Source organism: Corynebacterium phoceense (assembly GCF_900092335.1).
Classification (GTDB): Bacteria; Actinomycetota; Actinomycetes; order Mycobacteriales; family Mycobacteriaceae; genus Corynebacterium; species Corynebacterium phoceense.
Genome location: NZ_LT596207.1, coordinates 252864 through 310534, shown reverse-complemented (window position 1 = coordinate 310534; position 57671 = coordinate 252864). Strand labels below are relative to the sequence as shown.

Below are 57671 nucleotides of genomic sequence, written 5' to 3'. Positions count from 1 at the left end.
TCATCCAGAACCAGGGCGTGGCCCTCCCGGTCTCGACTTACCTGCAGGGTGAGTACGGCGCCGAGGACGTGTACATGGGTACCCCGGCCATTGTGGACCGCTCCGGTGTCAGCCGTGCCATCGAGCTGCAGCTCGACGAGCACGAGCAGGAGCGCTTCAACAAGTCCTTCAATACGCTGAATGACATTAAGAAGGAAATCTTCGGCTAGTGCACATCGTTGCCCATAGGGGATACTCCGGAAAATATCCGGAGCTATCCCCTTCCGCTTTTGCTAAGGCGCTTGAGCTGCCCATCCATGGCGTCGAGTGCGACGTTCACCTCACGCGTGACGGATATCTGGTCGTCAACCATGACTCGACGCTCGATCGCACCTCGGACCGGACGGGCACGATCGAAAAGATGGACTGGGCGGACGTCCGCAAGGCCGACATTGGCGGCGGCGAGCACCCGCTGTTGCTCGACGAGTTGCTCGAGATGGTCGCTCCCACAGGCCATCACCTCTACGTCGAGACCAAGCACCCGAGCCCCTTTGGTGATCGGGTCGAGGAGGAGACTGTGGCGCGTCTTCGTCACGCAGGGCTTTCCGATGACCCCCGCATCCACCTCATTTCCTTCTCTCACCGTGCTATTCGCACGATGTCGCACCTTAATCCCTATATGGACCGGTTTTATCTGCGCCGCGACTGGGAGCGCCACCTCAACCGCCCGGACGTCCTCCTGTCCAAGCCCACCGGCCTGGGCATGTCACTCCTGCGCGCGAAAATGCAGCCGAGCGCCATCGGTGCCTACGGCCTGCCCACGTACCTGTGGACGGTCGACCGTCCGGATGATATGCGGTGGGCGTGGGCGAATGGAGTAGATATTCTGGCCACAAATCAGCCAGAAGTGGCCCTGCACACCCTGCAGTATTAATACGCCCGGTAGACTTGGGCGCTATGGCCAAGAAGAACAAGAAAAACAAAGAACAGCTGCCTGAGGGCATGTCCCGCCGTCAGGCTAAGCTTGCTGCCCGTGCCGCTGAGCGCGCGGCCCTTGAGAAGGACCCACGTCCCTACGCCGGCCTTGCTGCCGAGTCCCAGCTGGTCGCTCTGCAGGAATTCGTTCCTTCCGCTATTGCCAAGCTGACCTTGAAGGATGTCGACCGTGACGTCTACGTGGCGACGGTGCTGCCGGGGGCATCGGCAGCCCTTATCCGCGACGAGCAGTCCGGCGGCCAGGCCTTCGTGGGCCTGCAGGTGAAGACCCACTCCCACAACCCGGGCCGCGACCTTGCGTACGCGCTCAACTGGGTGAAGAACCACGGCGAGGGCGAGACCCTCGAGTCCACCGTTGCAGATGGCACCGAGCCGAAGATCACTGAGCTGCTGGACAACGACGCCATCCTCGACGTCGAGGTCTACCAGGACTTCGAGTGGTGGCTGCCGGAGGGTGCTCAGGTCACCCCGCAGATCGCGCAGTCCATGCAGATGGCCAACGACTCTGTCATTGAGTCCCACCAGGTCGGCGAGGGCATCGTCGGCACTGCTTTCTGGGCCAACGCTGGCGGCGGCAAGGCGCACATCCGCTGGGTCCGTCCGAACGATGACGAGGCCGCCCTGCTCAATGGCCTGGCACGCATTGCTGCCCGCGGTGACCTCAACCTCGGCGAGGGCACCAAGTTCGCTGGCGTCTTCCGCACCCATGGTCTCATCGCCCCCGTGTTCGATCTCGATCCCGAGGTCGCCTACGACTCCTACGAGGAGAAGCTCAAGGCTGTCGATGCCGCGATTACCGCCGAGCTTGACAACGACGCCGAGCTCACCGCAGACGAGCGTAAGCAGCTCCAGAACATTAAGTCCCGCCAGGTTACCTTGCGTTAGACGTTCCTTTTGCTCAGGCCAGAGCCCCCTCAGCGAGGCTCTGGCCTTTGCTTTCTTCTTAGGACCGTTGCGATGTCTGAATCCGCTGTCCTTACCGATACTCCTGCCGCGTTCCAGACACCCGACACCCCGGACACCGACCAGGAGGACAACACCCCGCCCCATTCTCAAAGCTAGGACTTCATCGACTCCCACAGAGCTGCCGTCTGTTCGTCATCCCAGAGCACGACGTTGCCGGAGGCTGTATCGGCGAAGCCGGATACAGGGATGGTCTCGGTTTCGACGCCATCCGCCATGGCGAGGGCTACGCGTGCCAGGTGCCATACGTGATCCTTCTTGCCCACGACGAACGAGTCAGCCGTGTGGTTGATGAGCGAAATCGTCCGGAAAGGATTGATGAGCGTTGTCGGGGCCGTGACCTTGTCGAGCAGTGCGGCGAAGAACTCACGCTGGCGCTGGACACGGTCAAGGTCGCCCATGGCTGTTGCACGCGTGCGCACATAGCCTAAGGCATCGCGGCCCTGTAGATTCTGGCAGCCCGGCTGCAGATCGATGCCAGCCAGCGGATCGTTGATGGCTTCCTGGACGCAGATGTCTACGCCGCCCACGGAATTGACGACGTTGGCCAGTCCACCCATGCCGACTTCCGCATAGTGGTCGATGTGGAGCCCCGACCATTCTTCGACGGTCTGTGCCAGCAGCGGCGCACCGCCGTAGGAGAAAGCCGCATTGATCTTGTCCATGCCGAATCCCGGGACGTTGACCCAGCTATCGCGCGGCAACGATACGAGCTTCGCCTTACCCGACTTCGGGATGTGCAGAAGCATGATCGTGTCAGTGCGGCTCGATCCCACGTCGCCACCGGTGCCAAGCTCAATTTGCTCTTCCTCGGTAAGGCCTACGCGGGAGTCGGACCCGACCAGCAGCCAGTTGGTGCCCGGTGTGTTCGAGACCTGTGAATCTGGCATGGCTTCAATGCGCGTGAGCTTCGAATCGCTCCACAGCGCAATCGCCAGCGTAAATACCACAATCGCGACAAGCGCTGCGCCGAGGCAGCCGATGCCCCGTCGCACCGGGTTGACTTGCTTGCCATGGCGGTGCGGGCGCACGGCTGGCTGCGCCGACCGGGACGAGTAGTTGCGCGGCACCGGCTGGCGTGCCTGCTGCCGAGGCGTGCGTTGTGGCGCAGGCTGGGGCGCGGGCTGGTGGGCTCGGTGTTCGCGCTGCCAGTCCTGCACGGAGAACTGCGGGGTCCGCTCCGCGCGGGGTGCAGGCTTCGCGATGGAACGGCGGAGGACGGGACGGCCGTAGCGATCGGTGATGGGCTTGCCGTCGGCGCCGAGCACGTAATTGCTCAGGTCGTCGCCAACACGCCGGTTTTCCCGGTGGGGGTCGCGTCCTGTGTCAGTCATGCGAACAGGATACCGCGCGCCTCCTCGGGAACGGGACTAGCGCAGACGCAGGGTATCGCCACACATGCCAGAGCCGGTCTTATCGGTGTAGATGTGGTCGGGGTTTAGCGCTAGATTCTCAGGAAGTCGAGGCTGGGCAGGAAGGCGTAGCCTACGAAGGCGACAGCATCGATAAGGAAATGCGCGATGATAAGTGGCCATACCTTGCCGGTTTTGTGGAAGTAGTAGCCGAAAATGAGACCCATGGCGAGATTGCCGAAGCCTGCCGATACCCCCTGATAGAGGTGGTAGGAGCCGCGCAGCACCGCCGAGGCAGCGATCGCTGCCCACGGCGAAATCCGCAGTTGCCGCAATCGTGAGATAAACCAGAAGACGACGACGGTCTCCTCGGCAAAGGCGTTGGCGGCAGACCACACGAGGAGCGTGGGGACCTCGACCCACGGATTATTAAAATCCGTAGGGACAACTTCTTTGGTCCACCCGAAGTGGAGGGCGGTGATATAGAGCGCGAGCCCTGGGACGCCGATAAGAAGGGCGAGGGCGGGGGAGGAGGCGGCATCGGAAAGCTGGGGCCGGGGGAGTGAGCGTTGAAGGAGGAAGAGGGCGAGCGCGCCCCAGGCGAAGAGGACCCCGGCGGAACATAGCTGGAGAGCGATGTCGAGCCACGCCAGGTCCGATTGGGAAGCGTTGAGGGTGACGGACTGTTCGGACAACGGCGCTGGGTTAAGGAGGCCATCGACGAGTCGGAGCAGCGAGCGGAGCCCGGACATGCCGAAGGTGACCGCAAGGACGATGAGGATCTCGGAGCGGACGCGGTTCATGGGTGGAGCACCGTGGCCAGGCCGAGAAGCTCGGGCTCGGAAAGGGTAATCGCGCCGAGCTGGAGGCCGACGGGCTGGTGATTATCGAGGGCCCACGGGACGGAGATTGCGGGGAGATGCGCAACATTGAAAAGAGAACCCCACGGCGACCAGCGAGTTTGTTCCTCGAAGTTCTTCTCGTGGGGCAATGCGCGGAAGGTGCCGTGGCGTGGTGGGTCGAACGCGAGCATGGGGGAGACAATCGCGTCGACGCGCCATTGGAGGGTGAGGATCTCCTGTAATGCCGTCCCATGCTTCTTCGCCAGGGCGAGCTGTTTGGGGGAGACCCGGCGCCCGAGCGCACGGATCCAGTCCACGTAGCCTTCGGCCTCGTCGAGGTTCGCCAGATGCGAGGTGAAGATGTGGCGGAAGGACTCGAAAGTGGTGTTTGCCTGCGGATATTTTCCGATGTGGACGACGTCGAAGCCGCGGGCGCGCAGTCGCTTTTCTGCTTCGCGGACCGCCTCGAGCATGACGGGATCGACGCGGGTGTCGATGAAGAGCGGCTCGGTGAGCACTCCAATCCGCGCGCGGGGGACAAGCGGGTGAATGTCGTGGAGGAAGGCGGCATCGGCAACGGTGCGGGTGATGAAGCCGTCGACCGCGAGTGAGTCCCCACCCGGTTTAAATCCGACCACTCCGCAGGCTGCCGCGGGAACGCGAATAGAGCCGCCGCCATCGCCGGCGTGGGCGGCACGGAGCAGGCCCCGTGCCACCTGGACCGCCGCACCGCCGGAGGAGCCGCCCGGGGTGCGGCCAGGCCAGAGAGGGTTATCCGGATGTGGCAGCCCGATGGGCTCCGTGTCGACCATGAGTCCGAGCTCGGGTGCAGCGGACTTGCCGATAATGACAGCGCCTTCGGACTCCAGCTGCGCAAGGAAGGGATCCGTCGCAGTGGCGGTGTACGCCCGATCGATATGTCCCAGCGTCGTGCGCATACCCTTGACGTCCGCCAGATCCTTTGCGGAGAGCACCCAGCCGTCGAGGCGACCGGACGCTGTGGGGCTCCGATCCAGATCGAGGTAGGTAAAGCCATGTTCTTCGGGGGTAAGGCCCTGAAGGTCCTGGCGTAACTGTCCAAGGGAAAAATCCATAGGTGTTAGGGTAATCGCTATGCATACGACAGTCGCGTATTTGGGCCCTGCCGGGACGTTTACGGAAGCCGCCCTCCTGCAGTTTGATCTGGGGGAGGTGACGGGGCTTCCGGTTAGTTCCCCTTCCGAAGCGCTGGGAGCGGTGCGCTCTGGTGCTGCCCAGTACGCCGTCGTCGCGATCGAGAACTCCGTGGATGGCGCCGTCACGGCGACCTTTGACGCGCTCGTCGAGTCTGATGAGCGAGTCCAGGTCTTCGGAGAGGTCGATCTTCCCGTCGAGTTCGCCATTATGGTGCGCCCGGGGTCGCGGGATCGAGCGAAGTTTGCGACGCATCCGGTCGCGTACCAGCAGGTGCGGAGCTGGATCGCGCAGGAGCTTCCCGATGCCGCCTTTACCCCGGCGTCCTCCAACGCCGCGGCCGCGGAGATGGTCGCGCAGGGTGAGGCCGACGTCGCTGCAGCACCGGCGCGCGCGGCGGAGATTTATGGACTGGAGATCATTGAATCGGGCGTGGCCGACGTGCGCGGCGCGACGACGCGGTTTCTTCTTGTTGGTGCGCCCGCGGCTCCGCCTTCCCCGACCGGTTCCGACCGCACGTCTGTCGTCTTTACGCTTCCCAACCAACCAGGCTCGTTGGTGGGCGCGCTCGAGGAGTTTGCGATTCGCGGCGTGGATCTCACGCGCATCGAGTCCCGTCCCACCCGACGAGAGTTCGGCACGTACCGCTTCTACGCGGATCTTGTGGGGCATATCGAGGACGAACCCGTCGCTGAGGCCTTGCGTGCCCTGTGGCTGCGGACGGAGGAGCTCGTCTTCTTCGGCTCGTGGCCCGCGGCGCAGGAGCTGGACTCGAGCCGTCGTCTCGCGGCCGCAGACGAATGGGTAGCGCGGGCGCGCCGGGGCCAATAAACTTCCGGGGTATGCGTATCTACCTCGTGCGTCACGGGCAGACATTCTCTAACGTCGAGCACCTCATGGACACCCGCCCGCCGGGTGCGGAACTCACCCCGCGCGGCCGCGACCAAGCCACCGCGGTGGGGTTGGAGCTGGCGGATCTCATTGAGGGGGTTCCGCGTTTCCTTTCATCCATCGCGATTCGCACGCAGCAAACGGCGATGGCGGCGGCGCGCGCCTTCGAGGAAGCGCGCGGCTGGGATCCGTATACGTTGCCCGTCGAGCCGACGCCGGGGCTCCATGAAATCCTCGCCGGTATCCACGAGATGTCCGGAACCGATGCGACGCGTGATGCCTATACCTTCGCCCTGCGCGGCTGGCTCACCGGGGATATGAATGCGTGCATGGAAGGCGGCGAAACGCTGCGTGACGTGCTGGGGCGCTACCAGCCCATCCTGGAGTCGGTCGTCGGATCCGATTCGGACGTTGTTGTCTTTTCGCACGGCGCCGTCATCCGTACCGTGACGACGCATGCCTGCGGCGTGGATCCAGACTTCGCCTTCACCGGTTACATGCCCAACTGCCGCTTCACGGTCATGGAGCCGACGGGGCGGTTTGGGGAATGGACGCTGGAGCGCTGGGCCGACCTCGAGCTTTAACCCCAGCCCAGCTCGTGCAGGTGCTCGTCGTCGATGCCGAAGTAGTGCCCCAGTTCGTGGAAGACGGTCACCATGACTTGGTGCTCAAGTTCCTCTTCTGAATTGCACCAGTCTTGGAGCGCGCGACGGTAAATGAATATCGCATCGGGCAGGTAGCCCGTGTGGTCAAACGTGCGCTCGGGCAGCGCGACGCCCTCGTAGAGACCCAGGATGTGGGGCGACTCCTCGTTGTAGTCTTCGACGAGAATCGCCAGGTTGCGCATGCGCGCCACGAAATTTTCGGGCACTTTGTCCAGCGCTGCCTCGACCATTTCATCGAAGCGCTCGTCCTCTACGTAATACATCTACGGGTTCCGCAGCGGGTTACGCGTGGGCGGCGCGGCCGGGGTGGCGCCGTCGATGGTGAGGGATTCGCGGCCATTCTTCGCCGAACCCGTGATGGCGGAGAAGGTCTTCGTTTGCCTGTTCACGTGCATGAGCGAGCAGTTGACCGAGCGCGATCCGCCGTTCCACGAGGACTCCGCGAGCGAGCCCCAGTAGGGCTGCAGCGTGGACTGGTAGAGCGCTTCCTCGCCGCCGAGGTAATCCTCGACCGCCTGGGTGCAGCGTTCCGAGAGGAACTTGTTCTGGTCGTCGATGGACGGCGTGCCCTGTGGGAATTGCTGGGACAGGTCCACGATGGACACCGTCTCCAATTGGTGCGGCTCGGCGCAGTCGACCGTGCGCAGCACCTGGTCGTCGCCGATGGCGCGGCACGCGCCAGGCTCCGCGATATTCGCTTGGTCAACCTCGACGACGCGTCCGCTAAAAGGCTGTGCGACGCCTTTTTCATCCGTGGTTTGCAGGCCGCAGAGCATGGTGCGGTCTCCCTGCGCCCAGGCTTCCGCCGGCGGCAGGATGGGCGCGATGGAGAACTTGCCCGCCGGATCGAAGCGGCCGTCCACGTACGCGAGCGTCGCGCCGTGGCAGAGCTCTTCGCGCAGCTGCGCCTGGCGCTCCTGGTTGGGCATCTGCGCGTTTTCGCCGAACTCACTTGTGGGGTAGACAGACAGATCCTCGCGCGCGGCGACCTCGAAACGGTGCTCTGTCGAACAGTCAGTCTGCGAGAAATTCGAGACTTTCCCCTGCGCGTCGATATCCCAGTTCAGGCACGAGCCCGCGTCCGCCGTGGTGAACGGGGCAAGCTCTGCGGCGACCTCTGCCGAGCTTGAGGCTGCGGCGGCACCGTGCGTCTTGGTCGTGGTCTCGCCTCCGAAGAGACCGTAGGAGCCGACGAAGACGGCGGAGGCCGCCGCCGCTATCAATACAGTGTTGACGGCGGTGGCGCTCCGGAGGGCGCGGAAAGTCTGTCGGCTACTCATATACCTGCGTAGTTTACACTCGCCCGGTTACTCTTCCATCGCACGTCCGACGCGGGCTGAGAGGTGATAGCGGTCTGTGCGGTAGACCGAGGAGCACCACTCGACCGGTTTATCGCCCGAGCGCGAGTACCGAATGATGTGGAGCAGCGGCGCGCCGGGCTCGACATCGAGTAGTTGTGCGACCTCCGGATCCGCGGCGACGGCTGTGACGATCTGGTCCGCCTCCGTAATCGGTACCTGAAAGTCCGTGTCGAGAATGTGATAGACGGACTTGTAGATGTCGTTCTCCAGCAGATTGGGCACGTACGTGGAGTTGTACCAACCGTCATCGATGGAATACGGCTCCCCGTCGCCCAGGCGCAGGCGCCGCAGGTGCGTGTGCGGGGTTCCCGCCGGAGTTCCGAAGAACTCCGTGACCTCGTCCGGCGCTGGCGAACGTCCGCCCAGCAGGATCTTCGAGGAAGCCTCCACGTCCTGGGCGCCCATCTCATCCGAGAAGGATGCGAGGTGTAGGCGGGAGACGAGCGGGTTGGGGGCGACGAAGGTGCCCTTACCGCGGACCCTCCGCAGCTGCCCGGCGGCGACGAGATCACCAATCGCGCGGCGGACCGTGATGCGGGAGACGCCGTAGGTTTCTTCCAAGAGCCTCTCCCCGGGCAACATATCTCCAGGTTTGAGCTGCGTGTGGCACAGCTCCGCCAAAATATCGCGTAGCTGCGCATGCTTCGGGATGGGGCCGTCCTCGATGATGCGTGCTGGGATGTTCATGTCATGTATTTTAGGCCGGTGGTCATAACCAGGCAAGGGGGTGGTCGCCCCCGTGGCGAGCGTAAGCCGTGGTGAAAGTCCCTATGCGCTAGGATTGTTGCGTGATTGATCTCAAGTTCCTCCGCGAAAACCCAGACGTTGTCCGTGCCTCCCAGGTCACCCGCGGCGAGGATCCGTCGCTGGTCGACGCCCTCATTGCTGCGGACGAGCGCCGCCGCGCCGCCATCGTCGCGGCCGACGAGCTGCGTTCCGAGCAGAAGGCCTTTGGCAAGAAGATCGGTAAGGCCTCCCCGGAGGAGCGCCCAGCCCTTCTCGAGGGCTCGAACGAGCTCAAGGCCAAGGTCAAGGAAGCCGAGGCCGAGCAGGTCGCGGCCGAGGAGCAGGTCACCGAGCTGCAGTACAAGCTCTCCAACGTCGTCGAGGGCGCACCCGCCGGCGGCGAGGACGACTTCATCGTCATCGAGGAGGTCGGCGAGATTCCCACCTTCGACTTCGAGCCGAAGGATCATGTGGAGCTGGGCGAGTCCCTGGGGCTCCTCGACATCAAGCGGGGCGCCAAGGTGGGCGGCGCGCGCTTCTACTACCTCACCGGTGACGGCGCCTTCCTGCAGCTGGGCATGCTTATGCTCGCCGCGCAGAAGGCACGCGAGGCTGGCTTCCAGCTCATGATCCCGCCGGTGCTCGTGCGTCCGGAGATCATGGCCGGCACCGGCTTCCTCGGCCAGCACTCGGACGAGATTTACTACCTCCCAGCGGATGACCTGTACCTCGTCGGCACCTCCGAGGTCGCGCTCGCGGGCTACCACAAGGACGAGATCATCGATCTCAAGGACGGCCCGCTCAAGTACACTGGCTGGTCTTCCTGCTTCCGCCGCGAGGCCGGCGCCAGCGGCAAGGACACCCGCGGCATCCTCCGCGTCCACCAGTTCGACAAGCTCGAGATGTTTGTCTACTGCAAGCCGGAAGAGGCCGAGGACATGCACCAGCAGTTGCTGAACATGGAAAAGTCCATGCTCGAAGCCATGGAGCTGCCGTACCGCACCATCGACATCGCCGGTGGCGATCTTGGATCGTCCGCTGCCCGCAAGTTCGACAACGAAGCGTGGGTCCCGACCCAGGGGACGTACCGCGAGCTCACCTCCACCTCGAACTGCACGACCTTCCAGGCCCGCCGCCTGCACACCCGCTACCGCGACGAGAACGGCAAGACCCAGTTCGCCGCGACCCTTAACGGCACGCTTGCGACCACCCGCTGGCTTGTTGCCATCCTGGAGAACCACCAGCAGGCTGACGGCTCCGTCGTCGTGCCCGAGGCGCTGCGCCCGTTCGTGGGCAAGGACGTCCTCACGCCGGTGAAGTAGGGCACCATGGATATTCGCGAAGGTTTCGTCCACGTCCCAGTCTCGCTTGAGAAGCTCCCGCGCCACGCTGAGGCGGGCGAGCCGGTCTACCAGGGCATTATTGCTGTTCTCAACCGGATCATGCGGGCGCAGGGCATCCAGATTTCTGTCTACGGCGCGGAGAATGTCCCGCAGTTCGGCGGCGCGCTCTTCGCGATGAACCACACGGGTTACTACGACTTCATTTTTGGCCAAATCCCGCCGTATATCCGCGGGCGTCGCCTCACCCGCTTCATGGCGAAGAAGGAAATCTTCGATGTCCCCGTCGTGGGCTGGCTCATGCGCACGATGAAGCACGTACCGGTGGACCGCTCGGCGGGTGCCTCGTCTATCGATGCCGCCGTGCTCCACCTGCGCTCCGGTCGTCTCGTGACGATCTTCCCGGAGGCCACGATCTCCCGCAGCTTCGAGCTCAAGGACTTCAAGAACGGTGCGGCGCGCATCGCCGCGACCGCAGACGTGCCGCTCATTCCCATGGTGACGTGGGGTTCCCAGCGCATATGGACGAAGGGCGGCGAGAAGCACCTCGGCCGCACCAAGACGCCGGTCATCATCCAGGTGGGCGAGCCCATTACTAGGACCGGGGACCCGGACACCGACATCGCGACGCTCAAGGCCGCGATGCAGGCACTGCTCTCGGAGGTCCGTACCCGATACGACAAGGAGTACGGCCCGTTCGAGGACGGGCTCGACTGGCGCCCGGCCGCGATGGGCGGCACCGCGCCGACCCTCGATGAAGCCAACCGCATGGATCATGCCGAGCGCGAGGCCAAGGCCCGCGCCCGCGCGGAGAAGGCCCATCGCGCCGCCGCACAGAAGGAAATCAAGGAAGATAAGCGGCTCGCCCGCCGGGTGCGACGCGCCTGGCGCCGTCTGAAGAAGGAAACTTAAAAAAGTGATCCCACGGCTCATTGCCAGCGATATCGACGGAACGTTCCTCGATCCCAACCACCGCGTCACGCAGCGCACCCGCGACGTCGTGGCGCGCGCGGTCGAATCCGGAACCCACTTCGCGTTGGCGACGGGCCGTCCGTTCCGGTGGATCGCGCCGGTGCTCGAACAGATTCCTGTGCGTCCGCTCTGCGTGACGAGCAACGGGGCCGTCATTTACGACTCCGCGGCAGATCAGGTGGTCCTCGCTCATGAGCTGCAGCCGGAGACGCTTACCACCATCGTCGAGACCGCGCAGTCCGTCATGGCGCGCTACGGGGGCATCGCCGTGGGCGCCGAGCGCGCTGGCACGTCGACCCGTGACAACGTGGCGGAACTCTTCGTCGTGGATCCCGCCTACGGCGACGATGATCTATTTGGGGAGTTCAAGAAGGATACGACGGAGGGAGTTATTTCGGTCCCCTGCGTCAAGCTCATTCTGCGCAACCTGGAGTACAGCTCGCGGGAGCTCTATGAGCTCATTGCCCCGCACGTCGATCCTGATGAGGCACACGTGACCTTCTCCATGGACGAGGGCATCCTCGAGATTGCTGCGCCGGGCATCACCAAGGCCACGGGGCTTACCTGGCTCGCGGATCACTACGGCGTCGCACAAGACGAGACCATCGCGTTTGGCGATATGCCCAATGACATTGAGATGCTGCGCTGGGCTGGACGTGGCGTGGCCATGGGCAACGCCGCGGACGCTGTGAAGGAGGCGGCCGACGAAGTGACGACCCCGAACCATCAAGCCGGGGTGGCCACAGTGCTGGAGCGCTGGTTCTAATGCCGCTGATTGCCGCCATCGACCAGGGGACCACCTCGACGCGTTGCGTCTTCGTTAACGAGGAGGGGCACATCGTCGCCTCTGCACAGTACGAGCACGAGCAAATCCTTCCGCGCCGGGGTTGGGTTGAGCACGATCCGCGCGAGATCTGGGACAACACGCGCCGCGCCGTCTCCACGGCGATGGTGGAGCTCGACATCACCGCGGCGGATGTCGCCGCGCTCGGCATTACCAACCAGCGCGAGACGGCAGTGGTGTGGGACAAGGAGTCCGGCGAGCCTATCTATAACGCGATCGTTTGGCAGGACACCCGTACCGCGGGCCGCCACGAGCCCGCCGATAAATGGCACAAGAAGACCGGCCTGCTCGCGAATTCCTATCCGGCAGGGCCCAAAATTGCCTGGATCCTCGACCACGTGGAGGGGGCCCGGCAACGCGCCGAGAACGGCGAACTGCTCGCCGGCACCATCGACGCGTGGCTCCTGTGGAATCTCATGGATGGCGAGATCCACGCGACGGACGTGACCAATGCGTCGCGGACGCTGCTCATGGACTTGAATACCCTCGAGTGGGACGAGGACCTCTGCCGTGAGGTGGGGGTTCCGGTCCAGATGCTTCCCCACATCCTCCCCTCCGTCGGCGCCTTCGGCGTGGTGCGACACCGCGGGACGCTCTCCCGCGTGCCCATCATGGGTGTGCTCGGCGACCAACAGTCTGCGCTCTTCGGCCAGGCCGGATTTACCCCGGGACAGGTGAAGAACACCTACGGCACCGGGCTCTTCCTGTTGCACAATACCGGCGCCGAGCCGCACTTTTCGGACCACGGCCTGCTCACCACCGTCGCGTACCAGCTTTCCGATGCCGCCCCCACCTACGCCCTCGAGGGCTCCGTCGCCGTAGGCGGCGCGCTTATCCAGTGGTTGCGGGACCAGCTGGGGATGATTCCGACGGCGGCGGCATCGGAAAGCATTGCAGCGGAGGACAACGGCGGGGGGTACATCGTGCCGGCTTTCTCCGGGCTCTTTGCTCCGCGCTGGCGGCCGGACGCGCGCGGGGTGATTGTGGGCCTGACCAGATTCGCGGACCGCTCGCACATCGTGCGCGCCGCGCTCGAGGCCACGTGTTTCCAGACCCGCGAGGTCGTGGAGGCGATGGTCGCGGACTCGGGCGTTGCGCTCACAGAGCTGCGCGTGGACGGCGGCATGGTCGCCAACGACCTCCTCATGCAGCTGCAGGCTGACATTATGGGCGCGAAGGTTACGCGCCCGAGCGAGATTGAGACCACTGCGCTTGGCGCTGCGTTCGCCGCAGGGCTCGGCGCTGGCGTGTGGGAAAACCTCGAGCAACTCGAGGGACTCGTTGCCCCGGATAAGACGTGGGAGCCGCAGGCCAACCGGGACGACATCTTTGCCGACTGGCAGCGCGCGGTGGAGCGCAGTCTGGACTGGGCTTAAATATCGCATAAAAAATGCGCCCCGAGGGGCGCATTTTTCGTGTGCGTCTTACTTGGTGAAGACCTGAGCCTGGCCGCTGGTCGGGTCAAACGTAATGTAGCCACCCTGGAAGTCAACGCGGATGGTCGTGCCGTCTGCGGATTTGTATTCGTCTGAGGTGGGCAGGCCCAATGCCTCCGGGTTCTCGGCCCACTTCCGAGCGATATCGCCCACGAGCGCGTGGGTGCCGGTGTCCTTGCTGGACAGGACGACGCCGTTGGTGAACAGCTGGGAGACGAGCTGGGAGTCGACGTCCTTGAGGTCCGGGCCGCCCACGGGCAGGCCGAGGACCGGGCCGAAGGCGTTGAGGACCGCGGTCCACGTCTCGGCCAGACCCTCGTTGCCGGTCACGGCGATGACCTTCGACACGATATTCGGGACCTCGCCCACGGTGATGCCGCCGGCGAGCTCGGCCTTCTGATCGACCTTCATGCCGTCGACGTTCGAGGCTGCGACGATGCCGATGAGCGCCGCTGCGATGCCGATGATCGCCTCGATGGTGGACATGGGAACCTCGGTGCCGCCGATAGACGAGGTGGCATTCGAGTTCGAGGTCTGCGGAGTCGAGGAGTGATCCGAGCTCGTGTTGTTCTCCTGCGCCTGGGACTCGTCCCAGCCGTCATTGATGCCGTCGTTGATGTTGAGGTCATCCGCAGCGCCGCCGCCGTTCTTGATGGCGTTGTACTTCGTCGTCGCCTTCGCACGGATTTCGTCCCAGCGGGCAATGGTATTCGCACCCGGGCACTGCGTGTAGTGCAGATCCGAGTGGCCCATGAAGGCCGGGCCGGTGTAGGTCTGGCCCGCGGCGTAGCGCGAACCGTTGAAGCCACCGGAGGTCAGCGAGACAGTCGATGACGGGGAGAAGCCGGATTTCGCGGCCTTCCAACCAGCGATGGAGGCGACCGAGTCGAGCATCTCCTGGCTTGGCTGCGCGGTCTCGTAGTTGCCGATCATGGAAATACCCCAGGTGTGGGAGTTGAAGCCGCCCACGTGCGCGCCCTGGATGGCGCGGTCGAGTCCGCCGTAGCGGCCCTCGTAGATGGTGCCGAACTTGTCCACGAGCACGTTGTATCCGATGTCGCACCAGCCCAGGGTCTGGGCGTGGTAGGCGTAGATGCCGCGCACCTGCGCGGCGGCGTCCGCCTGCGTGTAGTTATTGGAGCCCGCGGTGTGGTGCAGCGTGAGCGCCTTGACGTAGCCGTCATCGGTCGGCTGCTGGCAACGGATGCCTTCGTTGGCGCCCCAGCCCGCGCGGGAGACGACGGACGGCATGCCTGCGTCGCGGTAGTCTGCGACCGGCGCGATGCCGGACTGCGCCTTGCCGTCGATGAAGACGACGTCGAGGTCGCTGGGCATGGTGTCCGCGACCGCCGCGATATCGCCCACGTTGGTAAGCAACGGGTTGATGGTATTCGCTGCCTGGTCGAGGATGTTGTCGTTATTGTCCTGGTAGAGGTCGACGTTGCCCACGGAGACCTGGACGTCATTGGTCTGGCCCACATAGATGAGCTCCGTGCCGGTTTTGCCGTTGCTGCCCTCGGTGCCGATAGGCGAGGCGTCGTACCACTCGGACCACGAGCCATCCGGCTGCTTCGCGCGGACGAACGCGGCGATATCGCGCTCACCGGACCACGTGAGCGCAAACTGGGAGAAGGCCTCGTCGCGGTGGAATTCCTTCACCGCGCGCGGGCCGTCGCCCTCGCCCTGGGAAGCGATGGCCGGATCGTCAACAACGGTCGTGGCGCCATCGGCGAAGGACGCCGAGTTGACCGCCGGGTCAATCGGACCAGAGCCGATCTCCTGCGTCTTGAGGATGTCGTGGCCGCCAAAGGCTGCGGCGGCAAACACGGAGACCGACGCGATGACGGCGGCTACCGGCGTCCACACGGAACGCTGGCATCTATTGATACGTCGTAACTGCACGGTGAGGACTCCTCGGATTGGTCGCAGCATGCTGCCGCGACGAGAGTATACGTTTGGGGCCAATGTTAAAGCTGATAAAAGTGTGAACTCTGTTGCGACACGCCGCTGCCTTTCTTTGAGCCTTTTCCCATTAAGCTGGGAGCCATGACTTCTTATGACCTCATCGTTGTTGGATCCGGCTTCTTCGGCCTCACCGTCGCCGAGCGGGCTGCCTCGCAGCTGGGCAAAAAGGTGCTCATCGTCGAGCGCCGCAACCACCTGGGCGGCAACGCCTACTCCGAGCCCGAACCCGAGACCGGCATTGAGGTCCACAAGTACGGCGCCCACCTCTTCCACACCTCGAATAAACGTGTGTGGGACTACGTCAATAAGTTCACGTCGTTCACGGACTACCAGCACCGCGTCTTTGCCATGCACGACGGCACGGCCTACCAGTTCCCCATGGGCCTGGGCCTTATCAACCAGTTCTTCGGCCGCTACTACTCCCCGGACGAGGCCCGCACGCTCATCGCCGAGCAGGCCGGCGAGTTCTCCCCGGAGGAAGCCACCAACCTCGAAGAGAAGGCCATCTCGCTCATCGGCCGTCCGCTCTACGAGGCCTTCATCCGTGATTACACCGCAAAGCAGTGGCAGACCGATCCGAAGGAGCTGCCGGCCGGCAATATCACGCGCCTGCCCGTGCGCTACACCTTCAACAACCGTTACTTCAATGACACCTACGAGGGTTTGCCCGTCGATGGCTATGCCGCGTGGCTGCACGCGATGGCTGACCACGAGAACATCGAGGTCCGCCTCGATACTGACTGGTTCGAAGTTCGCGACGACATCCGTGCCGCCAATCCGGACGCACCCGTCGTCTACACCGGCCCCCTCGACCGCTACTTCGACTACGCCGAGGGCGAGCTCGGTTGGCGCACGCTCGATTTTGACCTCGAGGTTCTGCCTACCGGCGACTTCCAGGGCACCCCGGTCATGAACTACAACGATGCGGACGTGGATTACACCCGCATCCACGAGTTCCGTCACTTCCACCCGGAGCGCGCGGATAAGTACCCGACCGATAAGACGGTCATCATGAAGGAGTACTCCCGCTTCGCCGAGTCCGGCGACGAGCCGTATTACCCGATTAACACCCCGGAGGACCGCGCCAAGCTCGGGGCCTACCGCAAGCGCGCGGCGGCCGAGGCTAAGGACAATCAAGTCCTCTTCGGCGGCCGCCTGGGCACGTACCAGTACCTCGACATGCACATGGCCATCGCCTCGGCGCTGTCCATGTTCGACAACAAGCTGGCACCGTTCTGGAATGAGGGCAAAGCCCTTGAGCAGGAGCGCGGTCACTAAGTCTCCTCCGCTGAGGTCGCGAAGCTTCGACCTTTAACACTGCACACAACACTCAACACAACACGCGCACGTGCTGAGTGTTGTGTGCAGTGTTGTGTTGTGGGGTGTGCCGTTTTCGCGCGCAGTTAGTCGTTCTGAACTGCGGGGATAAACACACGCACGGCGGGGCACTTCATCGTGCAACCGGCTGTATCGAAATCCTTGATCAACTTCTGCGGCATGTGCTGCCGCCGCCAGAACCGCGTGACTCTCTGACGGCGTGTGAACTTGTCTTCCCACAGCGCGACGCGACGAGGACGGAGAGAGCTGCTGCAAGCGGAGGGAAGTCTCGGGATGCTGTGATCGACTATGTGCAGGAACATGTGACGGCATCGAGTCGTGAGCTCGCGGCGGCGGGCATATCGGTGGGCGGTATTCGTCGTGTGCTCAACGAGATGGTGGAAGCCGGCGAACTTGTATGCACCGAGCCTTTGCGCAGCCCGAAATAGCGGTAGCGGTTCGCGTGATGGGTGGAAAATACCCCCATCACTCACGCGCGATGGCGCCCCATCTCGTGATGTGCCATAATCCTCCCAATTAATGTGAACCGCAGCACACGGAGGATTGGTATGAACTCTCTCATCCTTATGGCCATCGGTCTTTCGATGATGGCCGTCGGCTACTTCTTGTACTCAAAATTTTTAGGCTCAAGAATCTATAGACTCTCCGATAGCTATAAGACGCCTGCCCACACCATGGAGGACGGCGTCGACTACGTGCCGACGAATAAGTACGTGCTGTGGGGTCACCACTTCACTTCGGTCGCGGGTGCGGCGCCCATCATCGGCCCGGCCGTCGCCGTCATTTGGGGTTGGCTACCGGCCTTCCTGTGGGTGACCATCGGCACCGTCTTCATGGCGGGTATGCATGATCTCGGCGCGCTGTGGGCTTCCCAGCGCCACCGCGGCCAGTCCATCGGTACGCTCTCCGGGCGCTACATCGGTGCGCGTGGCCGCAACCTCTTCCTGGTCGTCATCTTCCTCCTCCTGCTCATGGTGAACACCGCCTTCGGTGTGGTCATCTCCAATCTGCTGGTTTCGACGCCGACCTCCGTTATCCCGACGTGGGGCGCCATCATCGTCGCGCTCCTCGTGGGCCAGGCCATCTACCGTCTCAAGTGGTCGCTGCCGCTCGTTTCTGTTGTGGGCGTCGTTGCGCTCTACACGCTCATGATCATCGGTGATCGTTTCCCCATCGTGCTGCCGGAGACCGTTCTCGGCATCCCGGCGAACGGCGTGTGGATCATCGTTCTGTTCGTCTACGCGTTTATCGCCTCGCTGCTGCCGGTGTGGATGCTGCTTCAGCCGCGCGACTACATCAACGGCCTACAGCTGTTCATCGGCCTGGGCATCCTCTACGCTTCCTTCCTCTTCACCGCGCCCGACGTCGTCGCACCGGCGTTGCGCGACAACCTGCCGGCGGAAACACCCGGTATCTTCCCGCTGCTCTTCGTTACCATCGCCTGCGGCGCGATTTCCGGCTTCCACGGCATGGTTGCCTCTGGCACGTCGTCGAAGCAGCTCGATAAGGAGACCGACGCTCGCTTTGTTGGTTACTTCGGTGCCGTCGGCGAGGGCCTTCTTGCACTGGGCACCATTATCGCCACGACCTCCGGTTTCAAGACGCTCGCCGACTGGGAGCAGATCTACTCCGAGTGGAACGCCGGCGGTGTGTCCGCCTTCGTTGAGGGCGGCGGCAACCTCATCAACGAGGGCCTGGGTATTTCCACCTCGTTGTCCGCAACCATCCTTGCGACCATGGCCGTCCTCTTTGCGGCGACGACAATGGACTCCGGCGTGCGCCTCCAGCGCTTCGTCGTCCAGGAGATCGGCGAGATCATGGGCTTCAAGATTGGTGCCCTCGGCGCAACGTCCATCGCGGTGGGCATCGCTTTCGCCCTCACCTTCTCGCAAGGCGCGGACGGTTCCGGCGGCATGACGATCTGGCCGCTCTTCGGTACTACGAACCAGCTCATGGCGGGTCTTTCGCTCGCCGTCATCACGGTCATTCTCACGCATCTGCGCCGCCCCACGTGGCCGGTCGCCATCCCGCTCGTCTTCGTTACCGCGATGTCTCTGTGGGCTGCAGTCAAGCAGCTGGGCACGCTGTGGGCTGCCCAGAACTGGCTGCTCTTCGCTATGGACGTCGTCATCGTTGTTGCTGCGGTGTGGGTCATCGTCGAGGTTATCGGCGCCGTCTCTGCGGCACGCAAGGCCCCGCCCGTCGAGTGGAGTGACGAGGACACGGACGCGCCGCATCCGGTGCGTCAGACTGCCGATGCCCCGGTGGCCTAAGTCTGTATGAACCTCACCAGTCTGCTCAAAGAGTTCTACGCCGCGCCGTACCGGCGCGAGTTCTCCCGGGCGCGCCGGGACGAGGACGACTTCTTTCGTCTCCTCGTTCTCTCCGAGGCGCTGGGCATCCCGAATCCGGCGAGCTTCTACACGATTGAGTTGCTCCCGGTTATCTACGAAGACCTGCACGAATGGCATACACGCATGGGCATGGATCGGTCGCCGATTGAGGGGATGAGCTGTTGCTAACGTTCTTTGGCGGCAAGGGCGGCGTGGGGAAAACCACGTTGTCGAATGCCTACGCGCTGGGCCGCTCGAAGCAGGAACGCGTCCTCGTTGTTTCCACCGATCCTGCCCACAATCTGGGCCACCTGTGGCATCAGGAGATCGGTCCGGAACCTGTGACGGTGCGCGAGAACCTCGACCTCGTGGAGCTGGACCCGGAGAAGGCGACCCGCGCTCACCTCGCGCAGGCGGGGGAGACCATGCGCGCCCACATGCCGGAGCGCCTCCATAAGGAAGTCGATAAGCATCTGGAGCTTGCCGCAGCCTCCCCGGGCACGCATGAAGCTGCGCTCCTCGAGCAGATGGCCGTCCTTATCGAGGACCACGAGGGCTCCTACGATCACATCATCTTTGATACCGCTCCGTCCGGGCATACCGCGCGTCTCATGGCGTTGCCCGAGCTCATGAGCGCGTGGACGGATGGTCTCCTCAAGCGCCGCGATAAAGCGGATAAGTTCGCGGACGTCGTCGGCTCGCTCGGTGGCGAGACCAAGTCGCAGCGCCGTGACGCGGAGTTGCGTTCCATCCTTTATCGCCGCCGCACGCGCTTCGCGCATCTGCGTGACGCGCTGCGGTCCTCGACCTTCAATATCGTGCTCACGGCCGAGCGCCTGCCGGTCATGGAGACCATTGAGCTTTACGCGGAGCTCGCCGAGCATCGCATACCGGTGGGAGGGTTGTTCATTAACCGCCGATCTCCGGCGGCGCTGCCTGGCCGGCGCGCGGTGGAGGAAGAAGCGCTCGCGACGCTGTGCGCGGCGTTGCCTGACGTGCCCGTCACTGAGCTTCCGCTGCTTGATTATGAAGTTGGCTCGCCCGAGGCACTTGAAGAGATAGCGACCTACCTGCAGCGATAGCTCAAACTTTCATGACACGAATTGCTGGGTTGGTTCCCACTATTTGACCACTCCCATTACCCTTGCTAAAGTTAACAGTAGGTTAACGAGATAAGAAAGTGAGTGGGTGAATAATCATGCTCAACATCCAGAATGCCCTCGATACCCTGCGCAAGGACCTTCACGAGTCCTACGGCCATAGCTTCTCCGCAGAAGAGATTGACTCGAAGCTGGATGAGGTTATCGCTCGCCACCTCAAGCGCGCGACGCTCGACGAGTTTGTTCCGGTCATGGTCGAGCGCGAGATCTCCGAATACTTTGGCCAGCACCGCGTGCACGTTCGTTTCGCGTCTGGTGTGGATCCTTCACTGGCTGCCGCTGCTGTCGCGCTCACCAAGAAGCGCGCGGGCGATGCGCTGTATGTCGATGCTGCTGTCACGCACCCAGAGAACCTCTCGGATTCCCACATGGCGCACGTCCTCGGCGAGCGTGGCTTGGGCGAGGACCCGGCCCGCTACCTCGATGAGGTACGCACCGTCGCCATGCCGGATTACATCGTCTACCTTGGCCGCGACCTTGAGCGCGACGAGGCTGGCAAGGACATCAAGATCTGGGACATCGAGCCCGCCACCACCGTCGAGGAAACCCGCGAGCTCGCGGACGACCTCGAGGCCCGCGTGCTCTACATGCTGGGCAAGCTCGGCATCGAGCCGATTTCTGAGGACGCGCCCGTCAACGTCTAAATTGCGCCTTGTAGCTGCATTACAACCCGTGACCGCACAAACGCGGCCACGGGTTGTGCGTTCTTGGGGCAGAAAGTCTCCCTGCTTTCGGGGTCGAACCGAGGCCGTTCTGAATTACATCTCGTGGACTATTGTGCTCCGGTAATGTGGTCGGCGAGCGCGTAAGTGCTTCCCTTTTGACGGTGCTGTTGGTTCGGGTTTCCCGAGCGGTCTCCACCGCCATATAGGGGGGTCGGGGGCCGATTGTCCAGGCAGTTTCTGTCGGAGGGATCGGGTTCCGCCTACCTGATGAAGGGAGGTGAGATGGATGTCCTCTTCTGACTTGGAGCCCCCGCGTGGCGGCAATAATAAGAAGAAGGTCTGGATCGCGATTGTTGGTGCAATCGCAACCCAGACCCTCGGGACGCTGGCAGCCAATTACCTGATCGTCGCAATCGATCAGTGGCTGGCTAGCTAGTCTCACCGGGGAAGCCTCGGTGCCCTAAAAAGCCGGGGCTTTCCTGCTGTTGGTGACAATCCGGCGGCGCGCTTTCATGTCACTTGCCATGATACGCGGTACAAGGAGAGGACTCAATGCCGGGCATCGATGTGCTTTGACATGCAATCTCGTATCGTGGATGTCGTCACGTCAACAGCGGACGCAACCGAAGCGGTCACCATTTAGAATTCATCATGTTCGCGTGCCTGTGCCGAATACCTCGGCGCGAATTTCTCCATCTGCTCAATAACAAGCTTGATGGCCTCCGGTGCCTTGTCCGGCGGGTACTTGTAGTCACGCAGCGTGGCCACGAGCTGGCGAGCGATCTCCGCCAGGGCCTCATGGTCCATGAGTTCCGCGGCGGACTCATTCGTGGAGACGGCGTCGAAGAACGAGAAGACGGCACGCTGGTGCCGCAGGTGTCGGCCTAAAGACTGCCCACGCGGCTGTTCCACTTCTTGAGTGCGCGGCGGCCGCGGTAGTGGCCGAGGAGCGAGACGGTCGCGGTATCGAGGGGGAGTTGCGAGCCGAAGCTCAGAGGCATGCCCAACCACGTCATTGCGAGCACGCGCAGGGCGTGGCCGTGGGCGAAGACGAGAATGCGCTCGTCGCCGGTATCGATCATGCGGTTGTAGAAACGCGTGAGCCGTGCGGCGACCTGCTCTGGGGTTTCGCCGCCGGGCGCACCGTGGGTCCAGATCTGCCAGTCGGGAATGGTGGCGATGATGTCCTGGCGGGTCTTTCCCTCGTACTGGCCATAGTTCCACTCGGCGAGGTCCTCGGTGACCTGATAGTCCGAGAATCCGGCGAGCTGGGCGGTTTCCTGTGCGCGCAGGCGCGGGGAGCAGTAAACCGTGTCGAATTGGTCAGGGTCGAGGACACCCGCGAGCGCCTTCGCCTGCTCGCGGCCCTTCTCGGTGAGCGGCAGATCCGTGGTCGAGGTGTGCTGGCCAGTGCGCGACCAGGCGGTTTCGCCGTGGCGAACGATAAACAAATTAGTCATGTAAGTCCTTCTTAGAACGAGCTGGATCCGCCCGAGCCGGAGAATCCGCCGGAGGAGTAGCCCGTGGAGACGCCGCCAGAATCCGAACTTGCCTGAGCGTGGGCGGCGACGTCCGACTGGTGCCAGTCGTTGATGACGACATAAGGGACATAGTAGGAGCCGACGCCGGGGCGCCAGGCGGCATCGGCAAGCGTGGCGGCGCTGTGGTCCTCGCGCTCGATGTTGGAGGCGGCGTAGAGCTGGTCTTGGAGTGCGTCGATGAGGACCTTGTAATCGCCGAGGATGCCGGCGTAGGTGTCCATGAAATCGGGGGCATCGATGTATTTCCGCAGCTCCAGGACGCGGGCGTCGAGCACCTCGAGCTTGCCCTTGAGATCACCCTCCGCCTTGGTGGTGGCGGCGAGGACGTCCTCATGGAGATCCGTGAGCTCACGACGGCGGACTTCGGTGTTGCCGTGCTCCATGCGGGCGAGTTCCTCGATATTGGCCTCGGCGTTCACCGCGGCTTCGACGGCAGAGCGGGCATCGGCAAGCTCGCTTGCCTTGGCACGGAACTCCTTGTCGTCGGCGGGGGCAGTCGGCATGGACGCGTGGGCGGCGAGGAACTCGCGGCGCACGTCCTCCCACTGGGCGCGCAGCGTGTCATTCGCCAGGGGAGAGCTGAGCGAATGGGCGCGGACATTGATCTGGTCGAGGCGCTGCGCGATGTCGCCGTGGTGGGCCAGGATATAGTCCCAGTCCTCGCGGGCTTTCTTGGCCTTCTTCTTGCGGGTGGCCGCTATTGCGGTACCCGCAGCACCGAGGCCGAGGACGCCGAAGGTGCCGCCGATAATGCCGCCCACGAGGCCGTCGTTGGAGTCCTTGGCGGTGAGATTGGTATCGGCAGCGGCCTGCACGCCACGGAGCATGCCGTCCTTGTACTTCTCGTCCGCGAGGAGCCCGCGCATTTCGTCGGTAATTGCCTCGAGACGCTTCTCGTCGCGGAGGTTGAGGTCGCCTGCGACGTCCTCGCCGGCGTAGACACCCATGCGACGCGGGTCCATGCCCACGGCGACGATGAGGTGACCGTCGGCGTATTTCTCGCCCGAAGCGTCATGGAGCCCGTGGTCGCCGGTATAGAAGCGCACGGTGTCATTGAGATTGTCGTCGTTGCTTTCAAACGTGACGAAGTCGATAGCGGTGACGCTCTCGGGTAGGGTGACGTTGCTGGCGTCCTCCTTGAGCTGGGATTCTTCCTCAGAAGTGAGAAGGTCTGCTTGGTCATCCACCGTGACGGTGGAGGGCTCCACCGCGAAGGCGGGAGCGGCAGGGCCAAGGAAGAGCAAGGACGCGGCGGCGAGGGTGGGGAGGATACGCATGATTTAAGTGTATGTGCGTCTGGGCGTGGCAGCAGGATTTGTGCGAGAGCAGCCAGGACGCGCCTTACAATGCGTCACCATGTCCGCTAGAGGCACACTTGTGAGATACCGGTTCAGGTGTCATGCCGTGAAGACAATGCATACGTTAGCTAGGGCTTTTGTTTCGCGCTAAAGCTGAAGAATCGTGAGCCAGCTACGGAGGCCTGGATCTATGTAACGAACTATTTCTGTTGCATCGTGCAGTCGCGCATGCGGGTTGGAGTCGAGAAGGTTGTCTACGTGTGCGGCGCGATTCCGTAGCTGAACAAGCCGGTGCACTCGTTCGTAGACGAGTTCTACTGCAGGTTTACACAACCTTCCGTTCCTGCCATACTCACGGAGAAAGTTGCAGACAAGTACTGTAACTGCTTTCCCAAGACTTCTAGTTCGGCTAGAGGATCTTCGAAGACAGCGCTGAGACACAGTCGTCTCGGTGCTGTCCTTTTTTGTATAGGCATGGCCTGCTTGGTCGTGGCAACGCGGCAACCGCGCTGAAAACAATTAGGCTAGTTCGGCAGAAGACGTCCCTACATCAAGGAGAACTGTGTCTACTTCCTCGGCCACTGAAGCCACCGGCACCCAGGCCAAAGAACCGCTCGCGCGCATCTTGCTGCCCAAGCGCGGCGAGCCGAACGATGTGCGCATGCTCTACCTGCTCGAGGCGAAGCAGAATAACAACCGCCCGCGCTGGTCGAACCGCACGACCGTGACGGTGCCTGCCGGCGCCGAGGTCTCCTTCGAGACCTACTTCAATGCATTCCCGGCCGCGTACTGGCGCCGCTGGTCGCAGCTGGAATCCGTGGTCCTCTCCGTCGAGGTAGAGGGCTCGGCCACGCTGTCCTTCTACCGTTCGAAGGAAGACGGCCAGCGTATCTCCATCGCGCACCATGACGTGGAGACTGGTCACCACGAGTTCGAGTTGCCGCTGCGCAACTTCGAGGACGGCGGCCTGTTGTGGTTCGACGTGTCGGCTAGCGCCGACACGACTTTACGGAATGCCGCCTGGTGCGCGCCGCACGCGCCCAAGCCGCAGACGCTGCCGGATGGCACGGAGTACCCGGTCCAACCGCGCAAGGTCGCGGTGGGTATCCCGACGTTCAACCGCCCGACCGATGCCGTGGCGGCGCTCGATGCGCTGCGTTCGGACCCGTTCGTGGATGACGTCATCGAGTACGTGCTCATGCCGGACCAAGGCAACCAGCACCCGGCGGACGAGCCGGGATACGCCGAGGCCGTGGCGCACTTTGGCGAGCGCTTCCGCGAGTTCCGCCAGGGCAACCTGGGCGGCTCGGGTGGCTACTCGCGCATTATGTTCGAGGCCATTGAGAACACGGACGCGCCGTACATCCTCTACATGGATGATGACATCGCGATCGAGCCGGACTCTGTGTACCGCGCACTGCAGGTCGCGCGCTTTGCGGCACGTCCGTTCGTGGTGGGCGGCGAGATGCTCAACCTGCAGGAGCGCAGCCAGCTGCGCACCACGGGTGAGCGCGTCAACCGCGCGGACTTCATGTGGGGTGCGGCGGAGCACGCTGTGTACGACCACGACTTCGCGAAGTACCCGCTGCGCGCGATTGGTGACGCGCAGTCGCATCTGGACCCGAAGAAGTACGACTCGCGCGCGCTGCACCGCCGCGTGGACGTCGAGTACAACGGCTGGTGGATGTGCCTGTTCCCGCGCGTCATCGCGGAGACCATTGGCCAGCCCCTTCCGCTCTTTATCAAGTGGGATGACACGGAGTACTCGCTGCGTGCCGCGGCGAATGGCTTCCCCACGGTGACGTGGCCGGGTGCCGCGATCTGGCACATGGCGTGGGCGGATAAGGACGACGCCATCGACTGGCAGGCGTACTTCCACCTGCGCAACCGCCTTATCGTGGCGGCGCTCTACCACGAGGGTGACGTCAAGGGCATTACCAAGTCCATCTTCAAGTCGACGCTCAAGCACACGATGTGCATGGAGTACTCGACCATGGCCATCCAGCTCGAGGCCATGAAGGACTTCCTGGCCGGGCCGGATCAGCTCTTCGACATCCTGGAGACCTCGCTGCCGCGCATTGCGAAGATTCGCCAGAACTACTCGGACGCCGTCATCCTCCCGTCCGCCTCGGACCTGCCGGCGCCGACGGGCGCGCCGGGTGTGCCGCGCAAGAACGTGGGCGGACGCCTGGGCAAGGTGAAGAAGCTGCCGTGGGCCGCCAAGGCGGCGCTGCATCTGCTCAAGAAGGAAGACCCGGCGCATCACACCGCGCCGCAGCTCAACCTCACGCCGGAGGAGGCGCGCTGGTTCACGCTGGCACGCGTGGATTCGGCGACGGTCTCCACGGCGGGCGGCACGGGCGTGGCGTTCCGCAAGCGCGACCGTGATCTGGCGCGTGACTTGGTCAAGCAGACTCGTGAGTTGTTGGGCGAGATTGAGGAGAACTTCGACGGCTTGAAGGCGCAGTACCGTGCGGCGCTGCCGGAGCTTACCTCGCGCGACTCGTGGCGGGAGGTCTTCGATGCGCAGTAATCCTCCGGGGAAGCTTTCCGTCGCGGAATCCCACATCCTGGAAAAGATCCAGGAGGTCGCGTTTGATAAGCCGGGCGTGCTGCCCACCGCGCGGGGTTTGAGCCACTTTGGCGAGCATGCGCTCGGCTGGATGGGCACCTCGGCGGTGCTCGCGGGGCTTGCGTACCGACGCGGGGATAGCGATCGCGTGCGTGATTGGGCGCGCGTGGGCGTGAGTGCCTTTTCGGCGCATGCGGCCTCGGTGATCATCAAGCGCATCGTGCGACGCAAGCGTCCGGACTACCCGTACGTGCGGGTGGGCGTGGGCACGCCTTCTAAGCTGTCCTTCCCGTCCTCGCACTCGACGTCGACGACGGCGTTCCTTGTTGGTGCGACGCGCGTCACGGGAAACCCGGCATTCTTGCTGGGTATTCCCGTCATGATGTGCTCGCGCATGGTGCTGGGCGTACACTACCCGTCGGACACGGCGCTGGGCGCCGCCCTGGGCGCGGCCACGACCTGCGCCCTCTTTGAACTTGATTCCGCCCGCGAGGAGAAGACTGCATGAGCCCCAAGGACGATGGCACCCAGAGTGTGTTCCACTCTGAGCCGCACACCGCTGGCGTCGATACCGGCCGCAAGCGCCAACCGCCGAAGAACCTAGCCGATGGCATGGTCAAGGCCCTGCGCCCCAAGCAGTGGGTGAAGAACGTCCTCGTGCTGGCCGCGCCCGCCGCAGCCGGCGCGGACGCGCTCTTCCACTCGAGAGTGCTCATCGATGTGGCGCTGGCGTTCGTGGTTTTCTGCTGCGCGGCCTCGGCCATCTACCTCATCAACGACGCGCGCGACGTGGACGCGGACCGCGCACACCCCACCAAGCGCTTCCGTCCCATCGCGGCGGGCGTGCTGCCGGTGGGACTCGCGTACGCGATGGCCGTCGTGCTCATCATTGCCTCGGTGGGCCTGTCCTTCCTCGCGACGGCGGGGGTCGAGCTCGCCATCGTCATGGCGGTCTACATCGCGCTGCAGTTGGGCTACTGCTTCGGCTGGAAGCACATGCCGGTGATCGACATCGCGCTCGTGTCTTCGGGCTTCATGCTGCGCACCATGGCTGGCGGCGTGGCCGCGGGGATTGTCCTCTCCCAGTGGTTCCTGCTCGTCGCGGCATTTGGTTCGCTGTTTATGGCCTCGGGCAAGCGCTACTCGGAGATCCTGCTCGCGGAGCGCACAGGCGCGAAGATCCGCAAGTCCCTCGAGGGCTACACCCCGACGTACCTGCGCTTCGTGTGGACGCTCGCGGCCACGGCCGTGGTCATGAGTTACACGCTGTGGGGCTTTACGCTGTCCAACTCCGTCGATGGCGCGGCCGCAGTGTGGTACCAGGTCTCCATGGTGCCGTTCACCATCGCCATCCTGCGCTACGCCGCAGACGTCGACCGCGGCAACGGCGGCGCGCCGGATGAGATTGCGCTCCAGGACCGTGCGCTGCAGATTCTGGCGCTACTGTGGCTCGCATGCATCGCAATTGCCACGTATGTGATTCCGGCTTTCTTCTAAACTGCTGGTAGATTTTCTACTCGTGCCGAATACCGATACCTCGCGGGAGAACCTGATCGTCCGATGGACGGTGTGGGGCTCCGTCGTTGTTATCGGTATTTTTTCATTCTGGGGTGCGTGGACCCGCCGCTGGATCGCGGACGATGGCCTCATCGTGCTGCGCACGGTGCGCAACCTCATCGCAGGTAACGGACCCGTCTTTAACGCGGGAGAGCGCGTCGAGGCGAATACCTCCACGCTGTGGCAATACCTTATCTATGCGGTCCAACGCATCACGCGTGGCGACCTCGAACACATCGTGATGTGGCTGGCGCTGCTGTTGTCCGTTGCGGCGATGACGGCGGCCGTGTGGGCGACCTCGCGCGTGTTCGCGGGCCGCGCCGTCGTTCCGGCGGGTGCGCTGGTGTATCTGGCGCTGCCGCCGGCGCGCGACTTCTTTACCTCGGGCCTCGAGTGGGGCCTGGCCATCTTCTATCTCGCTTTCTTGTGGTGGCTGCTCATTGAATGGGCTCGCGGGGAGAGGAATGCGCTCGTCTACGTGCTCGCCTTCTGGGCGGGGCTGTCCTGGCTCGTGCGCCCGGAGTTGGCGCTCTACGGCGGTATCACGGGCATCGTCCTGCTCGCCACGCACCGTCACTGGCGCGCGTGGCTGGGCATCCTCGGCGCGGCGCTGCCGGTGCCGGCGGCGTACGAGCTCTTCCGCATGGGCTACTACGGCCTGCTTACCCCGCATACCGCGGTGGCGAAGTCCGCGGCTGACTCGGCTTGGGGCCAGGGCTGGGCCTACCTCATGGATTTTGTGGGGCCGTACTGGCTGTGGCTGCCGGTCCTCGTGGCGCTCATCGTCGGGTACTTCGCGTACCGCGGGGGTGTGCTGCGCGGGCGGCGCGTGGCGGCCGTCGCCATCATGGTCGGTTGCGCTGCCTTACATACGCTCTATGTGCTGCGCGTGGGCGGCGACTTTATGCATGGCCGCATGCTCTTGCTGCCTCTCTTCGCGGCGCTGTTGCCGGTCTTCGTCGTGCCGCTGAAAGCGGTGGGGGCATCGGCAAGCGCGGCGGTGCTGGGTATCTGGGCGTTCACGGTGGTCCTGCGCGGACACCCGGTGGATTGGGCATACTTCGAAGATGGGGAGATTTCCATCGTCGACGAGCGCGAGTTCTGGACGTACGCGAACAGGCTGGAGCGCGGCGACGCCCCGAAGGGGATTGCAGACTACGCGGACAATAAGCTGCTGGGCGGCTTCGACAAGGGCATCAAGGGCCTCGAGGACGGGGATGCACTGGCCATGCGCTACCTCGAGAACGAGGACCCGGAGACCTACAGCTGGCTGCCGGTGGAACGCGAGACCGGGCGCACGGAACCGCCCACGCTCTATCTAGTGAACATGGGTATGTCCTCGGCGCGCAGCCCGTTGAACGTGCGTGTGCTCGACAATATTGGCCTGGCCACGCCGCTCGCGGCGCGTCAGCCGCGCCTGCCGGAGGGGCGCATTGGACATGACAAGCTGCTCTCGCGCGAGTGGCAGGCGGCGGATTCCGCAGTGGATATCGACGAGCTGCCAAGCTGGATAAACAAGGACGAGGTGCGCAAGGCACGCAAGGCTTTGCAGACCGAAGATTTCCAGAAGCTCTTTGCGACCTACCGCGATCCGCTAACGTTTGACCGTTTCATGGCGAATATTAAGTGGGCGCTCACTGACGGGCGCACGCTGCAGTTGTCCTCGAACCCAGACGATTACCTGGGAAGCTAACGGACAACACCCGGCGGGAGCGACTTTTTCGCGCTCGTCCGCTAAGCTACTGCAGAACCTTCGTTATAGATTTGTGACGAAATCAGAATTCTTTCAATCTTAAAGGAGAGACATGTTCACCTTGTCCTTGACCAAGGTACAGACGGTGTCTCAGCGCGTCCTCGCGGTCCTCGTGGCCATCGTGGTCGCCTGCGGCCTCGCCGCCGTCGCCGCCCCGCGCGCCTCAGCTGCCCCGCGCGACTTCCTGCGTGCGGACGCAACCGGTACATGTACGTGGGATCCCGTGGGCTGGTGGGTCCAGCGCTGCGACGTGTGGTCCCCGTCCATGANGCTGCCAGTCCGGAGGAGGGGAACCTTCGGAATGTGGCTCGCCGCGGTGCCTCCTCTCCACGCCTCGTACCGGGCGTGGTGGGGAATACTCGTGACCTCGCCGCCACTTCAGAGATTTTTTAAAGGACTTTCATGCGCACACCATCTCGCTTCCCCTCTCGCACCGCCCAGACGCCGCGCGCACTCCGTCGCGGCATCGCTGCCGCCGCTCTGCCCACCGCCATCGCCGTGGGCGTGGCCCTGCTGCCGGGCGCCAACGCACAGTCGTCGCTGCCGAATGGTCTCTCCAGCAACGGCTCGAGCCTCTCGGATGCCTTCGCGCCGTCCAACCCGCCGCAGCGCACTCCGATTTCTACGGAGGATCATCCGAAGATTGAGGGTCTGCCGGAAGGCGTGTCCGTCAACCGCATCGAGTATCTTTCCCCGCGCCACGTTAAGGTGTGGGTGAAGTCCGCCGCCATGCCGGAGCAGGAAGTGGGTGTGCAGATCCTGCTCGCGCGCGATTGGTACTCCCAGCCGGATAAGACCTTCCCGGAGGTCTGGGCGCTCGATGGCCTGCGTGCGCGCGACGATGAGTCCGGCTGGACCATCGAGACCAACATCGAGTCCTTCTACGCGGACAAGAACGTCAACGTTGTCATGCCCATCGGCGGCGAGTCCTCCTTCTACTCGGACTGGCAGAAGCCGGACAACGGCAAGCACTACATGTGGGAGACCTTCCTCACCCAGGAACTCACGCCGATCCTCAAGAACAAGTTCCGCTCCAATGAGCAGCGCGGCGTCATCGGCATCTCCATGGGCGGCACCGCCGCCATGAACCTGGCCGAGCGTCGCCCAGACCTCTTCAAGTTCGTCGGTTCTTTCTCCGGCTACCTGGACACCACCACGCAGGGCATGCCGGAGGCTATCCAGGTCGCGCAGATGGATGCGGGCGGATACACCTCCACCAACATGTGGGGCCCGCACTACTCTCAGGACTGGGTCGACCACGACCCGAAGCTGGGCATCGAGGCTCTCAAGGACATGACCGTCTACGTCTCTGCTGGCTCCGGCAAGGACGACTTCGGCACCCCGGGCTCCGTGGCCAAGGGGCCGGCCAATATGGCGGGCGTCGGCCTCGAGGTGCTCTCGCGCATGTCCACCCAGACCTTCGTGGACTACGCGAAGAAGGCTGGCGTTCCGGTCACCACCAAGTTCCGCCCGTCCGGCATCCACAACTGGGAATACTGGCAGTTCGAGATGGAGCAGGCCTTCCCGTACGTCGCGGACGCCCTGGGTCTGTCCAAGGAAGACCGCGGCGCGGACTGTACCCCGGTGGGCGATATCGCTGCCGCCACCAAGGGCGGCATCATCGGCACCTGCGTCAACAACGAGTACGACGTGGCGGACGGCAAGGGCAAGGCCGAGGACTTCACCGGAGGCACGGCCTACTGGTCCCCGGGCACCGGCGCACAGCCGCTGTTCGGCCGCATTAACGCCCGCTACGCGGAAATCGGCGGCCCGTCCTCCTGGCTGGGCTTCCCCACCTCCGGCGAGCGGAAGACTCCGGACGGCAAGGGCCGCTTCGTTCACTTCGAGCACGGCTCCATCTACTGGACCGCGGAGACCGGCGCGTGGGCCATCCCGGGCGACATGTTCACCGCGTGGGGCGCGGGCGGCTACGAGACGGGCGACCTCAAGTACCCGACCGCAGCTGTGCGCCAGGTCGGCGAGGGTTATGCCCAGGACTTCCAGAACGGCGTCCTCACCCGTAACCCGGACAAGTCCAACTCCGTCGTCCACGGCGCCATCGGCGCGAAGTACAAGGAGCTGAACGGCCCCGAGTCCGCTCTCGGCTTCCCGAAGGGTAACGAGAAGGCTATCAACGGCGGTGCCTTCCAGGAGTTCGAGCACGGCTCCATCTACTGGTCCCCGTCCACTGGTGCACACGTCATCATGTACGGCGACATCTTCAACACCTGGGGCGCCAATGGCTTCGAGCAGGGCGTGTATGGCTGGCCCACCGAGGACTACGCGCAGATCCCAGCCGGCGGTGAGATCCAGAAGTTCCAGCACGGCGAGATAAGCCAGGTCTTCGGCGCTATCCAGGAGAAGAAGAACTAATGCGTGCCCCGCTCGCCGCTGCCGTCCTCGCCGCCGCCGGCCTGCTGGCCGCATGCGGCTCCGCGACGGTGGAACAGGAAACCCCCACCTCCATCGCCCCGCTGGAGACCACCGCGCTTTCCGATGCCCCCTCCTCCGAGTCCGCCGAGGCTTCCGCCTCGGCATCAGGGGCGGCGTCAGCGTCTGAGTCTTCAGCGAGCGCATCCTCCGAGCCGGAGTCTGAGGCCGCGGCCGTCGCCACGGCCCAGGACGAGGGCGCCCGCGCCATCTCCGAGGCTCCCGCGCCTGCACCGCTCGTGGACCGCGACGCGGACTACCTCGCGGCACTCACGCAGTCTGGCATCAACACCGAGGGCGTCGAAGACCAGCTCCTCGGCGTGGGCCAGAACTCCTGCGAGGGCCAGGATTCCGTCACCATCGGCGCTGTCGCCGGCCAGCTCATCGAGCAAGGCCGCACGCAGCTGCCGCACGAGCAGGTCGTGGCGCTCATTACGAATACCGCCATGGCGGCCTACTGTGGCTAATCCACCTGGCTAATCTAGCTGCAGTGACAACACTGCAGTACAGAAACGGGGCACAGCCAGCTCCCATGTAGTCCGCATGGGGCTGGCACCTTTCCCCAACGTTGAAGGAGTAGTTCTAAGAAGACTATGAAAAAGGTTGTCACAGTCATCGCTGTCGTCATCGTTCTACTCGTCATCGGTGGGGGAGCGGTCCAATACTTCAACTCGCGTCAGACGGGAACGAGCACGGATAACGCGCTCGATCCTGCCGCCCCGGACAACCCCGAGGGCGAGGACGCGACCACGCCCGAGCAACCGGACTGGTGCCCGGCCTATGAGTTCATCTCTGCCCCTGGCACGTGGGAATCCGCGAAGGACGATAATCCGCTCTCGCCCACGGCCAACCCGCGGTCGTTCATGCTGTCTATTACGAACCCGCTGCAGCAGGCTTATACCCCGGACCACGTCAAGGTGTGGACCCTGCCGTATACCGCGCAGTTTAAAAACATCAACGCGCAGCACGAGATGAGCTATGACGAATCCCGTCAGGAAGGCACCTCGACGCTCGAGGGCGAGCTCAACTACATGCACAGCGAGTGCCCCAACACGCAGTTCATCCTTTCCGGCTTCTCCCAGGGCGCCGTCATCGTGGGCGACATCGCGGACCGCATCGGCGGCGGCAACGGCCCCATCCCAGCCGAAAACGTCGCCGGCGTCGCCGTCATCGCGGATGGTCGCCGCATGCCCGGCGTGGGCATTAACCCGGGCAACCCCGTGGACGGCATCGGCGCGGAGGTCGCCCTCCTGCCGGTCAATTCGCTTATCCAGGCCGTCGTCCCCGGCGCCACCATGCGCGGCGAGCGCGCCAACGGCTTCGGTTCGCTCGCGGACCGCACGTATCAAATCTGTGCCCCGGATGACTCGGTGTGTGATGCCCCGCGCGATATTGGCAACGGCATTGACCGCGCGGCCGCCCTCATCGCTGCCAACGGCGTCCACGCCATGTACGCCTCGAACCCCAACGTCATTCCGGGCACGACGGCGAATGCCTGGGTCGTGGACTGGGCGCGCGGCATCATCGACGCCGCATAAGCGCACCGCAGCGCTTAACTATCCTCGCGTGGTGTTGCTGACGCCGCGCGTCTCTGTGCTATATTTTGCAGTCAAAACAAAACTACATCGAAAGTAAAGGAACCCCCATGGATCTTGCCAAGATGTTTGCCAAGTTCTTCGACGAAAACGGCCAGATCGTCCTGCCGCCGCAGCTGACCCTGCCGGGCCTGGCCGAATTACTCTACGCCCAAGAACAGGCTGCCGGCGCGGACCTGGACCGCCCCATCCTGCGTCAGTGGGATTACAGCGAATCCCGCGAGGGTACCCCGCGCGAGGTCTCCCGCCGCGAATTCAACACTCGCGTCAAGGCCGTCGCGGCCCGCCTGCAGCAGGTGGGCGGTATTGGCGACCGTGTCGCCGTCCTCGCCGGCAACTCCCCGGAGTACATCTTTGGCTTCCTCGGCGCGATGTACGCGGGCATGATCCCGCTGCCGCTCTACGACCCCAACGAGCCGGGCCACACCTCACACCTCAATGCTGTCTTCGGCGACTCCAACCCGAAGATCGTGCTCACCAATAACGTCTCCGCCGCCGCGGTGCGCAAACACTTCGCAGATCTCCCCGCCAAGGAGCGCCCGCGCGTCATTGTCGTCGATACGCTGCCGGATAATCTGGCGGAGAGCTTCGTCAACCCCGCGGAGACCCCGCAGGGCAAGGCCATTGCCGCCAACTCCACTGTGGCCCCCATCGATATGCCGGCCTTCCTGCAGTACACCTCCGGTTCCACCCGCACCCCGGCGGGCGTGCAGCTCACCAACCGTTCCATCCTCACGAACGTGCTGCAGATCTTCACCAGCGTGCAGATCAAGATGCCGCCGCGCGTCGTCTCTTGGCTGCCCATGCACCACGACATGGGCATCATCCTCGCCGTCTTCGTTACGATCCTCGGCTTCAACTTCGAGATCATGACCCCGCGCGACTTTGTTCAGCACCCGAAGCGCTGGATCAACCAGATCAAGCGCCAGCCGATCGATGACAACCTTGCGGGTACCTACGCCGTTGTCCCGAACTTCGCGCTCGAGCTCTCCGCACGCTACGGTGCCCCGGAGGAGGGCGAGGAGCTCGACTTCTCCAACATCGACGGCATTATCATCGGCTCCGAGCCGGTCACCGAGTCTGCCGTGAACTCCTTCTGGGAGACCTTCGGTAAGCCCGAGTACAAGATGCGCCGCGAAGTCCTGCGTCCGTCCTACGGCCTGGCCGAGGCCTCGCTCATCGTCGCGACCCCGCAAACCCCCAACCGCCCGATCATCGCGCACTTCGACCGCGATGCCCTGGCTGAGGGCAAGGGCGTTATCGTTGATAAGTCCGAGACCACCGTGGCGTTTGCCTCCAACGGTCAGGGTGTGCCCGCGCAGTATCTCACTCTCGTCGATCCGGAGACCCGCACTGAGGTCGAAGACGGCGTCATCGCTGAGATTTGGCTCCACGGCCGCAATATGGCGTCCGGTTACCTGGGGCGCGACAGCGAGTCTGACGCCACCTTCCGCAACACCCTCGCCGGCCGCCTGCCGGAGGGCTCCCGCGTGGACGGCGCCCCGGATGATGACAAGTGGATGGCCACCGGCGACCTCGCCACCATCATCGATGGCGAGCTCTACATCACCGGCCGCCTCAAGGACCTCATCGTCATCGCGGGCCGCAACCACTACCCGCAGGACATCGAGGCCACCGTCCAGGAAGCCTCCGAGCGTGTCCGTCCGGACTCCGTCGCTGCCTTCTCCGTGGAGGGCGACAACACCGAGTCCCTCGTCATCCTCGTCGAGCGCCCCGACGGTGTCACGGCTGACGATGCCGCCGATGCCGAGGCCACCGAGGTCATCCGCGGTGCCGTGACGAAGAACCACGGCGTCACCCCGGACCAGGTCGTCTTCTTTGGCGCTGGCGAGATCAACCGCACCTCGTCCGGCAAGATCGCCCGCCGCGTGGCGAAGAAGCATTTCGTCGAGGCATAAGCACGTAACGCTACTGCCCATCACACCGAGCCCCAGCCATTTACGGCTGCGGCTCGGTGCGAGCATTTTTCGCGTGGGTGACCGTGATAGAGCGCGGCTTNTGGGCTGGTGGGTCCAGCGCTGCGACGTGTGGTCCCCGTCCATGAACCGCACTATTCCGGTGCAGATTCAGCCGGCGAAGCGCGGCGGCAACGCGGCCCTCTACCTGCTCGACGGCCTCCGTGCGACGGATAAGACGAACGCGTGGGTCAACGACGTCAACGCGGCACGTCTCTACGAGCCGAATAACATCACGCTCGTTATGCCGGTGGGCGGCACCGCATCCTTCTACCAAGACTGGCAGGGTCCGGCCACGTATGACGTCATCAACCCGGTCACCTACCAGTGGGAGACCTTCCTCACCTCCGAGCTGCCGGGCTACCTCGAGCGCAACTTCGGCGTGGCACGCAACAACAACTCGATTGCGGGTCTGTCCATGGGCGGCACCGCCGCCATCACGCTGGCCGGCAAGCACCCGGGTCAGTTCCGCCAGGCGCTGAGCTTCTCCGGCTACCTCACCACCTCTCTGCCGGGCGCTCACACCTTCATGCGCATGGCCCTGCTCGATGCGGGCGGCTACAACATCAACGCCATGTACGGTTCTTCGCTCAACCCGCAACGCTTCGAGAATGACCCGTTCAACCAGATCAATGGTCTGCGCAACACGGACGTCTATATCTCGGCCGCCTCGGGTGTTCCGGGCCCCAAGGATAAGTCCATCCCGGCCAACATCCAGGCCGCCGGTATTGCTCTGGAGGGCTTTTCCCTCGCGACTACCCGCCTGTGGGAGGCGAAGGCCCGTGCTATGGGTCTTAACCCCACCGCGGATTACCCGGCCACCGGTGAGCACAACTGGATCAACTTCGGCGATCAGCTCGTGAAGACGCACAAGCGCGTTCTCGACGTCATGAACGCCTGGTAAATCTCCACGCTCTTCGCCCGCGCACCTCGCACCGAGGTGCGCGGGTTTGTGCGTTTTTCCGCGTGTCCTCCCCCACAAAGTCTCAAGTTTTACTTAAGGTAGAGCGCACAATAGACATAGACAGCTTCGCCAGCACCCTGGCNCCGACCGCGGGAGTTCCTCACGTATCGCGCCGCGGCCGCATTCAAGCGGCGGGCGAAGGGCAGAAATGGGGCATGCTGGTGGCGATCTTAAGGCGTGTTTTCCCAGTACATGGGGCATAAATGCATGTCGCAATTCGGCAGAGACCTAACAAAGTGAGACAATGGGGCGATATTTCTTGTTATGAGGGCGCGCCGGAAGGCGCTGCGCCGGCAAGTAACACCCGCCATAGAAAGACTGATGACTTTTATGACCGTTGAAGAACTACGCGTCTGGCTGCGCAATTGGGTGGTTGAGACCACCGGCGTCGAGCCTGAGGAAGTGACGGACACCAAGCCCCTAGAAAACTTCGGGCTGTCCTCCCGCGACGCGGTCGTGCTCTCCGGCGAGCTGGAAAACCTGCTGGGCACGCACCTCGACGCGACCGTGGCTTACGAATACCCCACCATCGCGCAGCTCGCGGACCGCCTTATCAATGGCCCCGCAGATCCGCAGTCGCTGCGGTCGCAAGCGCCCGCAGGTGGTGACGCCGCACCCGCCCGCAAGGCTGATGAGCACGACATCGCAATCATCGGCATGGCCGGTCGTTTCCCGGGCGCCAATGACGTTGCGGAGTTCTGGCAGATGCTTACCGAGTACCGCACTGGCACGGGCCCGCTTCCCATGGGCCGCTGGAGCGAATACACGGCAGACCCGGTGATCTCCGCGAAGCTGGAAACCGAGAACACCACCGGTGGTTATATCGAGGACATTGCGGGCTTCGACCCGGAGTTCTTTGGTCTCAGCCCGCTCGAGGCCACGAACATGGACCCGCAGCAGCGCATCATCCTCGAACTGGCCTGGGAAGCCCTCGAGGACGCCGGCGTTCCCGCCAACGAGCTGCGCGGCACCGCCACCGGCGTCTACATCGGCTCCACCAACAACGACTACGGCATGCTGCTCGCCGCCGACCCGGCGGAGATGCACCCCTATGCGCTCACCGGTACGTCCTCGGCCGTCATCCCGAACCGTGTGTCCTACGCGCTGGACCTGCGCGGCCCGTCCATCAACGTCGACACGGCGTGCTCAACCTCGCTGGTGGCCATCCACCAGGCTGTGCGCGACCTGCGCACGGGTGCTGCCGATGCCGCCCTCGCCGGCGGCGTCAATATCCTTGCGGCTCCGTACGCGTCGCTGGGCTTCAGCGAGCTCGGCGTCATCTCGCCCACGGGCAATATCCACGCATTCTCGGATGACGCGGATGGCATCGTGCGCTCGGATGCCGCCGGCCTCGTCGTGCTCAAGCGTCTCTCCGACGCCCAAGCCGCAGGCGACACCATCCTTGGCGTCATTCGCGGCTCCGCCGTGAACTCGGATGGCCACTCCAACGGCATCACCGCGCCGAACCCCGAGGCCCAGGTCGACGTCCTGCGTCGCGCCTACGCCGACGCCGGCATCGACCCGCGCACCGTCGACTACGTCGAGGCCCACGGCACCGGCACCATCCTCGGTGACCCCATCGAGGCCTCCGCGCTCGGCCGCGTCATCGGCCACGGCCGCGACGCCGCAAGCCCCATGCTGCTCGGCTCCGCGAAGTCGAATATCGGCCACTCCGAAGCCGCCGCCGGCGTCGTGGGTCTTATCAAGGTCCTCTCCGCCATGCGCGCCAACGAGCTGCCGGGCCAGGTCAACTTCACCGAGCCCAACCACTACGTCGACTTCGACGCCGAGCACCTCGAGGTTGTCGCCGACACCCGCGAGTGGCCCGAGTACTCCGGCCGCAAGGTCGCGGGCGTCTCCGGCTTCGGCTTCGGTGGCACCAATGCCCACCTCGTCCTCACGGACTACCGTCCGGATCTTGACGGTGAGACCACCCGCCGCCCGGCCCAGGTGCGCCTTGAGGAGAAGCCCGCCGTCGACGAGGACCACCCGGCCGTCGTGCCGTCCTTCTCTCTGGCCGTCTCCGGCCTGCTGCCCTCGCGCCGCAAGGCGCTGGCCGCCCAGCTCGCGGACTTCATCGAGGAGACCCACCCGGATCTCTTCGACGTCGCCCGCGTTCTCGCCGGCCGCAACCACGCGCGTTCCCGCGCCGTCGTTACCGCCACGAACGAGGAAGAGGCGGTGCGCCGCCTGCGCCAGGTTGCCGAGGGCAAGGTCTCCGTGGGCATTTCTTCGGCCGACGCGCCAGCGTCGTCCGGTCCCGTCTTCGTCTACTCCGGTTTCGGCTCCCAGCACCGCAAGATGGTCAAGGACTTCCTCGAGGTCTCTCCGTTCTTCGCTGAGCGCCTCGCCGAGCTCGACAAGATCGTGGACTTTGAGTCCGGCTGGTCCATCCTCGACATCGTCCGCGACGACTCGCAGACCTACAACACGGAGACGGGCCAGGTCGCTGTCACCGCCATCCAGATCGCGCTCACGGATCTCCTCGCGCACTTCGGCGCCCGCCCGTCCGCCGTCATGGGCATGTCCATGGGCGAGATCGCCGCGGCCTACGCCGCCGGCGGTATCTCCGCCGAGGACGCCATGCTCATCGCGTGCCACCGCGCCCGCCTCATGGGTGAGGGCGAGGCCTCGCTCACTGAGGAAACTCAGGGCGCCATGGCCGTCGTCGAACTGTCCGCCGAGGAAATCTTCGCCCTCGGCAACGACATCGAGCCCGCCGTCTACGCCGGCCCCGGCATGAATACTGTCGGTGGCCCGCGTCAGCAGGTCCTCGACCTCGTCGAGCGTCTCGAAGGCGAAGGCAAGTTCGCCCGTGCCCTCAAGGTCAAGGGCGCCGGCCACACCTCCGCCGTCGAGCCGCTCCTCGGCGAGCTCGCCGCAGAGATCGCTGGCATCGAGGCTCGCCCCATCCACACGGCGCTCTACAGCTCCGTGGATAAGGCGGTGCGCTATGAGCCGGGCGCCACGGTCCACACGGACGAGTACTGGCTCCACATGACGCGCCAGGCCGTCTACTTCCAGGACGCCACGGAGCAGGCGCTCGCCCACGGCCACACCCAGCTCGTGGAAATCTCTCCGAACCCTGTCGCGCTCATGGGCATGATGAACACCGCGTTTACCGTGGGCAAGGCCGATGCCCAGCTGCTCTACGTCTTCAAACGCAAGATCGACGAGTCCGCCTCGCTGCTCGACCTCCTGGCCAAGCTCTATGTCGCGGGCGCGCCCATCGACTACCGTGCAGTCTTTGGCGATCTTTCCGCTGCTTCCGCCAACGCGGCAGCGCCGGCGGTGCCGCATACGCAGTTCAAGCGTCAGCACCTGTGGACCAATGCTCGCCCGGCGTCGGGCGTGTCGGGTCTGCCCGGCGCCCGCGTCACGCTGCCCACCGGCCAGATTGCCTTCGGCACGAACGCGGACCAGGCGCCGAGCGTCCTCGCGCTGCTCGAGTCCGCCGCCGAGGCTGTTGAGCCCGGCGCCCAGCTCGCCGCCGTTGAGGAGCACGCCGACCTTCCGCCGGCGGGTGACATCACGGTGACGGTCGACCGCTCCCTGGGCGGTCTCTCCGTTGCCGCGTACCTCGCCACGGACGGTTCGCTGCTTGCCGAGGGCTTTGCCTCCACGCTGCAGCTTTCCGATGCCCCCACGCTCCAAGGCGTCCAGGCGCCTTCCGCTTCGACGTCTGCGGCGCCAGCCGCCGATGAGCTCGCTGACATCGAGGCCGTGCGCTGGGATCCGTCCCAGGAATCTGTCGAGGAGCACCTCGCCCTCATCGTTTCTGAGTCCATGGGCTACGACGTCTCGGACCTGCCGCGCGAGCTGCCGCTCATTGACCTGGGGCTTGATTCGCTCATGGGCATGCGCATTAAGAACCGCGTGGAAAACGACTTCCAGATTCCGCCGATCCCGGTCCAGGCCCTGCGTGACGCGTCGCTCGCCGACGTCATCGCCATGGTCGAAGAAGCTGTCCAGACCGGCGAGACCCCGTCTGAAACCCCGGCCGCGGCGGGTGCTGCAGCCGACGCTGAGGATGAGGCGGCATCGGAAAGCCCGGCCCCGCAGACCTCCAGCGAGGACGCCCCGGCGGGCGCCGTCGATGCGGAAGGCGTCGGCGTCGCCCCGCGCGACGCCTCCGAGCGCCTGGTCTTCGGTACCTGGGCCACGTTCACAGGTAAGGCCGCCGCAGGCGTGACCTCCACGCTGCCGGCTATCTCGGACGAGGTGGCGCAGCAGATCGCCGAGCGCCTTACCGAGCGCGCCGGGATTGAGGTCACCGCAGGGCAGGTCAAGGAAGCCCAGACCCTCGAGCCGCTCGCTGATCGCGTCCGCGAGGGCCTGGAGACTGAGGTCGAAGGCAACGTGCGCGTGCTGCGCGAGGCCGATGGCCCCGCCGTGTTCATGTTCCACCCGGCCGGCGGCACGACCGTCGTTTATCAGCCGCTCACTCGCCGCCTGCCGGACGACGTCGCCGTCTACGGCATCGAGCGCGTCGAAGGCTCCATCGAGGAGCGCGCCGAGTCGTACCTCGATGACATCATCACGTACGCACGCGGCCGTACGATCGTCCTCGGTGGCTGGTCCTTCGGTGGCGCACTGGCTTACGAGGTAGCCGCGCAGCTGGGCAAGCGCCGCGCCGCCGGCGAGGACGTCCCTGAGGTGGGCTTCATTGCGCTGCTCGATACGACGCAGCCGGCTCACCCGGCTCCGGATACCCTCGAGGAGACCAAGGCCCGCTGGGGTCGCTACGCGGCGTTCGCGAAGAAGACCTACGACCTGGACTTCCCGGTGCCGTACGACCTTATCGAGACCGTCGGCGAGGACGCCGTCATGGCGATGCTCGCGGAGTTCCTCTCCACGACCGATGCCTCTGAGCACGGCCTCGCCGCCGGCGTCCTCGAACATCAGCGTGCGTCCTTCGTGGACAACCAGATTCTGGCGAAGATCGACTTCCAGCGTTGGGCTGAGGTCGACGTCCCCGTCCTGCTCTTCCGCTCTGAGCGCATGCACGACGGCGCCATCGAGCTCGAACCTGCCTACGCGGAGATCGCTCCGGATGGCGGCTGGGGCCAGATTGTGAAGAACCTGGAGATCGTCCAGCTTCCGGGCGACCACCTCGCTGTGCCGGATGAGCCGGCCATCGGCATCGTGGGCAAGCACATGCAGCAGTGGATTGAAGAGAAGCTCTCTTAAATTCTCCGCACTGAGCGCGGCTCGGCTTCGGCTGAGCCGCGTGCGACGTTTTCTCCTCCCACAGGGGGAGTTATCATTGAGGACTGACATGTCGGCGGCTGCCTTCACGGCGACCGCGCGATAAACCAAGACACCGAGGAGTTCATTCGTGACAACCACGGCTGAGAAGCTAGCCGATCTGCGCGCGCGGCTTGAGAAGGCGCAGGATCCCGGATCCGAGCGTTCGCGTCAGCGCCGCGACGAGGCCGGCCGGTCCACGCCGCGCCAGCGCATTAACGCGCTGCTCGACGAGGGCTCTTTCGTGGAAATCGGCGCCCTGGGCAAGACCCCGGGCGACCCGGACGCCATCTACTCGGATGGTGTGGTGACGGGCTACGGGCGCATCTCCGGCCGTCCGGTGTGCATCTACGCGCACGATAAGACGGTCTACGGCGGTTCCGTGGGTGTGACCTTCGGCCAGAAGGTCACTGAGGTCATGGATATGGCCATCAAGATTGGCTGCCCAGTTATCGGTATTCAGGACTCCGGCGGCGCCCGCATTCAGGACGCGGTGACCTCGCTGGCCATGTACTCCGAGATCGCCCGCCGCCAGATGCCTTTGAGCGGCCGCAGCCCGCAGATCTCCATCATGATGGGCAAGTCCGCCGGCGGCGCCGTGTACGCACCCGTGACGACCGACTTCGTCATTGCCGTGGACGGCGAGGCCGAAATGTACGTCACCGGTCCCAATGTCATCCGTGAGGTCACCGGTGAGGACATCACCTCCGCGGACCTGGGCTCCGCGCGCCAGCAGGAGCTCAACGGCAACGTCCAGGCCGTCGTCGGCTCCGAGGAAGAGGCCTTCGACTTCGTCCGCGACCTGCTCGACCACCTGCCGCTCACCTGCTTCGACCCGGCCCCAGAGTTCCCGGCGCCGTCCGACGCGGAGCTTGACGATGCCGCCTTGGACTCGTTCATGCCCGACGACACCAACGCCGGCTATGACATGACCGAGCTGCTTCCGCTGCTGGGCGACGATGAGGACATCATCGAGCTGCAGCCCAACTTCGCGCCGAATATGATTACGGCCTTCGGCCGTATCGACGGTAAGACCGTGGGTTTTGTGGCGAATAACCCGATGTTCAACGCGGGCTGCATCGACGCCGATGCCGCCGATAAGGGCGCGCGCTTCATCCGCATCTGCGATGCGTATAACATCCCGCTCGTCTTCGTCGTCGACACCCCGGGCTACCTGCCGGGCGTGGAGCAGGAGAAGGCCGGTCTTATCCACCGCGGTGCGAAGTTCGCCTTCGCCGTCGTCGAGGCGACCGTCCCGAAGGTTTCGCTCATCGTGCGCAAGGCTTACGGCGGAGCCTATGCCGTCATGGGCTCGAAGAACCTCACTGGTGACATCAACCTGGCGTGGCCGACCGCGCAGATTGCCGTCATGGGTTCCGCCGCTGCCGTCGTCATGATCGCCGGCAAGCAGCTCGCCGCCGCCGAGACCCCGGAGCAGCGCGCCGCGACGAAGAAGATGTTCATGGACTTCTACGACGAGACCATGACCGCGCCCTACGTTGCTGCGGAGCGTGGCTACCTCGATGCCATGGTCAATCCCTCCGAGTCCCGTCTGGCCCTGCGCCGTGCGCTGCGCCAGCTCGCCGACAAGGATGTCCACGACCTGCCGAAGAAGCACACGATTTCGCCGATGTAGCACTTGCTGGTCTCGACGCGATAGACTCAACGAGACATTTTTCAAAAAATAGGAGGCCGGCATTATGCTCAGCAGCGTTCTCGACCTGTCGGGAGACATCATCAACTACATCATCATGGCGGTCAACCAGCTGATTGCCGCGGTTAGCCCGCGCTAGAAGTTGCGACGCGTCTCGCCTCTCTGTATTCCCGGTCCACGGTGTTATCTCGCGGGCCGGGTTTCTCATGTGGTGAGCACACTCGTGGTTCGTTACCTCGTTGCTATCAAACTGTGAAGGTTTTGACAGGTTTAAATCATGCTTATTGCAGAAGATTGTGCCATAATAGAGCCATGCGTTTGAGAGAGGCGCATGAGAGATAGAGAGAACCCCTCCTCCCGAGGGGCGAGCGGCCTGAGAAACCACTCGGAGTCGGGAGATTTGAGAGAGACCATCGGCCCCCAGGAAACTGGGGGCCGATGGTATTTTTCTTCAGCCCCTGATGCCCGTCGTGCTTAACTGGAAACCATGGAACTTTCCGCAGCCCTCGGCCTGGCCACCTCGGCGGGCCTGAACGCCTATATTCCTCTGCTCATCTACGGCGTGCTCGCGCGCTACACCGATTGGGTAAACCTGCCGGAGGGGTGGACGTGGCTTTCGGACCCGATTCTGCTCATCATCATTGGCGTGCTGCTCGCCATCGAGATTGTCGCGGACAAGGTGCCGGCGGTCGACTCGGTCAATGACATTATTCAGACGCTCGTGCGTCCGACCTCGGGCGGGCTTATGTTTGCCTCGGCGTTCGGGGATCAGACGGTGGGTGACTCCAGCGTGTGGTCGGAGCCGAAGACGTGGATTCTGCTCGTCGTTGGCTTTGGCGTTGCGTTGGCCATGCACCTGCTCAAAACGACAACGCGGCCCGTCGTGAACACCACCACCGTGGGCGTGGGTGCCCCGGTGGTCTCCACGGCGGAGGATGTGTTCTCGGCGGGCCTGGCGGCATCGGCAGTCTTTGCGCCAGCGCTGGTGCTCGTGCTGATTGCTATCGTCGTGGCGCCTGCTGCTTGGCTAATCTGGCGTTTCGGCGCATCGCGACGACGCGCCAAGCAAACATCAGAATAAAGCTCATCACGGACGCCACGATGAGGAAGCTGTAGTGGGGCATGCGCCCGTTGACCACGGTCCACAGGATCATGCCGATGATAATGGCGCTGGGCCAGACGATGATGCCCTCGCCGTAGTGGTTGCGGGGCTTGACCAACGTGACAATGCCCCAGCCCACGAGCGCGCCCACGGCCCACGGCCAGAACGCGTCGATGGCGCCCAGGAACGTGAACGGCGGGTGCGCCGCGCGGGCGAAGAGCGCAAAGAGGACGAGGGCAGCGATATCAAGAAGCGGTGCTGTGCGCACTGGAATCCTTTCCATTGAGGGCCTGATAGGTAAGGCCCTGGCGAGCGTAATGCCAGAAGTAGATAACCCAGCCAATGATAGTAACCAGGGCAAAGGAAATCAGGCGGTAGATGAGCGCGGCGGAGGTCGCGCCCACGGCCGTCATGCCCGTGGCCACGAGTGGGCCGATGATGGCGGCCTCGACCGTGCCCAGGCCGCCGGGGGTGACCTGCGCGGAGCCAGCAAGTTTGGCGGTGAGGAAGGCGAGCGCGACGCCCGCCATCGTGGTGGCGTTCTCACCGGCGCGCAGCCACGGCATTTCACCGGTGACGGCCCACACGGCCGCCCACAGCGCGAGCAGGTCGAGCAGGCGATGGACGAGCGAGGCGCCCGAGACAATCCCGAAGGCCCAGCGCGACAGGTGCACCTCGCCCAAGTGGTCGACCTCCGCGCGCAGGCGTGCGAGCTTGGGATGGCCGAGCCACTTCTTGAGGGTCTCAGGGTGCTCCGTGAGCCAGAAGATGCCGCCCGTCGCCGCGGCCATGAGCGTCACGGTGAGGATGAGCGAGCCCAACGCCATATCTGCGTTGAGGAAGAACACACCTGCGATGCCGATGAGCGCGAGCCACATCGTAGAGATCGCGGAGGACAGGAAGAAGAAGTAGCTGCACAAGGCTACCGATGCCCCCCAGCCGCGCTGCACCTGAAAAGTCAGGATTGCAGAGAAGGCGGGCCCGCCCGGCAGCGTCGTGGACCAGGCGTTGGAGGCCATGGAAATCGCGAAGGCCTCCCGCAGCGGAACGTGTACGCCGCCTGCTCCGATGAGTCGGCGCATGACCTCACTCATCGAGGCCACTGCGCCTAGCGCGAAGACGACCACGAGCACCACGGGCAGCAGCTCCGCGTGCCGCAGGCTGCGCAGGCCGTCGCCGATGAAGTCGAGCTGGTCCCTAAAGAACCAGCCCAGCGCCGCAAGCGCGACGAGCGAGACTATCCACGTAATCCACTTGCGGTTCATTCTTTTTCCAAACGTTTCACCAGCTCGCTGAAGGGCACAAGCTCCGAATCGGTGTCCGCGGTGCGGCGGCCGCGGTAGGGGCCTTCCGGTTCCTCCATGCCTGCCGTCTCGGCAGCGGGCGCGGCGGGGGGGGGGGGATCGGCAAGCTGGGCGGGGCCCCCGCGNGCCCATGCGGGTGTAGGCGCGCTGGATAAACCGCGGGGCCCACCAGTTGTCCTCGCGCAGGAGGTGCATGACGGCGGGGACGAGGAGCATGCGCACGACGGTTGCGTCGAGGAAGAGCGCGAAGATCATGCCGAAGGCGATGTACTTCATCATCACGATATCGGAGAAGCCGAAGGCGGCGGCGACGACGATCATGATGAGCGCGGCGGCGGTGATGATGCCGCCGGTGTGCGCGGTGCCCTTGGCGATGGCCTCGTCGGTGGAATCGCCTGCGCGGCGGGCCTCGACCATGCGGGAGACGAGGAAGACCTCGTAATCCGTGGAGAGGCCGTAGACGATGGCGATGATGAGGACGAGGACCGGCGACATGAGCGGGCCCGGCGTGAAGCTGAGCAGGCCCGAGCCCGCGCCGAGGACAAACATGCCGGTGAGAATGCCCAGCGTGGCGCCGGCGGTGAGCACTGTCATGATGACGGCCTTGGCCGGCAGGACGAGCGAGCCGAAGACGAGCGCCATGAGGATGAACGTCGTCGCCACGATGTAGAGAGTCATCCAAGGGAGCTTGTGGATGAGGGCATCGAGGGACTCGACTTCCATGGCGGGTGTGCCGCCGACGTAGAGTTCGACGCCCTCCGGAGCCTCGATGTTTTCGAGCTCGTGGACGATGCGCGTGTAGTCCGCGCGGTCCTGGATGCCGGCGGAGAGCACCGTCGTGCCGTCCACGGTGGAGGTGGACGGCGTCATGGGCTCCGTGAGGCCCTGGAGGCCGCGGACCTGCATGTAGACGTCCACGAGCTGCTGGTTGCTCTCCGCGCCAGTGACGACGAGCTTGACCGGCTCCGTGCGGAAGCCCGGGAACTCCTCGTTGAAGCGGTCCTGCGCGACGCGGGTCTGCTGCGTAGGCGGCAGGTAGGTTTCGTTGATGCCGCCGAAGGTCATGGCGAGCGTGGGCAGCGTGAGCGCGATGAGCAGCCCGGCGATGCCCACGGTGACCCACGTGGCGCGCTTCATTGCGAGCTTGGGCAGCCTGTACCACCAGGAGTCTTCAAGCGTTCTCGCTTTCCGGCTTGTGCGGCGCACGGTCCACTTGTCGATGTTCTTACCGAGAAGGCCGAAGAGCGCGGGCAGCACCGTGACCGAGAGGAGCGCGGCGAGGCCCACGGCGGAAATCGCGCCGTAGGCGACGGACTTGAGGAAGGCCTGCGGGAAGATGAAGAGCCCGGAGAGCGCGAAAGCGACCATGAGGGCGGAGAAAACCACGGTCTGGCCGGCGGTCGCGGTGGTGCGGGCGACGGCGTCCTGGGTCTCGCGGCCGGCGTCGAGCTCCTCGCGGAAGCGGGAGACCATGAACAGGCCGTAGTCGATGGCCAGGCCCAGGCCCAGCAGCGTGACGACGGCCTGGGCAAACGTATTGACCTGGAGGAAGCCCGCGAGCACCGAGAGGATGCCCAGTGAGCCCAGGATGGATAGGCCGCCCACGACGAGCGGCATGAATGCCGCGACGACGGACCCAAAGACCACGAGCAGCAACAGGCCGACCAGCGGCAGGGCGGCCTTCTCGGCGCGCGCAATGTCGTTGGCCATGCCGTCATCGAGCGCGTCCGCGACGGCGGTGGCGCCGGCGACCTGGACGGGCAGCTCCGTGTCGTAGAGGGAGTCCTCGATGGCGCGGTAGTCCTTGAGCGTCTGCTCCCCGTCGCCCTTCAATCCAATGGCGGCGAAGGCGACGTTGCTCTCCGCGTTCTTGAGCTTCGGGTTGCGCGAGTCGAAGTAGCTCGTGACGTGGTCGATCTGGTCCGGGTACTGCTCCTTGAGCCCCTCGATATAGGACTTGGCGGCGTCGAAGTTCTTATCGGGATCGTCAATGAGCAGGATGACGTCGCCGTTGTTATCGCGGCCGAACGTGTCCTGCTCGATCTTTGCGGCAGGCGTGGACGCCGAGTTCGGATCGTCCCAGCCCTCCTGGCTCATCCGGTCGCCCAGTTGGGTGCCGAAGACGCCAAAGAGTACGAGGATGGCCGCCACGATGAGCAATGGCACGACCTTGCGGTGCTTATAGGAAAATAGGCCCCAGGAATAAAACACGCGACCTCCTTATTTAAGCAACGCAGCGAGTGGGCGGAACGGCTGGAGCCACGCGCCGCCCTCCGGCAGGTTGTCCAGGTTGACGCGCGGCAGCGGCTCGCGGAACGAGCCCTCGATGTCCTCGAGATCCACGAACTCGAAATGCGCCACCTCGCCTGCTGCATGCAGCGCCCAGTTGGCGTGTTCGCGGAAGCCGAGCACCGTGACGGCTACGCCCGTGTGGGCGAGTTCGCGCAGGAGCGGCTCGAAGTTCTGGCCGTCCGCGCTCGCGACGACGACGCCGGCGAGCTGGCCCCGGTTGGCCTGGATGTGGTCAATCATGTCCGGGTCGACGTCCGAGTCCTCCGTGAGCTTCGGCTTGGCGAAGACGCCAAAGCCGACGTTGCGGATGGCTTCGACCCAGCTGCGGATGGCATCGGCATTGCCGGGCGTGACGTTGGTGAAGACTCCTGCCTCAGGGTCGGCGCCCACGGCCTGGGCCTGCTCCACGAGCCAGCGGCCGATGACGTCGAAACGCGGCCGGTGCGCGGCATCTGGGCGGTGGCCCAGGATGGCCCCCAGGCCCATGTCCATATTGGGCGCGTCCCACACGAGCAGGTACTTCATTTACTTCTTCTCCCAGAGGTATTCCTTGATCACGTGGTCTGCGTCGAGACCCTTGCCCTCAAACTTCGTAATCACCTGGCGGTCCGTGAGCTGCGGGCACTCCGGCCACGGCCAGTCCTTGTACTCCAACTGGGGCTCGACGTTCACGAGCTCATCGATCCACTCGGCGTAGCCCGCGTGGTCCGTCGCGACGTGGAGCACGCCGCCTTTTTTCAGGCGCGAGGCAAACAGATTGAGCGGGCCCGACTGGATAATGCGCCGCTTGTGGTGGCGCGCCTTGGGCCACGGGTCCGGGAAAAACACGCGAATGCCGTCGAGCGACTCCGGCTCCACCATGCGCATGAGAACCTCCATGCCGTCCCCACGGACCATGCGGATGTTTCCGATGCCCCCGCGCACCACCGCGCCCAGCAGCTTGGCCAAGCCCGGCTTATACAGCTCGACGGCAATGACATTGGTGTCCGCTTCGAGCGGGGCCATTGCGGCCGTCGAGGTACCGGTGCCGGAGCCGATCTCCAGGATGGTCTTGGCACCAGTGCGGCCGAACCACTCGTCGATATCGATGCGCTCGTTGGCGAGCTCGCGCCCTAGGCGCGGCCAGTGCTCGTCGAAGAGCGCCTGCTGGTTATCGGTGAGCGTGCCGCGCCGGAACGTGACGTTGCCTAGGCGCGGGTAGTCGAGCTCGTTGCCGAAGGTGGCGTTGAAGTCGGTCTGCATGGGACCGAACTGGCCGCGCTCACGCTCGGTGAGGGCCTGTTCAGGGTTCTGTGGTGTAGTCATCGCACCCTATTGTTCCTGTTTTTAGGTCAAGGACCAATATTGACAGGCATTGCTGTTTCTCTCGTCCGCCCGCGCGGTTATAACCAGGGCGTCGGCGCGCCGAGACTGCGTGCGTGCTTTGTTGGCATCGGGGGCACTGTTCCCCCGTTTGAGGGTGCAGGAGTGTGGCGCATTTCCCACGGCCCCCAGGGGTGCCCGCGGTTTCAGTTAAGGTGGGGAGCGTGGATATAACCTGTTGGTTTTTATTTAGCCCACAAAAGTGTTTGTAGCGGCTACTCTGTACATGCCAACACCTGATCACCCAAGGAGAAGTGAATGACCGCTCAGATTCGTGGCCTCGTTGGAGAAATTCCGACCCAAAATGAACAGCTCATCTCGTGGATTAGTGAGTCTGTCGAGCTTTTCCAGCCGGAGAGCGTGGTCTTCGTGGACGGCTCCCAGGAAGAGGCTGACCGCCTTGCGGCCGAGCTCGTGGAGAAGGGCACTCTGATTAAGCTCAATGAGGAGAAGCGTCCGAACTCCTTCCTCGCGCGCTCCAACCCGTCTGACGTCGCCCGCGTCGAGTCCCGCACCTTCATCTGCACGGAGAAGGAAGAGGACGCCGGCCCGACCAATAACTGGATGGACCCGACCCAGATGAAGGCCGAGATGACCGAGGCCTTCCGTGGCTCCATGAAGGGCCGCACGATGTACGTCGTGCCGTTCTGCATGGGCCCCATCAACGATCCGGAGCCGAAGCTCGGCGTTCAGCTCACTGACTCCGCCTACGTTGTGCTCTCCATGCGCATCATGACCCGCATGGGCAAGGAAGCCCTGGACAAGATCGGTGCCAACGGCAACTTCGTCCACGCGCTCCACTCCGTGGGTGCCCCGCTCGAGCCGGGCCAGGAAGACTCCGTCTGGCCGTGCAACGAGACCAAGTACATCACCCAGTTTCCGGAGACCAAGGAAATCTGGTCCTACGGTTCCGGCTACGGCGGAAACGCCATCCTCGCCAAGAAGTGCTACGCCCTGCGTATCGCTTCCGTCATGGCGAAGGAAGAGGGCTGGATGGCCGAGCACATGCTTATCCTCAAGCTCACCAACCCGGCTGGCAAGTCCTACCACGTTGCCGCTGCCTTCCCGTCTGCCTGCGGTAAGACCAACCTCGCCATGATCACCCCGACCATCCCGGGCTGGTCCGCACAGGTCGTGGGCGACGACATCGCGTGGCTGCACCTGCGCGAAGACGGCCTGTACGCCGTCAACCCGGAGAACGGTTTCTTCGGCGTCGCGCCGGGCACCTCCTACGACTCCAACCCGATCGCGATGAAGACCATGGAGGCCGGCAACACGCTGTTCACCAACGTTGCGCTCACCGATGACGGCGACGTCTGGTGGGAGGGCATGGGCGGCGACACGCCGGAGCACCTCATCGACTGGCTCGGCAACGAGTGGCGTCCGAACGAGGCGACCAGCAAGGCCGCTCACCCGAACTCTCGTTACTGCGTCCCGATTGCTCAGTGCCCAACCGCGGCTCCGGAGTACGACGACTGGAAGGGCGTCAAGATCGACGCGATCCTCTTCGGCGGCCGCCGCGCGAAGACCGTTCCGCTCGTCACCCAGGCTTTCGACTGGAACCACGGCACCATGATCGGCTCTCTGCTTTCCTCCGGCCAGACCGCTGCCGCGGCCGAGGCCAAGGTTGGCTCCCTGCGCCACGACCCGATGGCTATGCTGCCGTTCATCGGCTACAACGTCGGTGACTACCTGCAGCACTGGATCGACATGGGCAAGGAAGGCGGCGACCGCATGCCGTCCATCTTCCTGGTCAACTGGTTCCGCCGCGGCGACGACGGCCGCTTCCTGTGGCCGGGCTTCGGCGAGAACTCCCGCGTCCTCAAGTGGATCGTCGACCGTATCGACGGCAAGGTTGAGGCCACCGAGACCGTCGTGGGCCACACCGCCCGCCCGGAGGACATCGACCTCGCTGGCACGAACGTCCACATGGCCGACGTCAAGGAAGCTCTTGCCGTGAACCCGGCTGACTGGGCCGCCGACATCGAGGACAACGAGGCCTACCTCAAGTTCCTCGGCGACCGCGTCCCGGCTGAGGTTCACGAGCAGTTCGAGGCTCTGAAGAAGCGTCTCGCTGACGCAGGCGTTTAAAAAACGACTGCAGCGCCGCCCACCCGGGCGGCGCTTTCTTTTTCTTGGACGAACCTCAGGGCCTTCGTCGCCGACGCGCGCGGCCGAGCGGTCACGCCCGCAGCACGAGCACCAGATTCGACGTCAAGAACTCGCGCAGCACCGGCACGCGCACGACCCACCACGCCCACCACGGGTGGTAGCGCGGAAAGGCACACCACGACCGGCCGCTCGAGCGAGCCCAGGACAAGCCTTCCCGCGCCGACACGGCGAAGAGCGACTCACCAAACACGTTCTTCGGCGCGTGGCCGTGCACTCGCGTGTAGCGGTCGCGCGCGAACGCGCCGCCCACATAGTGCTGCCACAGCCCGGTCTCGTGCCCGCCGAAGGGCCCGAGCCAGACCGTGTAGCTAATAATCACCAGGCCTCCGGGCTTGGTCACCCGCAGCATCTCGCGCGCCATGTCCCACGGCCGCGGCGTGTGCTCGACAACGTTGGACGAGTACGTCACGTCGAAGGCGCCGTCTGCGAAGGGCAGGTCAGCGCCGTCCCCGCGCACCGCATTCGCCACACGGATGCCGGCCGCAGACATCTCCGAGTGCGAAGGCTCCACGCCGAAGTAGGACGCCCCGCGCGCCGCGAACGCCGAGGCGAAGTAACCCGGCCCGCCGCCCACGTCGAGCACGCGGCCCATCGGCACGCCATGGTCCGCGCAGAGTGCCGCGACCAAAGAAGCGGTGTCGTCAGCTAACCCGCCGTAAAAAAGAGACGGCGCCGTTTGCTCAAAGCGGAACGAGCGCAGCAGCCGCCACGAGCGGCGCAAGGTGGCCAAGGCACGGGTTTTCTTCATAACCCATTAGGCTAGTAGCTCGACATGAGAATTCTTTTACTGTGCTGGCGCGACTCCACCCACCCGCAGGGCGGGGGCTCGGAACGCTACTTGGAGCGCGTGGGCGAGTACCTCGCCGCGCACGGTCACGAGGTTATTTTCCGCACCTCGAAGCACATGAACGGCGCCCGCCGCGAGAAGCGCGACGGCGTGACGTACTCCCGCGCAGGCGGCAAGTTCACCGTCTACCCGTACGCGCTCTTGGCGCTCGCCACGGGGCGGTTCGGCAAGCTTGGCGCTGTCATTGACACTCAGAACGGCATCCCATTCTTCGCCCGCCTGGCCACGCGAAAGCCAGTCGTCCTGCTCACGCACCACTGCCACAAGGCGCAGTGGCCCGTCGCCGGCCCCTTCCTGTCTCGTCTCGGCTGGTTCCTCGAGTCCAAGGTCGCGCCCCGCGTCTACCGCGGCGTGCCCTATGTCACCGTCTCGCGCGGCTCCGCGGCGGACTTGGAGAAGCTCGGCGTCACGGGCATCGAGATCATCGAAAACGGCGTCGACCCTATCCCGGCCCACGTCCCGCGCCTCGAGCGTGAGGCCGGTCTGCACCTTGTTACGCTCTCGCGCCTCGTCCCGCACAAGCAGATCGAGCACGCCATCGACACGGTCGCGGCCGTGCCGGGCTCGGTCCTCGACATCATTGGTAGCGGCTGGTGGGAGGCTCAGCTGCGTGAGTACGTCGAGAAGCACGACCTCACTGACCGCGTGCGCTTCCGCGGCCAGGTCACCGAGGACTACAAGCACGCGCTGCTCGACCGCGCCGATATCCACCTCATGCCCTCCCGCATGGAGGGCTGGGGCCTCGCCGTCATGGAGGCCGCCCAGCATGGCGTGCCCACCATCGGCTACCGCTTTGGTCTGCGCGACTCCGTCCGCGACGGCGAGACCGGCGTGCTCGTCGAGACCCTGCCCGAGCTCATCGCCGCCACCCGCCAGCTTTCCGATGCCCCCTCCCGCCGCGCCGCACTCGGCACCGCCGCCCGCGACTTCGCGGCCGGTTTCTCCTGGGAGTCGACCGGCCGCCGCTTCGAAGAACTTCTGTCTTCGCTGTAAAACGGCATGCCGAAGTGCCCGCCCTTCGGGCGGGTTATCTGGTTTTAGTTGCAGGGCACGTCGGGTCCGAATTCGCGGCGTTTGTAGATTCGCCCGTCTGAGCCTTTGTAGTAGACGTCGCCGTCTCTCTTTTTCATGTTGTGGTATTCGCACAGCATGAGGATGTTGTCTAGGTTTGTCTCCCCGCCTTTCGCCCAGGCTTTCAAATGGTCGGCCTGGCACATCGAGAACGGAATCTTACAGTCCGGGTCCATACACGTGTGCTGGACCGCCGCTATCATGTCGCGTTGGGCTTGGGTGAAGTAGCGTTTGAGGCGGTATTGCTTCATCGGTTCGTTGCGCGCGTTGACAATCGTCGCTAGTCCCACCCCGGCGAGGAGTTCTTCCATGAGCTCTGCTCCGGTGCGCCACGTGCCGTCGGTGGCGCGCACGAGGATGTCCTCGCCGTCGCCGCGCAGAATCATCTCCAAGTCGTGGAGGTTGACGAGGATGTGGATCATGCGTCGCGGCGCGGTGAGCTGCGTGCGGTTTTCTACGTGCTTCTTCAAGCCCTCGTAGAGGCCATCGTAGTTGCCGGGTTCCACGCCGGGCAGCCCGTGGATGTAGTCCATAAGCCACGCTTCGGTGGAGCGGATGACCAGTCGGTTGCGCCCGTCCTGGGAGACGCCGACGGTGGCCTCGTCTTTGGTTTCGGGTGGGGTGGTGTGCTGCGCTGCGACCTTGTCTAGGTCTTGTTCGCGGGTGCCGCACAACAACACGCGGAGGTCGTTGGGGTTGTCGCCTTTCTTGGAAAGCCGGTCGATTTTGGCCAGGACCCGGATGCCGTGGCCGAGGCGGCGGGCAGCGTCGCGGGCTTCGCCGATGCGTGGATGGGAGTCCAATGGTAAGGACGCGTTCGAGACCGCGTACCGGGCTTCGCCGATGCGTGGATGGGAGGCTTCCCAAAAGGTGCGCACGAGAGGCATGTAGAAGTCGGCGTCGGCGGTCGATAGGCCAGCGTCCCAGTAGTCGGTGCGGCGCCAGCCTGTAAGTTCGCGCAAGGAGTCGACGTTTTCTTCCTTGAGCCGAGAGACGAAAGTGGTCATGGCTTTGAAGCTATAAAAACCTGTCAAGGCCTGCAACGATGAGCGTGCAAATCTGTGGATAACTCGGCTTTTGCACAACCCAGTGGGCAACCATGAGCGCCTAGCCTGTGGATTACTCGGCAGAGGCGCGCCGGAAGGCGGCGACGAGGAGCACCGCGAGCGGCAGGAGCAGCCACGCGACGGTGNCCGGAGTCGCGGAGGATGCCGGCGCCGGGGAAGGCGTCGATGACGCTCGCGAGTACGTCCGGCAGCAGCCAACACGCAATCGCCCCGCCCAGGCCCGCCGCGCCGAGCGCGAGCAGCGGCCACGATACGCGGCGCAGGCCCACGAGGACGCAGGCAAGCACTCCAAACCCGAAGACTGCGAAGCCCGCCTGGCGCGAAGCCGGGAGCGCGTCCGCGTTCCATAGACCGCCGAGCTGCAGCAGGGAGCCCAACGTCCCGGTGCCAGCCTCGGCGCGGGGGGCGAAGGCGGCGACGGAGGAGGGGGCATCGGAAAGCGGGGCGGGGTGGAGGGAGTCGATGAGCCCGGGCACGAGCCACGGGATGCAGACCGCGAGGCCCAGGCCCGCGGNCCGGGTCCGCCGCTGCCAGCGCCACGAGCGCCAGGAGCGGAACGGGAACCCGTGCCGCGTGTGCGAAGTGACCGCGGCGCGGGCGAGCGAGGAGGAGCAGGCAACCCGCCACCGTGAGCAGTGCGAGGCAGCCGCCGCCCAGCAGTGTGAGACGGTAAGCGCGCTCCCCGGCGAACTCCAGCCGGAACTCGCCCGCCGCGCCTGCCGGGATGACGAAGGCCTGGGACGCGGCGTCGACCTCGCGGGGCTCGAGTTTCGTGTCGCCGAGGTAGCCGCGCAGGCCCTGATTGAAGGCGCGCNCCAACGACCATTGGCCCTGGAGGAGGCGCTCGACAGTGAAGGGATTGATGACGGCGAGGAACATCGCGGGTGCCGGTGAACTCCGCGCTAGCAGCCATGCGCCCCAGGCGGCGGCCGCGGCGGCGGAGATGACGAGCGCGCGCAGCAGGAATGGTGCAGGCAGGAGCGTGGAGAAGAGGGCGAAGACGCCGTCCTGGGGAGCGGCGCGCGCGGCGAGGTCGCCAGCGCCGAAGTTGGCTGGGGTGAGCCCGAAGGTCTCGGGCACGGCCATGTCGCGCCAGAGGAACTCGGAGCCGGGCAGGAGGAACGGCCAGGTCACCGCGAGCACGAGCGCGGTGCCCCAGAGGACGGGCCAGGCGCGCCTAAACATGGTCGCGGCGGCGCAGGTACGTGAGCCCCGCGGCGGCGAGGAGCACGACAGCGAGCCCCTTGCCCACCCAGCTCACCAAGCCCATGGCCTTGTGGAGGCGAACCGTGGGGCGCGCGAGCTCAAGCGCGGAGTCCTGCGTGGCCTGGTCCCAGTGCAGATCGCCCACGAAGACGGCGCGGCGCTCGGGCGGGATCGAGGTATCGCGCGCCTGCTTGGCGTCCGTGGCCCAGACGAAGGAAAAATTTTCGTCTACGTCGAGGATGGTGCCCGTGGCCGGGTCGACGGTGACGGTGCGATCGACCGAATAGAACGAGTCGAGGACCACGGCGGTGTCCTTCTTCAGACCGAAGTGGGCGAGTTCCTCGTCCGTGTAGAAGTCCTCGGCGCGGCCGCGGCGACGCAGATCGTCCGGGGTGAACGTGGGATCATTTTCGGTCGCGTACTCGGCCGTGCGCGCGAGGATGTCTTGGGCCGGTAGGGCGTCGATGTGCTGGTGGAACTCGTAGACGTCGATTCCGCCGCGCTTGGACTTCCCCGTGTAGTCGATGGGTACGGCCTCTTGCGCGATGAAGTCGAAGTACGGGTAGGAACGCTGCTCCGTGTCGGCGGGGAAGAACGCGGTGAGCCCCTCCATGTCGCCGTTGTCGATGGACGCGCCGAGGTTGAGCTGCCGCACCGCGAAGGACTGGTGGCTCGCGAGACCCGCCTCCGGATAGGCGGATTCGCGGTTGAGCGTGAGCGAGGCGGACAGATGCGCGGATCGGTCTTCCGGCTGGCCCTCGGGCATGCGGTAGAAATCCTTGGTGGCGTCGAGCTGGACCAGCGCATCATCCTCCTCGTTCGGCGAGGTGATGTAGGTGTTGTCCATGCGCACCGTGGTCGCACCGGTTTCCACGAGGACCGCGGCTGGTTCAGTGACGGCGTGGAATTCCACGTCGTCGGCGAGCCGGATGGAGCGTCCCACCACGAGCGAGGGCACGAGCACGCCCGCGAGCAGCGCGAGGATCGCGGCGATAACGAGCCACGGCAAGGGCGAGCGGGCCATAAAGGGACATCCTTTGGTGCTAAGTTGGGCAGACGATGGCCAATACCTTACCGCAGCACGTACCCGCGTTAGACGGCCTGCGCGCGGTCGCGGCGCTGGGCGTGCTCGTCACGCACGTGAGCTTCCAGACCGCCACGGGCTGGGCCTGGGCCGAGCGGCTCGACTACTTCGTGGCGGTCTTCTTCGCGCTGTCTGCCTTCGTGCTGTGGCGCCGCCGCGACGCGCACTCGCCGGCGGGCTATTACCTCGCGCGCTTTCGCCGCGTTATGCCTGCGTATTGGGCTTGCGTAGCTGTGGTGTTCCTCGCGTTGCCCGGCGCGTCCTTCTCCGTGGTGCAGGTCCTGTCCACGCTCACCGCGACCCAGATTTACGTTCCGGACGGTCTGGCCTCCGGCGTGACTCAGCTGTGGTCGCTGTGCGTGGAGTTCGCGTTCTATCTCGTGCTGCCGTGGCTGCCTTCTTTCCGGTCGTTGCGCGCACGCCTGATCGCCCTCGGCTCCGTCGCAGCACTCAGCCTCGGCTGGGCGTGGGTTGCAGCCCCCATTGAGGACTTCACCGGCGTCAACGCGCAGATTTGGCCGCCCGCGTACGCCGCGTGGTTCGCCGTGGGCATGACCGCCGCGGAGCTCGAAGGCC

General features: G+C 64.5%; 47 protein-coding genes and 2 pseudogenes (1 of these 49 only partly in view). 31 read left to right on the top strand and 18 right to left on the bottom strand.

Going from position 1 to position 57671, the window contains the following annotated elements; translation table 11 throughout:
* The 3 genes in view from BN9444_RS01430 to BN9444_RS01420 are tightly spaced (at most 23 nt apart) and all read left to right on the top strand, a layout consistent with a single transcriptional unit that may run on beyond the window.
* On the top strand, positions 1–209 hold the end of the coding sequence (locus tag BN9444_RS01430) for an L-lactate dehydrogenase (RefSeq protein ID WP_066493493.1). The gene continues 739 nt to the left of window position 1, outside the view; 209 of the gene's 948 nt are visible here — the last part of the coding sequence; the start codon falls outside the window, past its left edge; its stop codon occupies positions 207–209.
* Positions 209–913, top strand: a complete 705-nt coding sequence (locus BN9444_RS01425; RefSeq protein ID WP_066493495.1) for a glycerophosphodiester phosphodiesterase family protein — start codon at positions 209–211, stop codon at positions 911–913. The genes BN9444_RS01430 and BN9444_RS01425 overlap by 1 nt, the downstream gene beginning before the upstream one ends.
* Positions 914–936: 23 nt before the next feature.
* Positions 937–1860 carry a DUF5926 family protein gene (locus BN9444_RS01420; protein ID WP_066493497.1) on the top strand — a complete coding sequence of 308 codons (924 nt, stop codon included), beginning with the start codon at positions 937–939 and terminating at the stop codon, positions 1858–1860.
* 173 nt (positions 1861–2033) lie between these two features.
* Here BN9444_RS01420 and BN9444_RS01415 read toward each other — a convergent pair whose 3' ends face one another.
* The 3 genes from BN9444_RS01415 to BN9444_RS01405 all read right to left on the bottom strand — a co-directional run bounded on the left by BN9444_RS01415 (position 2034) and on the right by BN9444_RS01405 (position 5226).
* Entirely contained in the window at positions 2034–3272 is a 1239-nt protein-coding gene (locus BN9444_RS01415; RefSeq protein WP_082723347.1) for an LCP family protein, read from the bottom strand.
* Positions 3273–3382: 110 nt separating this feature from the next.
* A complete protein-coding gene (locus BN9444_RS01410) occupies positions 3383–4093 on the bottom strand; it encodes a CPBP family intramembrane glutamic endopeptidase (RefSeq protein ID WP_066493499.1) in 711 nt (236 codons plus the stop codon).
* Complete coding sequence (locus tag BN9444_RS01405; protein ID WP_066512952.1) at positions 4090–5226, bottom strand: amidase; 1137 nt, start codon at positions 5224–5226, stop codon at positions 4090–4092. Before BN9444_RS01405 ends, BN9444_RS01410 begins: the two co-directional genes overlap by 4 nt.
* Before the next feature lie 19 nt (positions 5227–5245).
* Between BN9444_RS01405 and pheA the strand changes: the two genes are divergently transcribed.
* A complete protein-coding gene (pheA, locus tag BN9444_RS01400; protein WP_068801301.1) occupies positions 5246–6136 on the top strand; it encodes a prephenate dehydratase in 891 nt (296 codons plus the stop codon).
* Between the two features lie 11 nt (positions 6137–6147).
* Positions 6148–6780, top strand: coding sequence for a histidine phosphatase family protein (locus tag BN9444_RS01395; RefSeq protein WP_066493505.1), 633 nt, complete (start codon positions 6148–6150; stop codon positions 6778–6780).
* Here BN9444_RS01395 and BN9444_RS01390 read toward each other — a convergent pair.
* The 3 genes from BN9444_RS01390 to BN9444_RS01380 are packed head-to-tail and all read right to left on the bottom strand — an operon-like array spanning position 6777 to position 8909.
* Complete coding sequence (locus BN9444_RS01390; protein WP_066493507.1) at positions 6777–7124, bottom strand: metallopeptidase family protein; 348 nt, start codon at positions 7122–7124, stop codon at positions 6777–6779. The genes BN9444_RS01395 and BN9444_RS01390 overlap by 4 nt on opposite strands.
* Positions 7125–8141, bottom strand: a complete 1017-nt coding sequence (locus BN9444_RS01385) for a septum formation family protein (RefSeq protein WP_066493508.1) — start codon at positions 8139–8141, stop codon at positions 7125–7127. It lies immediately after the preceding gene.
* A 27-nt stretch (positions 8142–8168) separates the two neighbouring features.
* On the bottom strand, positions 8169–8909 hold the full coding sequence (locus BN9444_RS01380; RefSeq protein WP_068801300.1) for a GntR family transcriptional regulator: 741 nt from the start codon (positions 8907–8909) through the stop codon (positions 8169–8171).
* 101 nt (positions 8910–9010) lie between these two features.
* Here BN9444_RS01380 and serS point away from each other — a divergent pair, with 101 nt between their 5' ends.
* From serS to glpK, 4 genes are read left to right on the top strand one after another with little or no spacing between them, the layout of a single operon-like run.
* A complete protein-coding gene (gene serS, locus BN9444_RS01375; RefSeq protein WP_066493511.1) occupies positions 9011–10270 on the top strand; it encodes a serine--tRNA ligase in 1260 nt (419 codons plus the stop codon).
* Positions 10271–10276: 6 nt separating this feature from the next.
* On the top strand, positions 10277–11200 hold the full coding sequence (locus BN9444_RS01370) for a lysophospholipid acyltransferase family protein (RefSeq protein ID WP_066493513.1): 924 nt from the start codon (positions 10277–10279) through the stop codon (positions 11198–11200).
* A 4-nt stretch (positions 11201–11204) separates the two neighbouring features.
* The gene (locus BN9444_RS01365) at positions 11205–12026 is read left to right on the top strand and encodes a Cof-type HAD-IIB family hydrolase (RefSeq protein ID WP_066493515.1); all 822 of its coding nucleotides are present in this window, start codon (positions 11205–11207) and stop codon (positions 12024–12026) included.
* Positions 12026–13480 (top strand): glycerol kinase GlpK, encoded by a 1455-nt coding sequence (glpK, locus tag BN9444_RS01360; protein ID WP_068801299.1) that lies wholly within the window; start codon positions 12026–12028, stop codon positions 13478–13480. Before BN9444_RS01365 ends, glpK begins: the two co-directional genes overlap by 1 nt.
* Before the next feature lie 48 nt (positions 13481–13528).
* Here glpK and BN9444_RS01355 read toward each other — a convergent pair whose 3' ends face one another.
* Complete coding sequence (locus BN9444_RS01355) at positions 13529–15442, bottom strand: N-acetylmuramoyl-L-alanine amidase (RefSeq protein ID WP_068801298.1); 1914 nt, start codon at positions 15440–15442, stop codon at positions 13529–13531.
* A gap of 144 nt (positions 15443–15586) precedes the next feature.
* On the opposite strand from BN9444_RS01355, the gene glf reads away from it, so the two are divergent.
* From glf to BN9444_RS14440, 7 genes are all read left to right on the top strand, one after another.
* The gene (gene glf, locus BN9444_RS01350; protein WP_066493521.1) at positions 15587–16783 is read left to right on the top strand and encodes a UDP-galactopyranose mutase; all 1197 of its coding nucleotides are present in this window, start codon (positions 15587–15589) and stop codon (positions 16781–16783) included.
* A 338-nt stretch (positions 16784–17121) separates the two neighbouring features.
* Positions 17122–17271 (top strand): helix-turn-helix domain-containing protein, encoded by a 150-nt coding sequence (locus BN9444_RS14445; protein ID WP_154666880.1) that lies wholly within the window; start codon positions 17122–17124, stop codon positions 17269–17271.
* A 120-nt stretch (positions 17272–17391) separates the two neighbouring features.
* The gene (locus BN9444_RS01340) at positions 17392–19116 is read left to right on the top strand and encodes a carbon starvation CstA family protein (protein WP_066493525.1); all 1725 of its coding nucleotides are present in this window, start codon (positions 17392–17394) and stop codon (positions 19114–19116) included.
* 6 nt (positions 19117–19122) lie between these two features.
* On the top strand, positions 19123–19365 hold the full coding sequence (locus tag BN9444_RS01335) for a cory-CC-star protein (RefSeq protein ID WP_066512933.1): 243 nt from the start codon (positions 19123–19125) through the stop codon (positions 19363–19365).
* Positions 19359–20258 carry an ArsA family ATPase gene (locus tag BN9444_RS01330; protein ID WP_141628694.1) on the top strand — a complete coding sequence of 300 codons (900 nt, stop codon included), beginning with the start codon at positions 19359–19361 and terminating at the stop codon, positions 20256–20258. The genes BN9444_RS01335 and BN9444_RS01330 overlap by 7 nt, the downstream gene beginning before the upstream one ends.
* A 116-nt stretch (positions 20259–20374) precedes the next feature.
* The gene (locus tag BN9444_RS01325) at positions 20375–20980 is read left to right on the top strand and encodes a three-helix bundle dimerization domain-containing protein (protein ID WP_066493531.1); all 606 of its coding nucleotides are present in this window, start codon (positions 20375–20377) and stop codon (positions 20978–20980) included.
* A gap of 307 nt (positions 20981–21287) precedes the next feature.
* Entirely contained in the window at positions 21288–21437 is a 150-nt protein-coding gene (locus BN9444_RS14440) for a hypothetical protein (protein ID WP_154666878.1), read from the top strand.
* A 203-nt stretch (positions 21438–21640) separates the two neighbouring features.
* On the opposite strand, the gene BN9444_RS01320 is transcribed toward BN9444_RS14440, so the two are convergent.
* The 3 genes from BN9444_RS01320 to BN9444_RS01310 are packed head-to-tail and all read right to left on the bottom strand — an operon-like array spanning position 21641 to position 23819.
* Positions 21641–21913, bottom strand: a complete 273-nt coding sequence (locus BN9444_RS01320) for a type I restriction enzyme endonuclease domain-containing protein (protein WP_066493533.1) — start codon at positions 21911–21913, stop codon at positions 21641–21643.
* Positions 21886–22461 carry a histidine phosphatase family protein gene (locus BN9444_RS01315; RefSeq protein ID WP_066493535.1) on the bottom strand — a complete coding sequence of 192 codons (576 nt, stop codon included), beginning with the start codon at positions 22459–22461 and terminating at the stop codon, positions 21886–21888. The genes BN9444_RS01320 and BN9444_RS01315 overlap by 28 nt, the downstream gene beginning before the upstream one ends.
* Positions 22462–22472: 11 nt before the next feature.
* Positions 22473–23819, bottom strand: a complete 1347-nt coding sequence (locus tag BN9444_RS01310; protein ID WP_066493538.1) for a DUF5129 domain-containing protein — start codon at positions 23817–23819, stop codon at positions 22473–22475.
* Between the two features lie 583 nt (positions 23820–24402).
* On the opposite strand from BN9444_RS01310, the gene BN9444_RS01305 reads away from it, so the two are divergent.
* From BN9444_RS01305 to BN9444_RS01250, 12 genes are all read left to right on the top strand, one after another.
* Positions 24403–26373 (top strand): glycosyltransferase, encoded by a 1971-nt coding sequence (locus BN9444_RS01305; RefSeq protein ID WP_068801297.1) that lies wholly within the window; start codon positions 24403–24405, stop codon positions 26371–26373.
* Positions 26363–26920, top strand: a complete 558-nt coding sequence (locus BN9444_RS01300) for a phosphatase PAP2 family protein (protein WP_066493546.1) — start codon at positions 26363–26365, stop codon at positions 26918–26920. The genes BN9444_RS01305 and BN9444_RS01300 overlap by 11 nt, the downstream gene beginning before the upstream one ends.
* A complete protein-coding gene (locus BN9444_RS01295) occupies positions 26917–27909 on the top strand; it encodes a decaprenyl-phosphate phosphoribosyltransferase (RefSeq protein WP_066493548.1) in 993 nt (330 codons plus the stop codon). The genes BN9444_RS01300 and BN9444_RS01295 overlap by 4 nt, the downstream gene beginning before the upstream one ends.
* 22 nt (positions 27910–27931) lie before the next feature.
* On the top strand, positions 27932–29662 hold the full coding sequence (locus tag BN9444_RS01290; protein ID WP_231732351.1) for an arabinofuranosyltransferase AftB family protein: 1731 nt from the start codon (positions 27932–27934) through the stop codon (positions 29660–29662).
* A gap of 462 nt (positions 29663–30124) precedes the next feature.
* The gene (locus BN9444_RS01285; RefSeq protein ID WP_066493551.1) at positions 30125–32095 is read left to right on the top strand and encodes an alpha/beta hydrolase-fold protein; all 1971 of its coding nucleotides are present in this window, start codon (positions 30125–30127) and stop codon (positions 32093–32095) included.
* Positions 32095–32619 carry a DUF732 domain-containing protein gene (locus BN9444_RS01280; RefSeq protein ID WP_066493552.1) on the top strand — a complete coding sequence of 175 codons (525 nt, stop codon included), beginning with the start codon at positions 32095–32097 and terminating at the stop codon, positions 32617–32619. The genes BN9444_RS01285 and BN9444_RS01280 overlap by 1 nt, the downstream gene beginning before the upstream one ends.
* A 126-nt stretch (positions 32620–32745) precedes the next feature.
* Positions 32746–33690 (top strand): cutinase family protein, encoded by a 945-nt coding sequence (locus tag BN9444_RS01275; RefSeq protein WP_066493556.1) that lies wholly within the window; start codon positions 32746–32748, stop codon positions 33688–33690.
* A 107-nt stretch (positions 33691–33797) separates the two neighbouring features.
* The gene (locus tag BN9444_RS01270; protein WP_068801296.1) at positions 33798–35666 is read left to right on the top strand and encodes a FadD32-like long-chain-fatty-acid--AMP ligase; all 1869 of its coding nucleotides are present in this window, start codon (positions 33798–33800) and stop codon (positions 35664–35666) included.
* Entirely contained in the window at positions 35650–36627 is a 978-nt protein-coding gene (locus BN9444_RS01265) for an alpha/beta hydrolase (protein ID WP_420888709.1), read from the top strand. Before BN9444_RS01270 ends, BN9444_RS01265 begins: the two co-directional genes overlap by 17 nt.
* A 390-nt stretch (positions 36628–37017) precedes the next feature.
* Complete coding sequence (gene pks13 / locus BN9444_RS01260) at positions 37018–41877, top strand: polyketide synthase Pks13 (RefSeq protein WP_068801464.1); 4860 nt, start codon at positions 37018–37020, stop codon at positions 41875–41877.
* A gap of 148 nt (positions 41878–42025) precedes the next feature.
* Positions 42026–43570, top strand: a complete 1545-nt coding sequence (locus BN9444_RS01255; RefSeq protein WP_066512918.1) for an acyl-CoA carboxylase subunit beta — start codon at positions 42026–42028, stop codon at positions 43568–43570.
* Positions 43571–44075: 505 nt separating this feature from the next.
* Positions 44076–44669, top strand: a complete 594-nt coding sequence (locus BN9444_RS01250) for a DUF4126 domain-containing protein (protein WP_066493569.1) — start codon at positions 44076–44078, stop codon at positions 44667–44669.
* Here BN9444_RS01250 and BN9444_RS01245 read toward each other — a convergent pair.
* The 5 genes and pseudogenes from BN9444_RS01245 to trmB all read right to left on the bottom strand — a co-directional run bounded on the left by BN9444_RS01245 (position 44590) and on the right by trmB (position 49591).
* Positions 44590–44958, bottom strand: a complete 369-nt coding sequence (locus tag BN9444_RS01245) for a DUF3054 domain-containing protein (RefSeq protein WP_066512916.1) — start codon at positions 44956–44958, stop codon at positions 44590–44592. The two genes, BN9444_RS01250 and BN9444_RS01245, sit on opposite strands and share 80 nt — an antisense overlap.
* Positions 44936–45922: pseudogene (locus BN9444_RS15630) on the bottom strand (lysylphosphatidylglycerol synthase transmembrane domain-containing protein); the annotation flags it as partial. The pseudogene BN9444_RS15630 and the gene BN9444_RS01245, both read right to left, overlap by 23 nt.
* Positions 45923–45951: 29 nt before the next feature.
* Positions 45952–48205, bottom strand: a pseudogene (locus BN9444_RS01235) (MMPL family transporter).
* A gap of 9 nt (positions 48206–48214) precedes the next feature.
* On the bottom strand, positions 48215–48811 hold the full coding sequence (locus BN9444_RS01230; protein ID WP_066493576.1) for an NYN domain-containing protein: 597 nt from the start codon (positions 48809–48811) through the stop codon (positions 48215–48217).
* On the bottom strand, positions 48812–49591 hold the full coding sequence (trmB, locus tag BN9444_RS01225) for a tRNA (guanosine(46)-N7)-methyltransferase TrmB (protein WP_066493583.1): 780 nt from the start codon (positions 49589–49591) through the stop codon (positions 48812–48814).
* Positions 49592–49906: 315 nt separating this feature from the next.
* On the opposite strand from trmB, the gene BN9444_RS01220 reads away from it, so the two are divergent.
* Positions 49907–51739, top strand: a complete 1833-nt coding sequence (locus BN9444_RS01220) for a phosphoenolpyruvate carboxykinase (GTP) (RefSeq protein ID WP_066512910.1) — start codon at positions 49907–49909, stop codon at positions 51737–51739.
* Positions 51740–51830: 91 nt separating this feature from the next.
* Here BN9444_RS01220 and BN9444_RS01215 read toward each other — a convergent pair whose 3' ends face one another.
* Positions 51831–52568 (bottom strand): class I SAM-dependent methyltransferase, encoded by a 738-nt coding sequence (locus BN9444_RS01215; protein ID WP_066493595.1) that lies wholly within the window; start codon positions 52566–52568, stop codon positions 51831–51833.
* A 24-nt stretch (positions 52569–52592) separates the two neighbouring features.
* Here BN9444_RS01215 and BN9444_RS01210 point away from each other — a divergent pair, with 24 nt between their 5' ends.
* Positions 52593–53660, top strand: a complete 1068-nt coding sequence (locus tag BN9444_RS01210) for a glycosyltransferase family 4 protein (protein ID WP_066493599.1) — start codon at positions 52593–52595, stop codon at positions 53658–53660.
* A 44-nt stretch (positions 53661–53704) separates the two neighbouring features.
* Here BN9444_RS01210 and BN9444_RS01205 read toward each other — a convergent pair whose 3' ends face one another.
* Positions 53705–54745, bottom strand: a complete 1041-nt coding sequence (locus BN9444_RS01205; RefSeq protein WP_068801295.1) for an HNH endonuclease signature motif containing protein — start codon at positions 54743–54745, stop codon at positions 53705–53707.
* A 1237-nt stretch (positions 54746–55982) separates the two neighbouring features.
* A complete protein-coding gene (locus BN9444_RS01195) occupies positions 55983–57035 on the bottom strand; it encodes a porin PorA family protein (protein WP_068801293.1) in 1053 nt (350 codons plus the stop codon).
* A gap of 35 nt (positions 57036–57070) precedes the next feature.
* Between BN9444_RS01195 and BN9444_RS01190 the strand changes: the two genes are divergently transcribed.
* On the top strand, positions 57071–57671 hold a 601-nt coding region (locus BN9444_RS01190), incomplete at its 3' end, for an acyltransferase family protein (protein WP_141681477.1).

What these genes read in the sequence shown, in the direction of transcription:
- BN9444_RS01395 (WP_066493505.1), top strand. Translation starts at nt 6,148, where the DNA reads ATGCGTATCTACCTCGTGCGTCACGGGCAGACATTCTCTAACGTCGAG.
- BN9444_RS01385 (WP_066493508.1), bottom strand. Translation starts at nt 8,141, where the DNA reads ATGAGTAGCCGACAGACTTTCCGCGCCCTCCGGAGCGCCACCGCCGTC.
- glf (WP_066493521.1), top strand. Translation starts at nt 15,587, where the DNA reads ATGACTTCTTATGACCTCATCGTTGTTGGATCCGGCTTCTTCGGCCTC.
- pks13 (WP_068801464.1), top strand. Translation starts at nt 37,018, where the DNA reads ATGACCGTTGAAGAACTACGCGTCTGGCTGCGCAATTGGGTGGTTGAG.
- BN9444_RS01230 (WP_066493576.1), bottom strand. Translation starts at nt 48,811, where the DNA reads ATGAAGTACCTGCTCGTGTGGGACGCGCCCAATATGGACATGGGCCTG.
- BN9444_RS01280 (WP_066493552.1), top strand. Translation starts at nt 32,095, where the DNA reads ATGCGTGCCCCGCTCGCCGCTGCCGTCCTCGCCGCCGCCGGCCTGCTG.
- BN9444_RS01250 (WP_066493569.1), top strand. Translation starts at nt 44,076, where the DNA reads ATGGAACTTTCCGCAGCCCTCGGCCTGGCCACCTCGGCGGGCCTGAAC.
- BN9444_RS01215 (WP_066493595.1), bottom strand. Translation starts at nt 52,568, where the DNA reads ATGAAGAAAACCCGTGCCTTGGCCACCTTGCGCCGCTCGTGGCGGCTG.
- BN9444_RS01415 (WP_082723347.1), bottom strand. Translation starts at nt 3,272, where the DNA reads ATGACTGACACAGGACGCGACCCCCACCGGGAAAACCGGCGTGTTGGC.
- BN9444_RS01370 (WP_066493513.1), top strand. Translation starts at nt 10,277, where the DNA reads ATGGATATTCGCGAAGGTTTCGTCCACGTCCCAGTCTCGCTTGAGAAG.
- BN9444_RS01410 (WP_066493499.1), bottom strand. Translation starts at nt 4,093, where the DNA reads ATGAACCGCGTCCGCTCCGAGATCCTCATCGTCCTTGCGGTCACCTTC.
- pheA (WP_068801301.1), top strand. Translation starts at nt 5,246, where the DNA reads ATGCATACGACAGTCGCGTATTTGGGCCCTGCCGGGACGTTTACGGAA.
- BN9444_RS01335 (WP_066512933.1), top strand. Translation starts at nt 19,123, where the DNA reads ATGAACCTCACCAGTCTGCTCAAAGAGTTCTACGCCGCGCCGTACCGG.
- BN9444_RS01325 (WP_066493531.1), top strand. Translation starts at nt 20,375, where the DNA reads ATGCTCAACATCCAGAATGCCCTCGATACCCTGCGCAAGGACCTTCAC.
- BN9444_RS01220 (WP_066512910.1), top strand. Translation starts at nt 49,907, where the DNA reads ATGACCGCTCAGATTCGTGGCCTCGTTGGAGAAATTCCGACCCAAAAT.
- BN9444_RS01340 (WP_066493525.1), top strand. Translation starts at nt 17,392, where the DNA reads ATGAACTCTCTCATCCTTATGGCCATCGGTCTTTCGATGATGGCCGTC.
- BN9444_RS01295 (WP_066493548.1), top strand. Translation starts at nt 26,917, where the DNA reads ATGAGCCCCAAGGACGATGGCACCCAGAGTGTGTTCCACTCTGAGCCG.
- BN9444_RS01195 (WP_068801293.1), bottom strand. Translation starts at nt 57,035, where the DNA reads ATGGCCCGCTCGCCCTTGCCGTGGCTCGTTATCGCCGCGATCCTCGCG.
- glpK (WP_068801299.1), top strand. Translation starts at nt 12,026, where the DNA reads ATGCCGCTGATTGCCGCCATCGACCAGGGGACCACCTCGACGCGTTGC.
- BN9444_RS01275 (WP_066493556.1), top strand. Translation starts at nt 32,746, where the DNA reads ATGAAAAAGGTTGTCACAGTCATCGCTGTCGTCATCGTTCTACTCGTC.
- BN9444_RS01390 (WP_066493507.1), bottom strand. Translation starts at nt 7,124, where the DNA reads ATGTATTACGTAGAGGACGAGCGCTTCGATGAAATGGTCGAGGCAGCG.
- BN9444_RS14440 (WP_154666878.1), top strand. Translation starts at nt 21,288, where the DNA reads ATGTCCTCTTCTGACTTGGAGCCCCCGCGTGGCGGCAATAATAAGAAG.
- BN9444_RS01380 (WP_068801300.1), bottom strand. Translation starts at nt 8,909, where the DNA reads ATGAACATCCCAGCACGCATCATCGAGGACGGCCCCATCCCGAAGCAT.
- trmB (WP_066493583.1), bottom strand. Translation starts at nt 49,591, where the DNA reads ATGACTACACCACAGAACCCTGAACAGGCCCTCACCGAGCGTGAGCGC.
- BN9444_RS01315 (WP_066493535.1), bottom strand. Translation starts at nt 22,461, where the DNA reads ATGACTAATTTGTTTATCGTTCGCCACGGCGAAACCGCCTGGTCGCGC.
- BN9444_RS01310 (WP_066493538.1), bottom strand. Translation starts at nt 23,819, where the DNA reads ATGCGTATCCTCCCCACCCTCGCCGCCGCGTCCTTGCTCTTCCTTGGC.
- BN9444_RS01205 (WP_068801295.1), bottom strand. Translation starts at nt 54,745, where the DNA reads ATGACCACTTTCGTCTCTCGGCTCAAGGAAGAAAACGTCGACTCCTTG.
- BN9444_RS01300 (WP_066493546.1), top strand. Translation starts at nt 26,363, where the DNA reads ATGCGCAGTAATCCTCCGGGGAAGCTTTCCGTCGCGGAATCCCACATC.
- BN9444_RS01405 (WP_066512952.1), bottom strand. Translation starts at nt 5,226, where the DNA reads ATGGATTTTTCCCTTGGACAGTTACGCCAGGACCTTCAGGGCCTTACC.
- BN9444_RS01420 (WP_066493497.1), top strand. Translation starts at nt 937, where the DNA reads ATGGCCAAGAAGAACAAGAAAAACAAAGAACAGCTGCCTGAGGGCATG.
- BN9444_RS01210 (WP_066493599.1), top strand. Translation starts at nt 52,593, where the DNA reads ATGAGAATTCTTTTACTGTGCTGGCGCGACTCCACCCACCCGCAGGGC.
- BN9444_RS01270 (WP_068801296.1), top strand. Translation starts at nt 33,798, where the DNA reads ATGGATCTTGCCAAGATGTTTGCCAAGTTCTTCGACGAAAACGGCCAG.
- BN9444_RS01285 (WP_066493551.1), top strand. Translation starts at nt 30,125, where the DNA reads ATGCGCACACCATCTCGCTTCCCCTCTCGCACCGCCCAGACGCCGCGC.